Annotated in this window: 60 protein-coding genes and 2 pseudogenes (1 of these 62 running past the window's edge); 47 read left to right on the top strand and 15 right to left on the bottom strand. The window is 47.4% G+C overall.

All coding sequences use genetic code 11. The features are described from left to right. From PGL01S_RS13015 to msrA, 7 genes are all read left to right on the top strand, one after another. Positions 1–1,811, top strand: a 1,811-nt coding sequence (locus tag PGL01S_RS13015; RefSeq protein ID WP_218032364.1) for a DEAD/DEAH box helicase, incomplete at its 5' end; no start/stop codon positions are given. An 88-nt stretch (positions 1,812–1,899) separates the two neighbouring features. Continuing rightward, a complete protein-coding gene (locus tag PGL01S_RS13020; RefSeq protein WP_127495049.1) occupies positions 1,900–2,352 on the top strand; it encodes a VOC family protein in 453 nt (150 codons plus the stop codon). A 107-nt stretch (positions 2,353–2,459) separates the two neighbouring features. After that, positions 2,460–2,762, top strand: a complete 303-nt coding sequence (locus PGL01S_RS13025) for a Dabb family protein (protein WP_127495050.1) — start codon at positions 2,460–2,462, stop codon at positions 2,760–2,762. Between the two features lie 101 nt (positions 2,763–2,863). Beyond that, positions 2,864–3,367, top strand: coding sequence for a DinB family protein (locus PGL01S_RS13030; protein WP_127495051.1), 504 nt, complete (start codon positions 2,864–2,866; stop codon positions 3,365–3,367). 516 nt (positions 3,368–3,883) lie between these two features. Further along, entirely contained in the window at positions 3,884–4,882 is a 999-nt protein-coding gene (locus PGL01S_RS13035; RefSeq protein WP_127495052.1) for a Gfo/Idh/MocA family protein, read from the top strand. A gap of 3 nt (positions 4,883–4,885) precedes the next feature. Continuing rightward, the gene (locus PGL01S_RS13040; RefSeq protein ID WP_127495053.1) at positions 4,886–5,959 is read left to right on the top strand and encodes a Gfo/Idh/MocA family protein; all 1,074 of its coding nucleotides are present in this window, start codon (positions 4,886–4,888) and stop codon (positions 5,957–5,959) included. 198 nt (positions 5,960–6,157) lie between these two features. After that, a complete protein-coding gene (msrA, locus tag PGL01S_RS13045; protein WP_127495054.1) occupies positions 6,158–7,114 on the top strand; it encodes a peptide-methionine (S)-S-oxide reductase MsrA in 957 nt (318 codons plus the stop codon). A 64-nt stretch (positions 7,115–7,178) separates the two neighbouring features. Here msrA and PGL01S_RS13050 read toward each other — a convergent pair whose 3' ends face one another. Both PGL01S_RS13050 and PGL01S_RS13055 read right to left on the bottom strand, forming a co-directional pair. After that, entirely contained in the window at positions 7,179–8,204 is a 1,026-nt protein-coding gene (locus PGL01S_RS13050) for a tRNA dihydrouridine synthase (protein WP_127495055.1), read from the bottom strand. Between the two features lie 125 nt (positions 8,205–8,329). After that, positions 8,330–9,262, bottom strand: a complete 933-nt coding sequence (locus tag PGL01S_RS13055; RefSeq protein WP_127495056.1) for a LysR family transcriptional regulator — start codon at positions 9,260–9,262, stop codon at positions 8,330–8,332. A 150-nt stretch (positions 9,263–9,412) separates the two neighbouring features. Between PGL01S_RS13055 and PGL01S_RS13060 the strand changes: the two genes are divergently transcribed. Continuing rightward, entirely contained in the window at positions 9,413–10,675 is a 1,263-nt protein-coding gene (locus PGL01S_RS13060) for an amidohydrolase (RefSeq protein ID WP_127495057.1), read from the top strand. A 4-nt stretch (positions 10,676–10,679) separates the two neighbouring features. Next, the gene (locus PGL01S_RS13065; protein ID WP_127495058.1) at positions 10,680–11,918 is read left to right on the top strand and encodes an amidohydrolase family protein; all 1,239 of its coding nucleotides are present in this window, start codon (positions 10,680–10,682) and stop codon (positions 11,916–11,918) included. Between the two features lie 110 nt (positions 11,919–12,028). On the opposite strand, the gene PGL01S_RS13070 is transcribed toward PGL01S_RS13065, so the two are convergent. Then, a complete protein-coding gene (locus tag PGL01S_RS13070) occupies positions 12,029–13,228 on the bottom strand; it encodes an MFS transporter (RefSeq protein WP_244935587.1) in 1,200 nt (399 codons plus the stop codon). Positions 13,229–13,451: 223 nt separating this feature from the next. Between PGL01S_RS13070 and PGL01S_RS13075 the strand changes: the two genes are divergently transcribed. Beyond that, the gene (locus tag PGL01S_RS13075; protein ID WP_127495060.1) at positions 13,452–14,030 is read left to right on the top strand and encodes a TetR/AcrR family transcriptional regulator; all 579 of its coding nucleotides are present in this window, start codon (positions 13,452–13,454) and stop codon (positions 14,028–14,030) included. A gap of 61 nt (positions 14,031–14,091) precedes the next feature. On the opposite strand, the gene PGL01S_RS13080 is transcribed toward PGL01S_RS13075, so the two are convergent. From PGL01S_RS13080 to PGL01S_RS13100, 5 genes are read right to left on the bottom strand one after another with little or no spacing between them, the layout of a single operon-like run. Continuing rightward, positions 14,092–14,388 carry a spore coat protein gene (locus PGL01S_RS13080; RefSeq protein ID WP_127495061.1) on the bottom strand — a complete coding sequence of 99 codons (297 nt, stop codon included), beginning with the start codon at positions 14,386–14,388 and terminating at the stop codon, positions 14,092–14,094. Positions 14,389–14,401: 13 nt separating this feature from the next. Next, the gene (locus PGL01S_RS13085) at positions 14,402–14,605 is read right to left on the bottom strand and encodes a hypothetical protein (RefSeq protein WP_127495062.1); all 204 of its coding nucleotides are present in this window, start codon (positions 14,603–14,605) and stop codon (positions 14,402–14,404) included. A gap of 31 nt (positions 14,606–14,636) precedes the next feature. Continuing rightward, positions 14,637–15,773: a zinc-dependent alcohol dehydrogenase gene (locus PGL01S_RS13090; RefSeq protein ID WP_127495063.1), complete on the bottom strand. Its 1,137-nt coding sequence runs from the start codon at positions 15,771–15,773 to the stop codon at positions 14,637–14,639. Continuing rightward, a complete protein-coding gene (locus PGL01S_RS13095; protein ID WP_127495064.1) occupies positions 15,770–16,156 on the bottom strand; it encodes a spore coat protein in 387 nt (128 codons plus the stop codon). The genes PGL01S_RS13090 and PGL01S_RS13095 overlap by 4 nt, the downstream gene beginning before the upstream one ends. Positions 16,157–16,168: 12 nt before the next feature. Then, positions 16,169–16,411 carry a spore gernimation protein GerQ gene (locus PGL01S_RS13100; RefSeq protein ID WP_127495065.1) on the bottom strand — a complete coding sequence of 81 codons (243 nt, stop codon included), beginning with the start codon at positions 16,409–16,411 and terminating at the stop codon, positions 16,169–16,171. Between the two features lie 157 nt (positions 16,412–16,568). On the opposite strand from PGL01S_RS13100, the gene PGL01S_RS13105 reads away from it, so the two are divergent. Next, on the top strand, positions 16,569–16,850 hold the full coding sequence (locus PGL01S_RS13105) for a hypothetical protein (RefSeq protein ID WP_127495066.1): 282 nt from the start codon (positions 16,569–16,571) through the stop codon (positions 16,848–16,850). 55 nt (positions 16,851–16,905) lie between these two features. Here PGL01S_RS13105 and PGL01S_RS13110 read toward each other — a convergent pair whose 3' ends face one another. Then, a complete protein-coding gene (locus PGL01S_RS13110; RefSeq protein ID WP_127495067.1) occupies positions 16,906–17,391 on the bottom strand; it encodes a CBO0543 family protein in 486 nt (161 codons plus the stop codon). After that, complete coding sequence (locus PGL01S_RS13115; RefSeq protein WP_244935578.1) at positions 17,388–17,879, bottom strand: CBO0543 family protein; 492 nt, start codon at positions 17,877–17,879, stop codon at positions 17,388–17,390. The genes PGL01S_RS13110 and PGL01S_RS13115 overlap by 4 nt, the downstream gene beginning before the upstream one ends. A 142-nt stretch (positions 17,880–18,021) precedes the next feature. Here PGL01S_RS13115 and PGL01S_RS13120 point away from each other — a divergent pair, with 142 nt between their 5' ends. The 3 genes and pseudogenes from PGL01S_RS13120 to PGL01S_RS13130 form a co-directional block, all read left to right on the top strand. Next, entirely contained in the window at positions 18,022–19,107 is a 1,086-nt protein-coding gene (locus tag PGL01S_RS13120; protein WP_174806563.1) for an L-dopachrome tautomerase-related protein, read from the top strand. Between the two features lie 238 nt (positions 19,108–19,345). Continuing rightward, positions 19,346–20,068: a cysteate racemase gene (gene cuyB / locus PGL01S_RS13125; RefSeq protein ID WP_127495068.1), complete on the top strand. Its 723-nt coding sequence runs from the start codon at positions 19,346–19,348 to the stop codon at positions 20,066–20,068. A gap of 126 nt (positions 20,069–20,194) precedes the next feature. Further along, positions 20,195–20,413, top strand: a pseudogene (locus PGL01S_RS13130) (winged helix-turn-helix domain-containing protein); the annotation flags it as partial. A 1-nt stretch (position 20,414) separates the two neighbouring features. Here the strand turns inward: PGL01S_RS13130 and cuyB (PGL01S_RS13135) are convergent. Beyond that, a complete protein-coding gene (cuyB, locus tag PGL01S_RS13135) occupies positions 20,415–21,161 on the bottom strand; it encodes a cysteate racemase (protein ID WP_244935579.1) in 747 nt (248 codons plus the stop codon). A 175-nt stretch (positions 21,162–21,336) separates the two neighbouring features. On the opposite strand from cuyB (PGL01S_RS13135), the gene PGL01S_RS13140 reads away from it, so the two are divergent. The 18 genes from PGL01S_RS13140 (at position 21,337) to PGL01S_RS13230 (ending at position 39,512) form a co-directional block, all read left to right on the top strand. After that, the gene (locus PGL01S_RS13140; RefSeq protein WP_127495069.1) at positions 21,337–22,260 is read left to right on the top strand and encodes a transglutaminase domain-containing protein; all 924 of its coding nucleotides are present in this window, start codon (positions 21,337–21,339) and stop codon (positions 22,258–22,260) included. A gap of 18 nt (positions 22,261–22,278) precedes the next feature. Then, the gene (locus PGL01S_RS13145; protein ID WP_127495070.1) at positions 22,279–23,796 is read left to right on the top strand and encodes an amino acid adenylation domain-containing protein; all 1,518 of its coding nucleotides are present in this window, start codon (positions 22,279–22,281) and stop codon (positions 23,794–23,796) included. 4 nt (positions 23,797–23,800) lie between these two features. Then, entirely contained in the window at positions 23,801–24,031 is a 231-nt protein-coding gene (locus PGL01S_RS13150; RefSeq protein WP_127495071.1) for a phosphopantetheine-binding protein, read from the top strand. 9 nt (positions 24,032–24,040) lie between these two features. Further along, positions 24,041–25,633, top strand: coding sequence for an MBOAT family O-acyltransferase (locus PGL01S_RS13155; RefSeq protein WP_127495072.1), 1,593 nt, complete (start codon positions 24,041–24,043; stop codon positions 25,631–25,633). A 24-nt stretch (positions 25,634–25,657) separates the two neighbouring features. Then, entirely contained in the window at positions 25,658–26,728 is a 1,071-nt protein-coding gene (locus PGL01S_RS13160) for an SGNH/GDSL hydrolase family protein (RefSeq protein ID WP_127495073.1), read from the top strand. Positions 26,729–26,754: 26 nt separating this feature from the next. After that, on the top strand, positions 26,755–27,321 hold the full coding sequence (locus PGL01S_RS13165) for a hypothetical protein (RefSeq protein WP_127495074.1): 567 nt from the start codon (positions 26,755–26,757) through the stop codon (positions 27,319–27,321). Between the two features lie 251 nt (positions 27,322–27,572). Further along, on the top strand, positions 27,573–28,277 hold the full coding sequence (locus PGL01S_RS13175; protein WP_244935580.1) for a VIT1/CCC1 transporter family protein: 705 nt from the start codon (positions 27,573–27,575) through the stop codon (positions 28,275–28,277). Positions 28,278–28,308: 31 nt separating this feature from the next. Then, positions 28,309–28,692 carry a DUF302 domain-containing protein gene (locus tag PGL01S_RS13180; protein WP_127495077.1) on the top strand — a complete coding sequence of 128 codons (384 nt, stop codon included), beginning with the start codon at positions 28,309–28,311 and terminating at the stop codon, positions 28,690–28,692. Positions 28,693–28,872: 180 nt separating this feature from the next. Continuing rightward, positions 28,873–29,103, top strand: a complete 231-nt coding sequence (locus PGL01S_RS13185) for a hypothetical protein (protein ID WP_127495078.1) — start codon at positions 28,873–28,875, stop codon at positions 29,101–29,103. A 5-nt stretch (positions 29,104–29,108) separates the two neighbouring features. After that, positions 29,109–29,570: an NUDIX domain-containing protein gene (locus tag PGL01S_RS13190; RefSeq protein ID WP_280525709.1), complete on the top strand. Its 462-nt coding sequence runs from the start codon at positions 29,109–29,111 to the stop codon at positions 29,568–29,570. A 557-nt stretch (positions 29,571–30,127) separates the two neighbouring features. After that, entirely contained in the window at positions 30,128–33,040 is a 2,913-nt protein-coding gene (locus PGL01S_RS13195) for an Ig-like domain-containing protein (RefSeq protein ID WP_127495079.1), read from the top strand. A gap of 395 nt (positions 33,041–33,435) precedes the next feature. Then, positions 33,436–34,392 carry an NAD-dependent epimerase/dehydratase family protein gene (locus tag PGL01S_RS13200; protein WP_127495080.1) on the top strand — a complete coding sequence of 319 codons (957 nt, stop codon included), beginning with the start codon at positions 33,436–33,438 and terminating at the stop codon, positions 34,390–34,392. Positions 34,393–34,409: 17 nt separating this feature from the next. Continuing rightward, positions 34,410–34,679 (top strand): hypothetical protein, encoded by a 270-nt coding sequence (locus PGL01S_RS13205; protein ID WP_127495081.1) that lies wholly within the window; start codon positions 34,410–34,412, stop codon positions 34,677–34,679. A 160-nt stretch (positions 34,680–34,839) separates the two neighbouring features. Then, positions 34,840–35,628, top strand: a complete 789-nt coding sequence (locus tag PGL01S_RS13210; protein WP_127495082.1) for an SDR family NAD(P)-dependent oxidoreductase — start codon at positions 34,840–34,842, stop codon at positions 35,626–35,628. Between the two features lie 268 nt (positions 35,629–35,896). Next, positions 35,897–36,565 (top strand): Type 1 glutamine amidotransferase-like domain-containing protein, encoded by a 669-nt coding sequence (locus PGL01S_RS13215; protein ID WP_127495083.1) that lies wholly within the window; start codon positions 35,897–35,899, stop codon positions 36,563–36,565. 251 nt (positions 36,566–36,816) lie between these two features. Further along, the gene (locus PGL01S_RS13220; RefSeq protein WP_127495084.1) at positions 36,817–37,086 is read left to right on the top strand and encodes a hypothetical protein; all 270 of its coding nucleotides are present in this window, start codon (positions 36,817–36,819) and stop codon (positions 37,084–37,086) included. A gap of 214 nt (positions 37,087–37,300) precedes the next feature. Beyond that, positions 37,301–38,524: a copper amine oxidase N-terminal domain-containing protein gene (locus PGL01S_RS13225; RefSeq protein ID WP_127495085.1), complete on the top strand. Its 1,224-nt coding sequence runs from the start codon at positions 37,301–37,303 to the stop codon at positions 38,522–38,524. Positions 38,525–38,738: 214 nt separating this feature from the next. Next, positions 38,739–39,512: a nucleotidyltransferase gene (locus tag PGL01S_RS13230; RefSeq protein ID WP_127495086.1), complete on the top strand. Its 774-nt coding sequence runs from the start codon at positions 38,739–38,741 to the stop codon at positions 39,510–39,512. Here PGL01S_RS13230 and PGL01S_RS13235 read toward each other — a convergent pair. Beyond that, positions 39,468–40,388 carry a LysR family transcriptional regulator gene (locus PGL01S_RS13235; RefSeq protein ID WP_127495087.1) on the bottom strand — a complete coding sequence of 307 codons (921 nt, stop codon included), beginning with the start codon at positions 40,386–40,388 and terminating at the stop codon, positions 39,468–39,470. The two genes, PGL01S_RS13230 and PGL01S_RS13235, sit on opposite strands and share 45 nt — an antisense overlap. 126 nt (positions 40,389–40,514) lie before the next feature. Here PGL01S_RS13235 and PGL01S_RS13240 point away from each other — a divergent pair, with 126 nt between their 5' ends. Further along, entirely contained in the window at positions 40,515–41,600 is a 1,086-nt protein-coding gene (locus tag PGL01S_RS13240; RefSeq protein ID WP_127495088.1) for a polysaccharide deacetylase family protein, read from the top strand. 6 nt (positions 41,601–41,606) lie between these two features. Continuing rightward, positions 41,607–42,875: a YbfB/YjiJ family MFS transporter gene (locus PGL01S_RS13245; protein WP_244935581.1), complete on the top strand. Its 1,269-nt coding sequence runs from the start codon at positions 41,607–41,609 to the stop codon at positions 42,873–42,875. Positions 42,876–43,174: 299 nt separating this feature from the next. Here the strand turns inward: PGL01S_RS13245 and PGL01S_RS13250 are convergent, their stop codons facing one another. After that, positions 43,175–43,804, bottom strand: a complete 630-nt coding sequence (locus PGL01S_RS13250; protein WP_127495089.1) for a cysteine hydrolase family protein — start codon at positions 43,802–43,804, stop codon at positions 43,175–43,177. Between the two features lie 391 nt (positions 43,805–44,195). Here PGL01S_RS13250 and PGL01S_RS13255 point away from each other — a divergent pair, with 391 nt between their 5' ends. The 7 genes from PGL01S_RS13255 to PGL01S_RS13285 all read left to right on the top strand — a co-directional run bounded on the left by PGL01S_RS13255 (position 44,196) and on the right by PGL01S_RS13285 (position 51,632). After that, complete coding sequence (locus PGL01S_RS13255) at positions 44,196–44,633, top strand: DUF4362 domain-containing protein (RefSeq protein WP_127495090.1); 438 nt, start codon at positions 44,196–44,198, stop codon at positions 44,631–44,633. A 611-nt stretch (positions 44,634–45,244) separates the two neighbouring features. After that, entirely contained in the window at positions 45,245–45,697 is a 453-nt protein-coding gene (locus tag PGL01S_RS13260; RefSeq protein WP_127495091.1) for an ASCH domain-containing protein, read from the top strand. A gap of 275 nt (positions 45,698–45,972) precedes the next feature. Beyond that, the gene (locus PGL01S_RS13265) at positions 45,973–47,376 is read left to right on the top strand and encodes an 8-oxoguanine deaminase (RefSeq protein WP_127495092.1); all 1,404 of its coding nucleotides are present in this window, start codon (positions 45,973–45,975) and stop codon (positions 47,374–47,376) included. 407 nt (positions 47,377–47,783) lie between these two features. Beyond that, positions 47,784–48,782: a helix-turn-helix transcriptional regulator gene (locus PGL01S_RS13270; RefSeq protein WP_127495093.1), complete on the top strand. Its 999-nt coding sequence runs from the start codon at positions 47,784–47,786 to the stop codon at positions 48,780–48,782. After that, positions 48,779–49,081 (top strand): putative quinol monooxygenase, encoded by a 303-nt coding sequence (locus PGL01S_RS13275; protein ID WP_127495094.1) that lies wholly within the window; start codon positions 48,779–48,781, stop codon positions 49,079–49,081. The genes PGL01S_RS13270 and PGL01S_RS13275 overlap by 4 nt, the downstream gene beginning before the upstream one ends. 44 nt (positions 49,082–49,125) lie before the next feature. Beyond that, entirely contained in the window at positions 49,126–49,551 is a 426-nt protein-coding gene (locus tag PGL01S_RS13280; RefSeq protein ID WP_127495095.1) for a DUF6157 family protein, read from the top strand. 749 nt (positions 49,552–50,300) lie between these two features. Next, positions 50,301–51,632, top strand: coding sequence for a hypothetical protein (locus PGL01S_RS13285; RefSeq protein WP_127495096.1), 1,332 nt, complete (start codon positions 50,301–50,303; stop codon positions 51,630–51,632). Positions 51,633–51,639: 7 nt separating this feature from the next. Here the strand turns inward: PGL01S_RS13285 and PGL01S_RS13290 are convergent, their stop codons facing one another. After that, positions 51,640–51,999, bottom strand: coding sequence for a winged helix-turn-helix transcriptional regulator (locus PGL01S_RS13290; protein ID WP_127495097.1), 360 nt, complete (start codon positions 51,997–51,999; stop codon positions 51,640–51,642). 93 nt (positions 52,000–52,092) lie between these two features. On the opposite strand from PGL01S_RS13290, the pseudogene PGL01S_RS13295 reads away from it, so the two are divergent. The 4 genes and pseudogenes from PGL01S_RS13295 to PGL01S_RS13310 all read left to right on the top strand — a co-directional run bounded on the left by PGL01S_RS13295 (position 52,093) and on the right by PGL01S_RS13310 (position 55,012). Further along, a pseudogene (locus PGL01S_RS13295) lies at positions 52,093–52,767 on the top strand (amino acid ABC transporter permease). A 25-nt stretch (positions 52,768–52,792) separates the two neighbouring features. Further along, complete coding sequence (locus PGL01S_RS13300; protein WP_127495190.1) at positions 52,793–53,551, top strand: amino acid ABC transporter ATP-binding protein; 759 nt, start codon at positions 52,793–52,795, stop codon at positions 53,549–53,551. 40 nt (positions 53,552–53,591) lie between these two features. Continuing rightward, a complete protein-coding gene (locus PGL01S_RS13305; protein WP_127495098.1) occupies positions 53,592–54,392 on the top strand; it encodes a transporter substrate-binding domain-containing protein in 801 nt (266 codons plus the stop codon). A gap of 125 nt (positions 54,393–54,517) precedes the next feature. Then, positions 54,518–55,012, top strand: coding sequence for a hypothetical protein (locus PGL01S_RS13310; RefSeq protein ID WP_127495099.1), 495 nt, complete (start codon positions 54,518–54,520; stop codon positions 55,010–55,012). Positions 55,013–55,276: 264 nt separating this feature from the next. On the opposite strand, the gene PGL01S_RS13315 is transcribed toward PGL01S_RS13310, so the two are convergent. Beyond that, complete coding sequence (locus PGL01S_RS13315) at positions 55,277–56,122, bottom strand: SDR family oxidoreductase (protein WP_127495100.1); 846 nt, start codon at positions 56,120–56,122, stop codon at positions 55,277–55,279. 93 nt (positions 56,123–56,215) lie between these two features. Here PGL01S_RS13315 and PGL01S_RS13320 point away from each other — a divergent pair, with 93 nt between their 5' ends. Beyond that, complete coding sequence (locus PGL01S_RS13320; protein WP_127495101.1) at positions 56,216–56,629, top strand: MerR family transcriptional regulator; 414 nt, start codon at positions 56,216–56,218, stop codon at positions 56,627–56,629. A gap of 174 nt (positions 56,630–56,803) precedes the next feature. Next, positions 56,804–57,407, top strand: the 5' portion of a protein-coding gene (locus tag PGL01S_RS13325) for a helix-turn-helix transcriptional regulator (protein WP_244935582.1). Its footprint extends 251 nt past the window's final position; the window shows 604 of its 855 coding nt (coding positions 1–604); it begins with the start codon at positions 56,804–56,806; its stop codon lies off the right edge, out of view.

The raw sequence follows: 57,407 nt of genomic DNA on the forward strand, positions 1-57,407 counted from the left end.
TCGTGCAGTTTCGCGGCCAATGGGTTCCGCTTGATCCGGCCCTGCTGGCGCAGATCCGTAAAGCGATGGCGGGCGTCGATCCAAGGCGGGGACTGTCCTTCCAAGACGTTCTGCAGCTGCATCTACGCCGCAATCGCGGCTTATTCATGCAGGCGGCAACGGGCAAAGACGGCGAGAGTGTCGGCGAGGAAGACGACAAGAACGAAGGCGAACTGGAGATGGACCTTGAGCTTAACGAGCACCTGACGAATGTTATCGGTCAGCTGACGCAACAGGCCGACTGGCCGTCGGTCCCGGTGCCGACGACGCTGCATGCGGAGCTGCGCAGCTACCAGCAGGGCGGCTTCTCTTGGCTCGCTTTCCTGCGGAAGTATGGGATCGGCGCCGTTCTTGCCGATGACATGGGCCTCGGAAAGACCATACAGTTCATCACGTACCTGCTGCACGTCGCCGAGGAGGAATCCGCGAACGGAAGACGCCGTCCCGCCCTGCTGATCTGTCCAACCTCGGTACTTGGCAACTGGCAGAAGGAAGTGCGTCGATTCGCGCCATCGCTGCGAATCCTGCTTCATTATGGCAGCAAACGGCTGGGCGGCGAAGCATTTTACGAGGAAGCGGCTGAGGCGGACCTTGTGCTGACCTCATACGCGACATCAACATTGGATCAGGAGCTGCTCGGCGGCTATACCTGGTCGGCGATCTGCCTCGATGAAGCGCAGAACATCAAGAACGCCAACACGAAGCAGGCCATGGCGGTGAAGAGCTTCCCCGCGAGGCATCGCATTGCGCTGACGGGCACGCCGATCGAGAACCGGCTCGCGGAGCTGTGGTCGATCTACGATTTTACTAATCCGGGCTATCTTGGCACTGCCCGAGTCTTCGCAGAGCGGTTCGGGCAAGCGATCGAGCGCGAGCGCGACGAGAAGCGGACGCAGGAGCTGCAGCGGCTTGTGAAGCCGTTTATGCTCAGGCGCAAGAAGAAGGATCCGAACATTATGCTGGACTTGCCGGAGAAGAACGAAATGAAGACCTATATCCATCTCACCGGAGAGCAAAGCGCGCTCTACGAGCAGACCGTCAAGGAGCTGATGGACGAGGTCAAAAAGCTGGAAGGTATTCAGCGCAAGGGAGCGATCCTCTCCGCGCTGACCCGGCTGAAGCAGCTGTGCAACCACCCCGTACTCTTTACGAAGGAAGTCGTGCCTGTGCCGGAAGACGAGCGGGAGGAAGCCGCCGAATCGGCTATGCTCATCAGCCGCTCCGCCAAGCTCGAACGGCTGCTCGACCTCGTGAAGGAGCTGCGAGAAGAAGGCGAGCGATGCCTGATTTTTACGCAGTACATCGGCATGGGCGAAATGCTACAGCGAGTGCTCGCGCGGGAGCTTGGCGAGCCCGTCCTATACTTGCACGGCGGCTCGTCCAAAACGACCCGCGACAGGATGATCGAACAGTTCCAGTCCCGTGAGCTGCCAGCCGCGGAGCAGCCGAATGTGTTCATCTTGTCGATCAAAGCCGGCGGCGTAGGGCTCAATCTGACCGCGGCGAACCATGTATTCCATTTCGACCGCTGGTGGAACCCCGCCGTGGAGAACCAGGCGACGGATCGCGCCTACCGGATGGGCCAGACGCGCGACGTGCAGGTGCACAAGTTTATATCGCTCGGCACGCTGGAGGAGCGGATCGACGAGATGCTCGAGAGCAAGCAGCAGCTGAGCGACGATGTCATCACAAGCTCGGAAAGCTGGATCACGGAGCTTTCGACGGACGCGTTGCGCGACCTGTTCACACTGCGGCGCGACTGGTCGGAATAGCGCGACCGGCTCTGGTATTCGCGTCTATGGATAGAATAAATATGAAGATGATCATCTCATAAATTTGCGCGCATAAGGAGATAAAACGATGGCAAAAAGCAAATTGCTAAGAATGGACAATGTTGGCATTGTTGTAGAATCCCTCGATGACGCCATCTCCTTCTTCGAGGAGATTGGCTTGAAGCTCGAAGGGAGAGCCACTGTCGAAGGCGAATGGGCTGGCCGCGTAACCGGGCTCGGTTCTCAGTGCGTAGAGATTGCAATGATGGTTACCCCGGATGGACACAGCCGGCTTGAGCTTTCGCGATTTCTCGCCCCGGCCACAATATCGGATCACCGGACTGCTCCTGTAAATGCCCTCGGTTATCTTCGCGTCATGTTCACCGTTGAAGACATTGACGAATTGTTGTCTAGACTCGTTAAGCATGGTGCTCAGCTCGTTGGCGAGGTTGTTCAGTACGAAAACTCGTATCGGCTCTGCTACATTCGCGGAAAAGAAGGACATCTAATCGGTTTGGCGGAACAACTCGGTAATAAATAAGCGACGTATAATAGACAACATAACAGAATGGCGGACGGTCTGAAGGTGCTGATTAAATATACCCCTTAGATAAACCGCCAATTCATAATATACGGAGGTAATAAGTTATGTATGAACATCTCGTTATTTTCAAGTTCAATACGAATATCACACCTGCCAAGCACCAGGAACTGCTGGGTCAATTGCTCGGGTTTAAGGAACGTATCCCGGGAATTCTCGATATAAGTGCTGGCCTCAACGTAACCGAAGAAACGGAAAATGTACACGGCTACACGCTTGGATTACGGGTTACATTTGATAGCCTTGAATCCCTTCGTTCCTATGGACCTCATCCCGTCCATCAGGAATTTGTAAAATCACTAGATGGTGTCCTAGAAAATGTTGTAGTTGTTGATTATCCAAAGGTCTAGTTCATGCCTAAAAGTGTTCCGAAAAGATGGCCGGCAATTATTCGACGAACAGATTGCCATTGATAAAATAACGAGATTTTTATGATTGAGAGGGTACTGATTTGGACAGTTCTAATATTGTTATTGATTTGCTATTACATAAATACAAAGCGGATCAGAAATGGACTCGAATTGTGATTGAGCAATTATCCGAAGAAGATCTCTCCTGGTCGCCGACGCCTGAGAGCAATAGCATAGCTAATTTGATAGCGCATATATCAGGAGCAGCACGTTATTGGTTTGATGTCGCCTACTACGGAGCTCCAATGAATGAGTACAGGAGTATCGAATTCGAAAGAGGGTTGCAGATGTCGAAAGACCAGGCACTGGAAATTTCGAAGAAGTCCTATGATTCTATTATCGGAGTTCTCGAAATGATGAAAGCAAACCCTGAACGATTGCTGGAACAGCCGTATTTACATTACCCGCCATTCGACTCTGGTGCATTAAACAATGAATGTACCGTTCTAGAAATGCTTTTGCATCAATTCAGACATTTACCTAGTCATACAGGACAAATCATATATATAGCAAAAATGAGGAAGGGGAATTTAGTGTGGGACTGAAGCTTCGTTCCGCGAACGAATCTGTCATACCCCTCACCGATAGCTATTTCTAAGCCGCGTTTCACGCGGTTTTTTTTATTTGTATAAACTAGGATCCCATTATTCGTCGCAATCTCATTGTTTTTCTGTCCTTATGTAATATTGTTTCATATTTAATATATATGATATATTTTAGATACGCTTGACAGGTTGGAGGTGATTCCGCCGCACAAAGAGAGGTGCTTCATTTCGAGTACTTAGTGCCGATTACGAGCGAGCCTTACCGAGCTTGATTTTCATAGTTGAAAGCACCGCACCTAACCGCATAATGGCGATTGCGACCGTTATACCATGCATTATATATAGTCCGCCTTTAGGTACATTTCTTCAACCTCGGACGGCCGTCCGCCACTACTCCCATTCATTTACCACTCCACTGTAACTGCTCGCATAACTCACCTTTGCAAGACGCATGCACCTAAAATCGAATAAGCAACGAGCCGCCTTTTTATTACATGAACTTGGAGGGATTCTCGAATGCTAAATGTTGCCATGCTCAGCAAGTGGCATGTTCATGCCGACGGGTACGCCAAACACCTGCAATCGCTTGAGAACGCTACCATTACGGCCGTATGGGATGAGAACAAGGAACGGGGTAGCGCCTGGGCAAAAGAGCTCGGAGCCGGGTTCGAATCCGACCTTGATGCACTCCTCCGCAGGGAGGACGTGGACGCCGTAGTCGTCGATGCTCCGACAAGCATGCATGCCGATGTGATGATCGCCGCAGCGAACGCGGGCAAGCATATTTTCACCGAGAAAGCGATGGCGCTTACCTTCGCGGAATGCGACCTTATCTCGGCTGCTGTCCGGCAGGCGGGCGTCAAGTTCTGCATTTCGTTCCCCGCCCGGACCAGACCGCATCATCTGTTCGCCAAGCAGCTGCTGGACGAAGGCCAACTCGGCGAAATCACACTATTGCGCATTCGAAACGGCCATGACGGCGCGCTCCGCAATTGGCTGCCCGACTATTGGTACGACGAGAAACTAGCAGGCGGAGGCGCCATGATGGATCTCGGCTGCCACCCGATGTACCTGGCCAGCTGGCTGCTCGGCCAGCCGAAGCGCATCACGTCGATGTTCAGCCATTTCACGGGCCGAGCAGTTGAAGACAACGCGCAATGCTCGATCGAGTTCGCGAACAATGCGGTCGCGCTGCTGGAAACCAGCCTGGTCACTTACCGGACGCCGCCGGCGTTCGAGCTTTACGGTACGGAAGGAACGCTTATCATCTCCGGGGACAGCGTGCAAGTTGCATCCAAGCATGCCGATTCACCGCTTCAGGGCTGGATTTCTCCTTACCGGCTGCCTGAAGCGCAGCCGCTGCCATTGACGCAATGGGTGAACGGCGTCCTGAACGACGTGCCGATGCCCTTCGGGCTGGAGGATGGCACAAAGCTGACGGAGCTGCTAGAAACGGCCTATATTGCGCATCGAGAGCGAAGAACGGTCGAATTCAATTCAGCCGGGAGGATGTAAGCAATGCGTACAGTCAAGATAGGGATTATCGGATGCGGCATGATCGCGAACGGCAAGCATATGCCAAGCCTGGCCAAGGTTGAACAAGCAGAGATGGTTGCATTCTGCGATCTGATCGAGGAACGCGCGCGCGAAGCCGCCGAGAAGTACGGTGCTCCAGGCGCCTTGGTGTTCACGGATTACAAAGAACTTCTAGCCATGGAAGAAATCGAAGTCATTCATGTTCTGACGCCGAATATCTCGCATGCTGAGATCTCGATCGCGGCACTGGAGGCCGGGAAGCATGTCATGTGCGAGAAGCCGATGGCAAAGACCGGAGCCGAAGCGAAAGCCATGTATGACGCTCATGTCCGGACCGGGAAGAAGCTGACGGTCGGCTACCAAAACCGGAGCAAAGCGCAGTCCCAACTGCTGAAGAAAATGATCGAGAACGGCGAGCTTGGCGAAATCTATTATGCCAAAGCGGTTGCGACCAGACGGAGGGGAGTCCCCACATGGGGCGTGTTTCTGGATAAAGAGAAGCAGGGCGGAGGTCCGATGATCGATATCGGCACTCATTCTCTGGATCTCATCCTCTGGCTGATGAACAATTACGAGCCGGAAAGCGTCGTGGGCAGCGTCTTCCACAAATTAAAGCATACGGAGAACGCGGCGAACGAGTGGGGTTCCTGGAACCCGAAGGAGTTCGAAGTGGAGGATTCGGCCTTTGGCTATGTGAAATTTAAGAACGGCGCCGTCGTTTCGATTGAAACCAGCTGGGCACTTAATGTCGCCAAGACGGAAGGGTCGTATTTGTGCGGCACGAAAGGCGGGGCGGACTTCAACGGAGGCCTGCGAATCAACGGCGAGAGGGACGGCAGCCTGTTCCTGAACGTCATCGACGTAGATCCGAAGGCGAGAGAACGCTTCAGGGGCGAGAATCTAACCGATTTCGAGTACGAAGCCAAGCAGTGGATCGAATGCATTGTAAACGATGAGGAGCCGCTTGTGAAGCCCGAAGAAGCGATGGTTGTTTCGGCGATTCTCGAGGCGGTCTATATTTCCGCCGAAACCGGGAAGCCGGTCTTCTTCGACTGACTAGACGGACATGACAGGACAATTGGATCAATAGTTCTAAGATATCGGAGCAGCCGGCGTATAACGTTCGGTTGCTTTTTTATTAGGAGTCACGGTAGGTCTGGTTTTAAATTGATAATAACTTGATCCCATACCCGACAAGACATACAATGTGACTAATAAGAATGGCAGAAACGGAAGTCTGGTGGTGCATAGGTAATGCTTAATTCAAATCAGAGGACAGAGATCGCTACATTTGCAGGAGGCTGTTTCTGGTGCATGGTACAGCCGTTCGACAAACTTCCCGGGATTGATTCGGTCGTTTCCGGTTATACGGGCGGCCATACCATAAATCCGACCTACGAAGAAGTCGGTACGGAAACGACAGGTCATGTCGAAGCTGTTCAAATTACATTTCGGCCGGAGTTGTTTCCTTATGAGCGACTCCTTGATATCTACTGGCAGCTCATTGATCCCACCGATCATGGCGGACAATTCGGGGATCGTGGCTCATCATACCGAACCGCGATATTTGTACATAATGAGGAACAGCGCAAGAAGGCAGAATCCTCTAAGCAAGCATTGAAGAAGAGCAAACGATTCAAGAAGCCTATCTTGACCGAAATCTTACCCGCGATGGCATTCTATCCTGCTGAGGATGAGCATCAGGATTATTACAATACGCACCGAAGATCTTACAATTTGTATCATGAAGGCAGCGGACGAAAAGAATTCTTCGAACGAAGCTGGAATACGAAGAAAGACAAAGATCAGCTTCGTCAGCAATTAACGGAGCTGCAATATAACGTTACACAGAATAGGGATACAGAACCTGCGTTTCAGAACGCATATTGGAATAACGAACGCGAGGGGCTTTATGTCGATGTCATAAACGGCGATCCGTTGTTCAGCTCCAGGGACAAGTACGATGCTGGAACCGGCTGGCCAACCTTTTCAAAGCCAATTGAAGAGGGCTGGATTCGGAAAGAATCCGATCTAAGCAACGGTCAGGTGCGAACGGCGCTTCGCAGCCGAATATCCAAGTCGCATTTGGGTCACTTAGTCCAAGATCTTAACCAGCCTCAGTACCGTATCAATTCCGCTTCTTTACGCTTTATTCCGGCAGAGCAATTAGAGACGGAAGGGTACGGCCGCTATATCCCGTTTTTCACATAAATAAGAGACCTTTCAAGAGTTCATTGAACTTTTGAAAGGTCTCTTATTTTTTGATGTACTCGTATTAATTTCGCAAACCATCCGGCGTTAACTCTAAATTTTTGGATTCCGGAAGGGATGCGTCAATCTGATCTAAAACAGCATTCACTAAACGACGAACTTCATCGGTTGATTTCGTTTCCATTAATTGAATTCTTAATTCGTTTGCGCCTCTAAATCCACGAACATAGATTTTGAAAAAGCGAAGAAGCGGTTTAAATGAACGCGGCAGGACTTCTGTTGAATATTTATCGTGAAGATCCAACTGTAATAGAAGCAATTGGAGAAAGTCCTTCGCACTATGTTCTTTAGGTTCTTTTTCAAAAGCGAATGGGTTGGTGAAGATACCGCGGCCAATCATGACGCCATCAACGCCGTATTGTTCCACTAATTTCAATCCGGTTGCGCGGTCGGGAATATCTCCATTAATGGTTAACAGCGTGTTTGGAGCAATTTCATCGCGTAATTTTTTTATTTCGGGGATGAGTTCCCAGTGCGCATCTACTTTGCTCATTTCTTTTTTCGTACGAAGATGAATCGACAGATTGGCAATATCTTGTTTCAATATATGCGTTAACCAACCTCGCCACTCGTCAACCTCAGAGTAACCCAATCTTGTTTTTACACTAACTGGCAGTCCGCCTGCTTTGGCTGCTTGAATAATGGCTGCCGCAACTTCAGGATGCCGTATTAATCCCGCACCTTTTCCATTGGAAGCGACGTTTTGTACAGGGCATCCCATGTTTATATCGATACCGCGAAAACCAAGCTTTTTCATATCCATACTCATCTGCTCAAAAAATGCCGGCTTATTGCCCCAAAGATGAGCAACGATCGGTTGCTCATCTTCCGTAAACGTTAACCGACCGCGGGTGCTTTCTATTCCTGCAGGGTTGCAATAACTATCGGTACTAGTGAATTCTGTGAAAAATACGTCTGGTTTTGCAGCTGTACTAACAACGTGACGAAATACAACATCTGTGACATCTTCCATTGGTGCTAATATAAAAAATGGCTTGGGTAAATCAAGCCAGAAATTTTCGTTACTCATATAATCTCCTTCTTTTGCAGCAATTAAAATGATTAGGCTATTGTAAACTCGTTAACCCATCATACATAGTATCATTTTTTTTCGTTTCATGCACAAAAACAACTGTGATTGTTTATCAGTTATGATTATAGGTCAGCCGAATACTCGTACTTCGTATCGTTAGGTATGGTCATAGCATCGTTCCGTTCCTTTTGCATAAACTCGATAAAATTTTGTGCCGTCTTGGATAGAAGGTGATTCTTCAGCCATATTAATCCGACCGGGGCCGCCATTAGAGGCTCGCCGGTAATCTTGTGCGCATGTATGGCATATCCTTTGTATCTTTTAAGCAGCGTTTCCGGAACGATCGACGCGCTGAAGCCGGATGAAACCAAATCCATTAAGAGCGCAATGTCGGAACACTCGCCAACAAGGTTGGGACGCAAATGAAGGCGGGAAAATGCCTCCAAAATCAAATAATGCACGCCTAATCCCTGCGTGCTTGGCAGCAGGAGCGGTTGGTTTTGAACGTCTGCAAGCGATACTTCATCTTCGAACCGTTTCTGTTTCTTAGACGTGATCAAATAGAACGGTTCAGCGTAGAGATGCAGCACCGAAAACTCATCCAACCCGAGAGGTAATCGAATGAAAGCTAATTCGACTTCGCGTTCTCTGACTAATTGACAGAGATACGCGGATTCGTTTTGCTGTATTTTATAAGTGACCTTCGGGTATTGCCTCTGAAAATGGAGAAGGATTTCGGGCAATTCGGCAACCGAAAACGTATTGACGCCTATCGCCAGGTTGCCGTTAACCCCGTTTCCGACTTGCTTTACTTCCGTTTTCGCTTCTTCCATTAACTGATCCATTTGCAACGCATATTTATACAAGGCTTTTCCGGCTTCGGTAACTTCTAAATACTTCCCGCTTCTTTCCACTAGCGTTGTCGCGAGTTCACTTTCCATTGCTTTCAAAAGTTGGCTTATTGGCGGTTGAGAGAGAAAAAGTCTTCGCGCGGCAGCTGAAATGCTTCTTTCCTCCACAATCGCTATAAAATACCGAAGTTGTCTGATGTCCAAGGACGAAACAGCTCCTCTCCCTATATGAAAAAGTTAAGTGAAACTAATTATATATATATTTTTCGTTTGGTTTTACTCATGGTAGCATATTTACATCAGAAAGCGGAACAGACTCAGGTAGTATGAATACGCACGGAGAGGTGAGGAACCATGCACGAAACGTATTTGATGAAGAATGTCCGTCTGGAAAACGGTCATTCGAAAGAAAATGGCGCCGTTACGGGGACGACCACGGGTTTATATGATCTGCTGATCGAGAACGGCATAATTGCCGAAATCAATACTGCAAGCAGCGAGATGCCGCACGGAACAATACAAGGCGGAACGGAATCGACCAAAGCGTTGCCCGTCCTTGACGCGCGGGGGCTGCTTGCATTGCCGTCCTTCATCGAAAAGCATTGCCATCTGGACAAGACGTTGCTCGGCGACCGTTGGCGGCCGGTTCGTCCGGCGCCGACAATATTCGAACGTTTCGAAATCGAGAAGAACACGCTGCCCAAGCTGGCGACATCGATGAAGCATCGAGCCGAGACGCTGCTTGGCACGTTGCTTCAGGCGGGTTCGACGCATGTGCGCACGCATGTCGACATCTACCCCGAGGCCGGGCTTCGTCATTTGGAGGCCATTCAGGAAGCGATTGCAGCCTTCGAGGGCAAGCTGGCCGTCGAAATCGTCGCCTTTCCGCAGCATGGGCTCATCCGAACGCAATCCGCCGGGCTTGTGAGGGAGGCGCTGGCCCGAGGCTGCGGCTTGATTGGCGGCGTGGATCCGGCGACCGTTGACGGCGACATGGAAAGATCGCTGCAGCAGATGATGGAGCTGGCCGTGGAAGCGGACGCGGATGTCGATTTGCATCTGCACGACGGGGGGAGCATCGGTCTTCAGACGATCAAACGGTTGGCGCAATTGACGGAGGAAGCCGGCTGGCAAGGCCGCGTATCGATCAGCCATGCATTTGCGCTGGGTGATATGGAAGGCCGGGAAGCGGACGAGACCGCGCAGCGGTTGGCTGAGCTCGGCGTCACGATCATCACGAGCGTGCCGATAGGGCGATCGATCCCGCCGGTTCCTTTCCTTCGCGCAAAGGGAGTGCCGGTAGCGGTCGGGTGCGACAATATTTTCGATTCGTGGTCGCCGTTCGGCAACGGAGATATTCTCGAACGGGCAGGCCGCTTGGCGGAACGGTTTGGCTATAACACGGAGCAAGCGCTGGCCGATTCGATCCGTTTGATAACGGGAGGTCGCACGCAGCTTGATTCGGATGGAAGACAAGCATGGCCGAAGCCGGGGGACGAAGCAAGCATCGTTTTCGCGGAAGCGAGCTGCTCGGCGGAAGCGGTCGCCAGAAGAGCGAAACGTCCGGCAGTCATGTATAAAGGAACGGTCGTTTCGGGATCGTTGGAGAGGGGGTGACGACATGAAACATTCGGCTTACTGGCTGGTCGACGTTCGCTTGGAAAGCGGCTACCGTTATGAAGACGATGCCATCGTCGGAACCGATACGGACATCTGTCATATCCGTGTGGAGGATGGCCAAGTCGCGGCGATCATAGACTCCGACAATCGGCCAAGCGACGGGCTTCCGCAGCTTGATGCGGACGGGCTCCTCATGCTGCCTGCTTTCAAGGAAATGCACATCCATATCGATAAAACCTATTACAGCGGACCGTGGAAAGCGGTGCGGCCCGTATCCAGCATTTTCGGAAGGTTCGAAGAAGAACGCGAGCTGCTGCCGAAACTGCTGCCGACGGCTAGGCAGCGAGCGGAAAGCATGCTCGGCATGCTGCTTGGATTCGGATCTACCCATGTCCGGACACACTGCAACATCGACCCGGTCGTCGGCATGAAAAACTTGGAAGCAACGATGCGGGCGTTTGAGACGTTCTCGGGCAAAATGACGCATGAGATCGTTGCGTTTCCTCAGCATGGACTACTTCGCTCCCATGCTATCGAGCTGGTGAAGGAAGCGATGAAGCAAGGTGCGACCCATGTCGGAGGGGTAGACCCGGCAACCGTCGACGAGAATATCGAGAAATCGCTGCAGACGATCATGGACATCGCCGTTCAAACGAATGCGGGCGTCGACATCCATATTCACGACCGCGGCGAGCCCGGCTTGACGACGATGCACAGGCTTGCCGATCTTACGGAGCAGGCGGGGTGGCAAGGCAAAGTAACGGTAAGCCATGCGTTTGGCTTTGCGGGCGAGAGCGAAGCCGCCGCTGAATTGGCCAAGAGGTTTGCGGGATTAGGCATTTCCGTCACCTCGACGGTACCGTTCGGCAACTTGATCATGCCGATTCCAATGCTGAAAGCTAAGGGAGTCAAAGTAGAATTAGGCAATGACAGCATCACCGATCATTGGTCGCCGTTCGGTACCGGGGATTGCCTGGAGAAGGCAGGCCTGCTCGCCGAGTTGTACCGGTTCGTCGACGAACGTTCGCTCGCGGAATCACTCGGCTTTATCACCGGGGGCACGATTCCGCTTGACGCCAATGGCAAGCGAGTATGGCCTGCGGTTGGCGATAAAGCCGACGCGGTTTTCGTGCAAGCCAGCTGCTCCTCGGAAGCGGTAGCGCGGCGGGCACAGCGCAAGGCGGTATTATTCGGAGGCGCCGTCGTTTCCGGCTCGTTGAAGAGTCTGCTTGAACAGTAAACACCAGTATCACTTGAGGAAGGCAGCCGGTCAGAACGACGGTTGCCTTCCTTAATTACGTGTTGCCAAACGACAAGCAGTTCTATTCAAAGCCGTTTTTTGTCCATTTATTACTTTGGGCGACTCGTAACGACCCACAGCAACAAGGCGATTGCACTTACCCCCGCTCCAAGCCAACATACCCCGGTCCAACCGGCATGAGCGTATAGACTTGTAGAAGCAATCGAACCAATGGCACTGCCAATGGAATAGAAAATCATGTACGCTGCGGTAAGCCTGCTGCGAGCCTCAGGACGGACTTTCAAAATCATGCTTTGGTTCGTAACGTGCACGGCTTGAACCGCAAGATCAAGAAGGATTATGCCAACGACAAGAGCGGCAAGCGATTGCTTCGTATAGCTGATTGGCAGCCACGATACCATTAATATCACGAGTGCTATACCTGTTGTATGTTGTCCCTGCCCACGGTCGGCCAAACGTCCAGCTCTAGCTGCCCCCAATGCCCCGGCAACGCCAACAAGACCGAAAGCTCCGATTACCGTATGCGAGAGCGATAGCGGAGGCATGCTGAGCGGCAATACTAGCGCGGTCCAAAAGATACTGAAAGCTGTAAAGATCAGCAATCCGAATAAGGAGCGAATACGCAAGACGCGTTCCTCTCTATACAACGCAAATACCGATTGAAGCAGCTGGATATATGTCAGCGATGCTTTATGTTGTTCTTGCGGTAAAAACTTAAGAAGCGTCAATGCAATAATAAACAGGCAGCCTGCGGAGAAAAGATAAACGGAACGCCAGCCGGCAAGATCGGTTAATATTCCTGCAGTAGATCTCGCAAATAAGATGCCGATTACGATGCCGCTAGTTACTAGGCCGATGATACGTCCCCGAGCAGAAGGAAGAGCTAAGGCTGCCGCATAAGCGACAAGCGTTTGCGTGACAACGGCCAGCAATCCTACGACCGCCAAACCCGAGAACAATACTCCCGCTCCCGGGGCGAGAGCGATGGTGACCAAGGCGATCACGGACAAGAACATTTGCCCCGGAATCAACCAGCGTCTGTTAATCAAATCACCAAGCGGTACAAGCAACAGAAGGCCTAACGCATAAAATCCTTGCGTGACCGTAATAACGATACCAACGGACGAACGCCCCATATCAAATTCACTTGAGATAGCGTCAAGCAGGGGTTGTGCGTAATAAACATTCGCGACAGCCAGCCCGCATGCTACGGCAAACAATAACGCTAACCCCCTCGACATTACAGCAGGCTGGCGATTGGAATAAGCTTGCTCTGTTATTGCCTCCATTTCTTCCTTCCCGGAACTAACCTTTACCATCTTCTCATCACCCTCCTCACAATGTATTGTACTGGGTAGTATATTATACCGAACGGTAAAATAAGGGCATGAAATAAAAATACCTCCAGAGATTCCTGAAGTCAAGAGATATTTTAAGGACATTTGACAAACTGGATGGCTTAACAATATGATTTATATCATACCGATCAGTATAATATAGGGAGGAAAAGCTATGGTTCGACTTCGGGAGTTCGATAAGGAGGAAGCGCTTCATGCCGCGATGCGAGTGTTTTGGGAAAAAGGCTTTGAGGCTGCATCATTAAACGATTTGACGTCGGCAATGGCCATTCAACGACCTAGCCTTTATTTAGCTTTTGGCGATAAAGAACAACTGTTTGAGCAAGCCTTACGCAAGTACACGCTATGGCATGCTTCAAATGTTAGGGAGAAACTTAACAGTAAATCCTCTATCAAGGATGCTATTCATTCGTATTTTACAGGTTTGGCCGATGAAGCGTACCAAGGGGAAGACAGCCTGGGATGCTTTTGCATCAATACGATGGTAGAACTTGCGTCCAAGGATGAGAAATTCGCGATTATTACAAGAGAACATCAAATGTATTTAGCTGTCTTATTTCAAGAAGCGATTGAAAAGGGGACTCAAACCGGAGAACTTTATGCAGATATAAATACCAAAGCTTTAGCTCAAAGTTTAGTCGTTTCATTAATCGGAATCACGGTTATGTTAAAGGCGCGACCGGATCGATTGTTTATCGATAATGCGATTAATGCAGCTATATCGCTTCTCTAAGAGAAAAAAAACGCGCCTGAACCATAGCGGTTTTGCGCGTTTTGTCGGAACGAATATGGTGTCAGGACGGAATGTTCATAGCGGTCTGTATATTATTGAGATCGAGCTCAATTTGCTCCGGAATATGGTAGGGATGGTACAAGCCCCGCTGTATCATGTAGTTTGTTATCTTTTCATGGGAGTCTATAGCATCGTCCAGCTGTTTCATCAAAATTTGCTTGATTTCGGGGGTGACGCATTCGGTTACGGCCATGGCGTAGTTTCTGACTCCGCTCTTGGCGTTCATCAACAGATCCATTGCGATCACGTCATCGGTCAGCGTATGAAGCCCTGTCAAGTGTTCGATTAGGGTGTTCATGTTCTTATCTCCTTTAGGTTAGAGTCGCTTTAGACAGCACTCCACTGAGCTCCTGAAGGTGCTGCTGTGATAATTGTACGTCTTGTTGCAAAATTTGATTGAGCTCCGGGTCGGTTACCAGAGCTTGCATGGTTTTGGATTTGGTCATGCAAACGGTCTTGAACGCAGTGATTTCATGAACCTCCAGCATCTCATGCAAAGCGTAATTGGAATTCATTCGGATTGTCCTCCCTGTAGTACACCTTAAATCACGGTTTTAAGATGACTTTGATGCAATTGTCCGTTTTCGTATCGAACACTTCATAACCATGCTTGGCTTCGCTAAGCGGAATGACGTGCGTAACAATATCTCCCGGGTCTACTTTGCCCGACGTAACAAGCTCGTACATATACGGCATATAGTGAATGACCGGGGCTTGTCCGGACCGGATATTCACGTTGCGTTGCATGATGTCTCCGAGCGGGAATCCGTTATAACGTCCGCCGTATACGCCAGTGACTTGGATGGTACCGCCTTTGCGTACAGCCTGGGACGCAATGATAAATGCGCTCATGGTGCCGCCTTGCAGTTTCAAACCGCTGGCTAGAAATTCGAGATCGCTCATCTTGCCGTCCATTCCAACCGCATCAATCACGACATCGGCTCCGCCTTTGGTCATTTCCTTTAGCGTGTTGCCAATATTCTTATCCTGTTCGAAGTTTACGATTTCCACATGGTTCGTTCGCTTCGCATGCTGTAAGCGGTAATCGACATAATCAACAGCGATGACCCGCTTTGCTCCCTTAAGCCAGCAGAATTTTTGGGCCAGAAGTCCGACCGGACCGCAGCCGAGCACGATGACCGTATCTCCATTCTTGACGCCGGCGTTATCCACGCTCCAGAATGCCGTCGTCATGGCATCGGCGATCAAACTCAGCTTTTCGTCCGGCTGCTCGCAGCTTTCGGGAATCTTGAAGTGGGTGAAGTTAGCATACGGAACCCGCAGATACTCGGCTTGCCCGCCAGGGTAACCGCCGGTCGTTCCGGAGTAGCCGAAATAGGCGCCCATATCCCCGTGTTCGTTTGAATTGTCGCATTGGCTTTCCAGCTGATTCTTACAAAAAAAGCATTCTCCGCATGCGATGTTGAAAGGGATGATTACCCGGTCGCCTTTCTTTACCTTGGTCACACCAGGGCCTACTTCTTCGACAATCCCCATCGGTTCATGCCCGATGACATAGTTTTCCTGAAGGTTAGGGATCATCCCGTGAATCAGGTGAAGGTCCGATCCGCATATGGCGGAACTGGTGATTCTTACAATCATATCGTCCGGTTTTACAATCTTCGGATCCGGCACCTCTTTGACCACGACATTTTTAATCCCTTGATACGTTACCGCCTTCATGCATTATGTCCTCCAATATGTTCATCTGGGGTCCGATCAAACATTCCTTTACGCGACGTATCACCCGGGAACAAATTCATCTGCCCGATCATCACCGTATTTTTGGCTGAAAGCTGGTCGAGCTGGTATTGTTCGTTCAGTTCGTAAGGATGGAACCATTTTTTGCGAATCATAAGCTCCGTGATTTCTTGGTGCAGTGCAATTCCCTGCATAAGATGATTGCGCAACAGCGCTCTTACATCGGGAGAAGCCGTTTCCGTCAGGGCGATGGACAAATTTCTTACGCCTTCTTTGGCACGGATAAGGAAATCCGTTGCAAATGTCATATCTGCCATCTCCGGCATATTTAACGAGTTAATCGGGTCTAAATAATCGGTATTCATTGGCGTTCCCCTTTAATGAGTGATAGGTGTCGGGCTATTCGGAACAGGCGCTTGGAAAGGGGCTCTTGCGTAGATGGCCTGAAGCTCGGCGATCTGCTGCGTGGATAGAATGACGTCCTTCTGCATTAACGCTTTTAACTCTTGGTCAAAGACCAAGCCTTGCATAAGTTTTGACTTAGCCAGGCAGAGTGTTTTGAAGTTTAGCGCTTCATGCAGTTCCATTGATTCGTGTGGTGCTAGCGTTGGCATATCCATTGAGAAAGTATCCTCTCCTTCCTTTAATCCGAATTAGCTTATCCTGCGCATTGAATCCTATACTAAAAATGGATGGCCCGAATATAAACAAAATCACAACCGCATACTTACTTCTGTTTAAGTCATTTGATCTTCGCTCAAGGAAGGAGGACTCATCTTGCCCAATGAAAACAAAATTGATCTAGCTACCGAAAATGCAAGAAAACCAGCACAAGATTCGCTTCATTCGAGCAGCAATACGCTGGAGCAGCATGCATCTAACGCGGTCTCTGAAGTGCAAACGGCTTTAAATCAGGCGCTAAGCTCGATCAGTGAATCTAATGCGGCAACAAATTCACAAGCCTTGGAGACAGCCCGGCAGCAATTGACCCAAGCAGAGGAATTTTTAGATCAAGCGCAAACTTCAGCAAACGCATTACGACTGCCGGACCAACAGTAAAACGATAGCAAAGAGCCTTCAATTCCACTTCTAATAGTGGTTTTGAAGGCTTCTTTTATATATATCTGGCACCTCTCATTGTCCCAAAGTAGATCACGCAGAAAGCCCGAGTCATCAGGAACGTGAGGAAAATCGTAGCCCACGACCAAAACCAGTTCCAATGAACATACCGAATCAGATCGGTATATTGTTGGAGCAGCACCTCACCAATTATCAGTACAGTAGTGAATAGCACGTAATAGCCGAATTGAACCCAGCCGCTCCGTGAGCTCGGATAATACGCGTTAAACACCGCGCATGTCATCGGAAAGGCCATATATTCGTAGGTGAAACTCGTCCGGTTAACTTCGGCAAACTCCCTTACGGGATAGGCGAGAAGTTGGAGTTCGACTACGACATGACCGAAAATACACGTTAAATACTGTTTGAATAAAAAAGCAACCATCGCCAATCGACGTTTCTCCCTTGGGATGACGAGAATCATTAATAATGAAAGGATCCACGCTGAAACGATAATGCCGTACTGCGCCAGCAAACTCATCCCTCGCTCAATTCCTTTCTGAAAACTTTCCGGTCTTTAAAAAACCAGCTCACTAGAACGTGAACGGAGAGAAATATAATCGATAACACGATTGCCATCAGACTCCAGTGAAAATGAACATATTCCACCAATTCGGTTTTTGCGGCCAGCATCCCGTCGATTAAGGTGAGCAGTGAAATCCAGACACCAAAGTAAAAACACGTTATCCATTTATTCGCCCGAGGTCTATGAATGTAATACAGACCGCTGGCAACAGGCGTCCACACCACTTTGAACGTGATATTTAAATCCGATGCTTTGGGAAATTCACGTAATGGGTAGGCCACCAAATCAAATTGAACGAGCAGAATTTCTACTATCCATCCAACAGCCTGACACACAAGAAAGCACAACACAAATTCATGAGCTTTTGCTTTTGGAACAAAAAAATAGATGGTGGTTACACACACAAACCAGACTAGCAGCAATAAATTTCGTTCCATGTCCATGGCCATAGCTTGTACAGGAGAGGAGACTCCTATGTATGATGTACTTCTTATACTCATCATCTTGTGTTATAGACACTCACATGCAGTCATATAAATAGGTGATGGCAGTTCGAGCGTGTTGGGGGAGGCTTTCATACAAGTGATGTTACCGAGTGAAACGTATTTTGGTAAGCTTGAGGCGGTTTTTTTATTTTACGGAGCCATGCCTACAGGCGTAACGGTTTCAGAAACCGGGCGTATCTTCATTTGCTTTCCGAAATGGGGAGACGACGTTAAATTTACGGTGGCTGAAATCGTTAACGATACCATTCAGCCTTATCCTAGTATAGAAGCGAATGTGGTAAACCCATCGAATATCGCAACATCCTTCATTAGTGTTCAAAGTGTCGTTACGGATGGCAGGGGAACGCTTTGGGTACTGGATACGGGGGCTCCAAATTTCTCTGAACCCATCAAAGGCGGGGCAAAGCTAGTCGCTGTCGATTTAAATTCAAATACCATAAAAAGCGTTTATACCTTTACGGATGATGTTGTCCTGCCAACCACTTATCTGAATGATGTCCGATTTGATTTTCGTGTCGGGAGAGCAGGTTACGCCTATATAACGGATTCGTCTTCCCGAGGGCCAGGAGCCATTATTGTCGTTGATTTAGAAACGGGCTATGCCTGGAGACGGTTAAACGGAGCAAATTCAACTTCGCCCGATCTCTTTTTCTTACCCAAAGTGGAAGGTAGAATCCTGATGAATCGCAACAAAGACGGATCTACTTCACCCTTTAGATTGGCATCCGATGGTATAGCGATTTCCCCGGACGGCAAGACGTTGTATTTTTGTCCTCTCACCAGCCGTCAGCTCTACTCGATTTCAACGGAAGTCCTTAGAGACCGAACGATACCGGATAGGAATTTACAACATTACGTGAAGTATTGGGGAGAAAAAGGGGCATCCGATGGAATGATCACCGATGCAAAAGGAAACGTTTACGCCGGAGACTATGAAAATAATAGTATTCGAAAGATATTGCCGAATGGAATTATGGAAACCATTGCGCATGATCCGAGAATGCTATGGCCGGATACTTTTTCTATTGGTCCAGATCAATACTTATATTTCATCGTGAACCAATTACATCGGCAGTCAAGATTTCATTATGGCAATGACCTGCGGGAGAAGCCTTATAGTTTACTCCGTATGAAAATAGAAGAACCGCCGGCTCCTACCTTTTAATGAATTTCGGATTACTGAACCGTTTCGCGGCAATTACCGCGAAACGGTTTTTTTGTATCCGCAGAATTTTTGTCATTTGTGTATTTTGAGAGCATGGATTCTATTCATTTAAATGTTACAACTACGTTACATCTTGTATATATTTTTGAGATATGTTTTTTGCATGATTAGTTTAGCGCTATGAACGGAACAAAGTGAATGGCGTGAAGATTGAATGCGGCTAAGTGGGTGAACGAAGATGGAACATGGGAGTTTAGGCATTATTGGCGGAATGGGTCCCAAAGCTACCTCGGTTTTTTTTGAAAGAATCATAAACAGAACAAATGCGGATATGGATCAGAATCACATTAATATCATTATTCTTAATCATACGAGTCTTCCTGACAGGACCGATGTTCTTCGAAAGAAGGAAGGGGATCTATTCTTAGATCAAATTTCTAAAGATATGGCTCTCCTTCATCATGCCGGCGTGTCCAATATTGCAATACCCTGTAACACGGCACACTGCTTTTATAATGAGATGCAGGAAATGACCACCATTCCGATTATTAATATGGTTAACGAGACGCTTAAGCTTGTGGCGGATAAGTTTGGATCGGGCAGTAAAGTAGGGATTTTGGCGACGGATGGAACCTTGCATAACGGGCTATATAGCGAAGAATGCGAAAAATTGAAACTTAAACTATACAAGCCGAATGAAGAAATACAGAAACGTATCATGAGTATCATTTATAAGAAACTAAAGAAAAATCAACAGGTTAATCCGGCAGAAATCGAGGACATCATAGAGAAGCTGCTGAGCGACTTCGATTGCGACTGTGTCGTAATTGCTTGCACGGAATTATCAAGTATACCATTGCGGCAAAATATCAAAAGATATTGCATTGATGCTATGGATGTGCTCGTAGAGCAATCCATTCTTCGTTCGGGTAAAAGCGTTAAAGTTGCTGATCTCGCATAATACCCGCATCACGGAAAGATATAACTCCTTCAATCATTTCATAGAGTCAAGAGTTTGTTCAAAAGGGGGTTATTATGTTGAAAGTACTTGTTGTAGAAGACGACTTCAGCATTTCCAGTGCCATATCTTACGCGCTTGGAGTTTGATCTTCTTGTTGAGCTTGCGTGTAATCCTGATCGGGTGTATTCCAGAAAGGTGCTGCTGAATCATTATGCCGGGGGAACCAGAACGGTAGATATACATATCCAAAGGCTCCGCAAGAAGCTTGAAAGATGGCAAGGGCTCATTCAAACGATTAACGGAATTGGTTATAAGTTTATTACAAAGCCACTGGATAATGAATGAATTATTTTCTCGATAGATGCGTCTTTATCTTTAGGGCGGGCTTGATCGTACCGCCGGATAACGTAATGGACCGATTCACGAGAACATCCAAGGCGTCGATATAGTAAGGCCGCACGGATTCGCCTAATTCTATGCAAGATAATTCCGTGCACGCGAGAACGACGCCGTCGCATTTCTCCCGCTGTAGCATTTCCGTCATAATACCTTCGAGCACACGAGAATCCGAATGACCGGTTTTTTTGATATCTTCATAGATGATGCTCATAATGCTTTGTTGCATGCTTGGGCTCGGGATGAACGGCTCAAGGCCGTATTGCCGCAGGACATCCGAATAGATATCGGTTTGAAGGGTGGCGTCGGTCGCGAGAATGCCGATTTTACTATTGGCTTTATGTTTCGCGAGCAGTTCTTCGACCGTTTCTCTTACCATGTTGACGATCGGAATAGCCGTCATGGCTTGAATGTCGTCGAAGAAACGATGCGCCGTATTGCAAGGGATCACGATGTTCGACACTTCCGCATGCTCGAGCAACGCGATGTCCGCTTGGATCAACCGAAGGAACTGCTGATCTTTCCGCTCAAGGATCGAGCTCGTTCGGTCCGGCAATGACGCATGATTCAAAATAATCATGTCAATATGGTCCTGATCCGCTTCCGCTTCGGTGAATTCAATAACTCTCTCGAAAAAAACCGATGTCGCCTTTGGTCCCATCCCGCCGATCACGCCTAATAGGGATCGTCTCATCATCTCTACCTTATTTTGCATCATCATCTTTTTCATGTATTAATACTATGAGAATTCGGTCATAAATTTTCATTTAAATGAAAATTTTTGAATCCCGAAATCCGGTTTTGGCTATAGTAAAGTGAACTGAATTGAATTGGAATTATTCGCAAAGTTTCAACTGAAATGGGGTTGCCGCATGCGCACTAAACGAACTAAACGTGCTAGACGTAACAAGGCCATCTTAGTATTTTCCTTCATTTTTATTGCCGCATTGGTTATATGGACCTCGATTGACAGCATATCGGCGGATACCAATCCCGCAGCCACGCCGACTGCCGCACCGACTGCCGCGTCTGCCGCGACGCCGGACACCAAGGCTGATACGGAGCCGCCCAAAATCACGGGAGTCAAAAATTTAACCGTCTTTATCGGAGACCGCGTTTCGTACAAAACCGGCGTAACCGTTAAGGATAATCTCGATATGAACGTCCCTTTGGTCGTAGACACGGGCGGCGTCAACCTAAAGAAAGCCGGCGTTTACAACCTTACGTATATGGCCAAGGATGCCGCAGGCAACATAGCCCAAGCGGAGGCTACCGTAACGGTTAAGGTAAAACCTGCAAGCCCCCTCAACGAGGACGAACTGAATAAACTGGCGGATACCGTACTCGCCAAGATCGTGACGGAAGACATGACGGATGTCGATAAGTTATGGGCAATCTTCAAATGGACGAAGTACAACATCGGCTATGTCGACAGCTCCAGCCACACCGATTGGAGAAAAGGCGCTCTTCAAGGGTTTAAACAAGGTACGGGCGACTGCTTCGTCTACTATGCCACCGCAAGGATGCTGATGGAGAGAAGCGGCTTCGAAACGCAAACCGTGATCCGGGACAAAGGCAGAAAAACGAAACATTTCTGGAGCTTAGTCAAAGTGGATGGCGCCTGGTATCACTTCGATACCACTCCCACGATCAAAAAGAATACGACTTTCCTGCTTACAGACGCAGAGCTGGCCGAATTTAATAAGCAATTTAAGAACTACTACCTATTCGATAAGTCCAAACATCCGGCAACGCCGACCAAACCGCTCAAGGAAAGAAGCAAGTATCTTAAATAAGGAGGGGAGGTTTGCCTTATGCAGTTCAACGTCATGGAGTATTTAGAGTATACGGTACGAAGAGTACCGGACAAAATAGCTTACGCGAACGACGAATTCAGCCTTACGTTCCAAGAAGTGTACGGGCAGTCCAGAGCGATCGGAACGTTTCTAAACAGGCACCATTTGCAAAAGCAGCCAATCGTCGTATTCATGAACAGGAGTCCAAAAGCGATCGCGGCTTATTACGGCGTCATCTACAGCGGCAATTTCTACGTACCGCTCGACGAAGAGATGCCCCGCACCCGCATCGAGACGATCGTTCGGAAGATAAATCCCGGCGTAATCATCTGCGACGAGTCGACGATGGCAACCGCCGATGCCATCGACTTTCAAGGGAACGTTCATCTGTTCGACGACTTGATTCAAGGTCCTGTCGACGACGAGGCATTAACCCGAATACGCCTTTCCGCCTTGGACACGGATCCTTTGTACGTCGTCTTCACGTCCGGCTCAACGGGCGTACCGAAGGGCGTCATCGCCAACCACAGATCGGTGATCGATTATATCGAGAACTTATCCGACGTGCTCTCGCTGTGCGAAGACACGATATTCGGGAACCAGACGCCGCTGTATCTCGATGCTTGCTTTAAAGAACTATTTCCGACCCTGAAGTTCGGAGCGACGACGTATATCATCCCGAAGAGCCTGTTTATGTTCCCGCTCAAATTGGTGGAGTTCCTGAACGAGTATCGCATTAACACCGTATGCTGGGTCGTATCGGCGTTAACGATGATCTCTTCCTTCAAAGTGCTGGACAAGCTGGTTCCGCAATATCTGCATACCGTCGCGTTCGGCAGCGAAGTATTCCCTGTGAAGCAATTCAATCTGTGGAGAAGAGCGTTGCCTAACGCGAAATTCGTTAACTTATACGGCCCAACCGAAGCGACCGGCATGTCGTGTTACTACAAGGTGGAACGGGCGTTCGAGGAACACGAGATTTTACCGATCGGCAGGCCGTTTCGGAATACCGAAATCCTCTTGCTCGGTGCAGGCGATCGTGAAGCCGCTCCCGGGGAAGCCGGAGAAATATGCATTCGGGGCACTTGCCTGACAATGGGCTATTACGGAGATTTCGCCAAAATGAACGAAGTCTTCGTACAAAATCCGTTGAACGACCAGTATCCCGAACTGATCTACCGGACGGGGGATTTAGGCAAATACAACGAGCATGGCGAGCTGATGTTCGTCTCGCGCAAAGATTACCAGATCAAGCATATGGGGTATCGCATAGAGCTCGGAGAAATTGAGGCAAACGTCAATCGGCTGGAAGGGATCAAAAGCGCTTGCTGCGTTTACGACAAAACCATGGAGAAGATCGTCTTATTCTTCGTAGGCGAAACGGACGCCAGATCGATCGTCAAGGAACTGAAGCAACTGCTGCCGAAATATATGATTCCTAATCGGATTGAGCGGTTAGACGCGATGCCGCTCACGACGAACGGAAAAATCGATCGCGTTTACCTCAAAGAAACTTGCGTCAAGAAGGAGAGTTAAGCAAATGGATGAGTTATTGAAAATATTGGAAGATATGCACCCTGACATCGATTTTCGTCAATGCGATACGTTAATCAAGGATAAAGTGTTGGATTCGTTCGACATCGTCACGCTGCTTGCGGAAATCGACGGCGAATTCGGCGTGACGATTCCCGTAGAGGAAATTACGCCGGATAACTTCAATTCCGCCCAGGCGTTGTATGCGTTAATCAAAAGACTATCTGACGATTTATAGGGGGAGACCATGCTTTTCACCTCATACGGTTTCATTCTCTTTCTTGCTTCCTTGTTCGTCTTTTATTATCTCATTCCGAGAAGATACCAGTGGGTATTGCTTCTCATCGCCAGCTATTTGTTCTATGCGTTCTCCGGGCTTCAATTTCTTGCTTATATCGCGGCAACGACGGTTTGCGTTTATTATGCCGGACGCCGAATCGGCGACTTGGCGCAGACCGAATCCGCGTATCTACGGGAACATAAGCACGAATTGGCCAAATCCGTGATCAACGAATACAAATCCAAGATGAAAGCTAGAAAACGGATTCCGATGCTGCTCGCCTTGTTCGTGGCCTTGGGCATACTTGCTTTTGTCAAATACACCGATTTCGCGATCGCGAACATCAATCACATCGCCCGGGCTTTCGGAAGCGAAGGCGGCATTTCCTTCTGGACGATCGCCGTTCCGCTCGGCATTTCCTTCTATACGTTTAAGAGCGCGGCTTACCTGATCGACGTCTACAGGGGCAAATTTCCGCCGGAGCGCAATCTGTTCAAGTTCGCGTTATTCGTTTCCTTTTTCCCCGAAGTCATACAAGGACCGATTAGCCGATTCGATCAATTGGGCAAGACGTTGTACGGCCCGCACGACTTCGACGGCCGCAACGTAAAGTTCGGCTTGCAGCGAATCGCATGGGGATTTTTCAAAAAGCTGGTCATCGCCGATCAACTGATGGTTGCCGTTCGAACGATTTTCGACGATCCCGGTCACTATCATGGAGCGTTCGTGTTGGTTGGCATGTTGCTATACGCGTTTCAACTGTTGGCCGACTTTTCCGGCGGTATCGATATTACGATCGGGATTGCCCAAGTGCTAGGCGTCAAGGTTCAGGAAAATTTCCTAAGACCGTATTTCGCCAAATCGATCACGGATTACTGGCGCAGATGGCATATTTCGATGGGCGCTTGGTTCCGGGATTACGTCTTTTTCCCGATGTCCGTCTCGAAGCCGATGCTAGCCCTGTCGAAGTTCTCCCGCCGGCGGTTCGGCAATGCGATCGGCAAGCGCGCGCCCGTGTATCTAGCGACTTTAACGACCTGGTTCGCCACCGGCATCTGGCACGGCTCCAGCTGGAACTTCATCGCATGGGGACTGGCGAACGGTATCATCATTCTTATCTCGCAAGAACTGGAACCGTTCTACGATTGGTTCCATGGAAAGTTCAACGTCAAGCATACGTTCGGATTCCGCTCTTTCCAAGTCGTGCGGACGCTGCTGCTGATGAGCTCGATCCGGCTGTTCGACTGTTACATGGACGTGCCGCTGACGTTCAGGATGTTCGGGTCCATGTTCACGACCTTCAATTATCGAGTCTTATTCGACGGTTCGTTGCTTCATCTGGGCATCTCCTTTAGTCACTATGTCTTAATCCTGTTGAGCCTAGCGGTCGTCGGAATCGTCAGCTTGCTTCAAAGAAGCGGGAGCGTGAGGGAGAAGATAGAGGCGCAGCCGATTGGCGTAAGGTATTCGCTTTACGGCATGCTGATCCTCTCGATCCTGGTCTTCGGGGCTTACGGCGTCGGTTATGACGCGAAGCAATTTATCTATAATCAGTTCTGATTTCAAAGGAGGGATGAGGGGACATTGGTACGGAAGAAGCTTATAATCGGAACCGTCGCGATCGTTCTGCTGCTCGGCTCGCTCTATGTGCTGCAACGCCTGCTTATGCCCAAATACGTATCCGGCATCGTCGAGGGTTCGCTTATCGGCGAATATTACAAAGAGAAACGCAAGGATTTCGACGTTATATTTCTCGGTGACTGCGAAGTGTACGAGAATTTCTCGCCGGTAACGCTGTGGGAGAAATACGGGATTACGAGCTATATCCGCGGCAGCGCGCAACAATTGATCTGGCAGTCGTACTATTTGCTGGAAGAGACGCTGAAATACGAGAAGCCGAAAGTCGTCGTCTTTAACGTTCTCGCCATGCAGTACAACGAACCGCAAAAAGAAGAATATAACCGCATGACGCTCGATGGGATGCAACTCTCGGCAACCAAGCTGAAGAGCATTCAAGCGTCCATGATGAACAGCGAGCATCTCGTCGATTACCTTGCGCCCTTATTGCGTTTTCATTCCAGATGGGATCAATTAAGCAAAGACGACTTCACGAACTTGTTCGGCAAGGAGAAGTTATTCCACAATGGGTATTATATGAGAGTAGACGTGAAGCCGGCGGGGAGAGTTCCGAGAGCTCCGAGGCTGCCCGATTACCGATTCGGTTCCAACGCCTATAGCTACTTGGATCGATTGACGGAGTTGTGCAAAGAAAATGGTATCCAACTCGTATTGGTCAAAGCGCCGACGATCTACCCGCATTGGTACGACGAGTGGGATACCCAGATGGAGCAGTACGCTGCGGCCCACGATTTAACCTACATCAATTTTCTGAAGCACATGGACGATGCCGGAATCGACCTGCAGACGGATACCTATGACGCGGGCCTGCATCTGAACGTATACGGAGCGGAAAAGCTGGCTGCGTACTTCGGAGCATTCCTGGCGGATACGTACCATCTGCAAGATCATCGTTCTGACGAGACGTGGAGCGGGATCTGGCAAAAGAAAATCGATTTTTACGATCGGATGAAGCAGGATCAATTGGACGAGCTCGCCAAATACGGATACCTGAAACGCTATAAAGTCGAAACGTGATAAGAATGGATGAAGGAGTGTTTACGTTGAAAAAAGCAAGTATAGGGCTGATTGCCCTCCTATTGGTACTATCCGGTTGCGGGAACAAAATGACGGAGGAGGGATCTGCGTCACCTAGCGCGTTGACGCAGACGGAAGGAGCCGCTGCTTCGCCAGCTTCGACCCAGGCTTCCGGGACGCCTGAACAAGCAAGCAGCGACGGCTACGTGTTTGAGGCGAACGGAATCCCGATTCCGATGCATGCCGAAGCAGCTCCGATCTTGAAGCAACTCGGAAAACCGCAAAGTTATTTCGAATCGCAAGCCTGCGCTTTCCCGGGACTCAATAAAATCTACCAATACAGCAGCTTCGACGTGTATGCCTACGAGAAGGACGGCGTCGATTATATCGCGTCCGTCATTCTGTTCGACGATACGGTGGCCACCAAGGAAGGCGTCACCTTGTTCAACAAGAAAAGCGACGTGATTAAAGCCTACGGCGACAAGTTCACCAACAACTTGAATTTGTACGTCTATGACCAAGGCAAATCCCAATTACGGTTCGTCATCGAAAACGATCAAGTAACCTCGATCGAGTATTTGGCCAAAATTTGATCGTAATCGCATCGTATCATGAGTAAAGACGCCATCGGGGCAGGAGTGGACTCCCTCGATGGCGTCTTTTTGTTCGCGACTACCTGTAAGTCCACATTACAACTTCATTCTAAGGATGAATACCGCGCAAGGGTCACCAGTGTCTACTCGCTCGTGCTTGCCAAGGCAAATAAATGGCGTAATGGAAATCCCTCCGAAAGGAAATAATGATTAGTATCTCATAACTGCAAATGCACAAGGAGGCTTTCAATTTGAACCATCCGGAAAAAAACAAGCATATCGAGAAACACTTTACAGCGACCGCTCTAATCAGAGACATCGTGATAGGTATGTCGGATGGACTGACGGTTCCTTTTGCTCTTGCAGCTGGTCTTTCGGGTTCCGTATCGGGGACGCAAATTGTTGTTGTTGCTGGCTTGGCAGAGATCGCAGCCGGTTCGATAGCGATGGGTTTAGGGGGGTATCTAGCGGCTCGAACCGAACAAGAGCATTATGAGAATGAACTAGAGAGAGAGCGGCGGGAGATCATCGAACTTCCTGATTATGAAAGAGAAGAAGTAGCCGAGGTGTTCCGGGAATGGGGGCTTCAAGAAGATCTCGTTGAATCGGCCGTCAACCAAATAAGCAGCGATCCGAAGCGTTGGATTTCCTTCATGATGAAGCATGAACTTGGACTTGAAGAGCCTGACCCAAAGAGGGCTCGCAATAGTTCGATAACAATCGGATTATCCTATATCGTGGGCGGGTTCATTCCGTTATTTCCATATATGATTATTCATCACGACGTTACGGCTCTAATGGTTTCTGTTGTAGCGACACTAATAGCGTTATTTGTCTTCGGATACGTGAAGGGTAAATTTACAGGCTCCAAACCGTTAAAGAGTGCTGCTCAAACAACACTAGTCGGTGGATTGGCCGCTGCCACAGCCTTTTTGGTAGCTAGGCTCATTGCCTGAAAAACAAAAATGTTATGGGGGCGATTACTTAATGTTCCATTATACGGTTGAAACAACCAAGACACCTGATCAAGCGGTCGAGACACTGACGGAAAATCTAAAGGCTGAGAAATTCGGTGTGCTATGGCAGCTCGATATGCAGGAAAAGCTGCGAGAGAAGGGTGTCGAATTTGATATGTCTTATCAAATTTTAGAGGTTTGTAATCCGGTTGAAGCCAAGCGTGTGCTTTCTGAGAATGCACTGATCGGTTACTTTCTCCCTTGCAAATTGGCCGTATATGTAGAGAATGGAACAACTAAGATCGGCATGCCGAAACCGACGGCCTTGATTGGGCTGGTCGAGAATGAAGCCTTGATGAGTATTGCTTCCGATATAGAGAAGCGGTTGACCGCTTGTGTCGATAAGAGTGTTTGATTAATGATTTCATTGGGGGAGACCGAAAGTCATTGATCGATAGTGATCTCCAATATGTAGGATGACAATACCATCTATACAATAAAAGTCGCATAAACTGCGGCTTTTTTATGCTGTGTACAGAAGTTTTGGGTATTATTAAAATGGGGGATATACAATGATGTGAGAGGTGACTTGGAAATGAGCAAGAACAACATCCATGAAACCAATCCCGAAAAGGAATATTTGTACACTGACGATAACTATGTCGATGAGAACCTTCGCTCTATTCAAAATATTGAGGGTGGGGGACCGCTGAAAAAAGTCGATTTACACTCAATGCCACGTCCTTTAAGAATTCTAGGCTACTTTTTATTTTCTATAATAGTGTTAATGGGTGCTTCAGTAGTCTTGATTAGTTTTATTCGTTAAATTTGTTGACCTATCGGGAGACGATAGCCAATTCAACAGAGACGAAAATAGGGGGCACCGGGCAATTTGACTTGCCTGGGGGGCGACTAGAAGTATCGGAGTCCTTAGAGCAAGGTTTAAAAAGGGAGTTTAACGAAGAAACAGGATTCAAAGTCAAAGAACTCAACAATATTGGTGTTTGTGATTTTTCTGTGTTATGGACGCTACAGGATAACTCTACTGAGTGTGTGCATCATATTGCGATTTTATATGAAGTTATTATTGTCGCTGGAAAAATTGGAGATTCCGTGGTTCAATTCGAAGGACAAGACTCCAATGGTTATGACTGGATTTCGATCGATGATATTACACCGATAAATTCATCACCGTTGGTCCAGCAAGCGGCCGATTGGTTTCGTACGAAGACGATCCCAGTTAGTAGAAGTTCGTATGATTACAGATCTTTAAGCTCTAACGGGAGACGATAGTTCATTTCAAAGATGTGGTGAATTTCTATTTTGTATAGTTAGTACTCCTATTCTTTGTGTGATTTTATAGGGGACCTATTTACCACTTTACCTTTACTATAAGCAACTTGAGGTTAGGGCAGAGGACGTGATTCCAGGGAGAAGTTTGCCGCCGCGGCAGCTGCTATTTCTGTGCTTGATTAATCAGGTAGCATGTCCCAAAATGTGGTATTGTTGAGCCGATCATATTTAATTTCAAAGTAATCCTGTCCCGTTTAAAGGGACAGGTTTTTTTATTGGATCGGAGCTTACTTTGGATATAGCATGTACTGTACAATTCATCAGTTGCGGGATTACATAATCTCATGGTAGCGAAGCTGAAGCGGGGAGGTCATTTGGCTATTACTATGCTACTTTTGGTTTAATTTCACACCAACTATTTCATTTCTTAATAAAAATTAATCCTATAGTCACTATACATATTAAAAATGCGAGACTTTGTGCCGATAATAACCGTATAACTCTCGTTATTATCACTTTAAGTGTTAATATAAATAGATAATTCGGGAGGGTTAACAATGATTCTTAGTTCAACTAAGAAGTTTCGCCGTATCGCGACATCCGTGACATTAGCAACTACAATTGTCGCATCAATGTTTGCGGGAACGGCGTTTGCAGGACCACAACCAACTACAATTCAGTTGAGTGTGCTCCAACCAGACGAGGCTCCTATTTACAAGGGAACCACAACTGAGTTTATGGTCGATGCAGCTAATATTGCCGCAGTTGACGAAAACGGTCTATCACAAATGATTTTCCAAGTCGAGTATGATCCAGCTGTATTTGACGAGGAAGGTTACACCACTGATGATCAGTTTTATCAACCGTCTGGTGTAAAATTGAACCCTGCTGTTCCTGAAGGTATGCAGTTAATGGATACTCTTATCAGTCATGACAACGGTAAAACGCAATTGACTTTCACACTGGTTAATACTGCTGATGAGACTATTACACCTGTAATGCGGGCATTTTTATCCTTTAAGCTTCATGTAAAGGATGATGCGCCAGTTGGGGACACTGGAATTATTGTTCGTCCTTACGATGAAACATCAATTGTTGACAGCACAGGGGAAGCGGTTCCAAGTGGACTTATTACATCGCCAGTTTCAAATTTCACTATTCAAGCTTTACCTACGTTGACTAGTGTGACAGCAAGAGCGGATTCGCAATCCTTGATTTATGGCGGTACAACTAATGTTCATCTTCAAGGAACTTATTCCGACAGTGCAATAGCTGATCTTACGGGTTCAGCTACATGGACTTCCAGTAACCCTGCGGTTGCTACAGTAAGTTCTACGGGTACAGTTTTGGCTGGTTCAGTGATGGGTTCAACTACGATAACTGGCACATATAATGGTTTGATTTCTTTCGTGCAAATAAGTGTAGTTCCTATCATAACACCACCTCCAAGCACATTCTTAGGTTTTGTGTCTAACCAAGACTCCCTCCAAATCGACAATGTCGGTGGTTTGGGCGTTCTTCTCATGCAAGAGATGTGGACTACAGGGGTAGTTGATGTCACAACAACTGGAACTTGGACTTCCTCCAACGCGAGTGTGGCATTGGTATTCAATGGTGCGGTAAATGCGATGGGCTTAGGTGATGCGGTTATAACTTACACTAACGCCCACGGGTCTAAATATGTGCCCGTACATGTCGGGCCAGTAGTGCAGCCTGAACCTGTACTTGAATCGGTATACTTCACTGAGGATGCTAACGATCCACTTCGAGTAGACAAACAAGTGTCACCACAAATCAAGGGGCATTTCTCGGATAATCATGAAGAGCTTATAGATCCATCAGCATTCACATTCACGATTGACGATGAAAGTGTTGCAACGATTGGTGCAGACGGTCTTCTAACAGGGGTAAAAGATGGCATCACTAAGATTACTGCTCAATATAAGGCTGACGAGTCAATCGAGCCGATTTGGAATTATGTATGGGTGGTAAATGATGATGTACATCCTCCTGCCTTTGATCATATCGGCATTGAGCCATATGACGTTCCAACTATTGAGGTTGGAAATACACTCAAGCTGAAAGCAAAAGCATACTTTGATGAAGGTTCGATTAGTTATGATCTGTCGCGATATGCGACTTGGACATCTACCAATGATACGGTATTGTCCGTTGATAAACATGGTGAACTTACAGCAATTGCTGTAGGCGCAGCAATAATTTCAGCTACTGTTCCTAACTATGGAAGAGGAAGCCAGCATTTCACCGTAGAAGCAGCAGCCACACCTGAACCTCAAGTTGTTTCTGTACATGCTAACACTGACGATTTAGGCACTACCATAGATGATAGTGAAGGCTATCAATTTACGTTAACTGCTACTTACGATGACGAGAGTACAAACGACGTAACTTCTCAAGCTACATGGACTTCTGATGATGAGGATGTCGTAACCATCAGCGAAGGTGGTAAAATGACTCCTGTGGGTCTTGGCACCACTCATGTTCACGGCACTTTCAAAGGCTTTACTGCTGATATCTTGGTTACAGTAAATCCTCTTCCACCTGTATCCATTAGTGTATCGCCGTCGTCAGGTAATATTTTGGTTGGTGAAACTCTGCAATTACAGGTTATTGGTACATTCGCAGATTCTACAACAGCTGACGTGACAGATAGAGTCTCTATAGATTCGTCCGACCTTTCAATCGTTGGCGTTTCCTCAACTGGTTTACTTACAGGATTATCAGCAGGTACTGCTGAAATCACAATAGCAAAAGGCGGCCAACTGGAGAAAAAGTTGTCCATTACTGTCCGTAATTCAAGTTCTGGTGGAGGCACCGTTATTTCCACACCTCCGGTTCAAGTGGAAAAGCCAATTGATCTGAAAGTAGACTTCGACAAAACGAAGCTTGAAGAGATGATCAAGAAAGCTTCGGATACTCCATCTAAAACGTTTACTGATGTAACACCAGCTACATGGAGTTCTGAAGCCATTCAAAAAGCTACTAGCATGGGTATTATCGATGGTTACGAGGATAACTCTTTCCGCCCTGACGCGAGCATCACTCGTGCAGAGTTTGCTACGATTGTAGCTAAAGCATTTAATCTGGTGTCCTCAAGCAGCACTACTTTCCCAGATGCTATGAACCATTGGGGTTCAAAAGCTATTGAGGCTTTGGTAGGGCAGGGGGTATTAACTGGTTATGGAGACGGCACTTTCAAACCAGATAAAGAAATCACTCGTGCTGAAATCGTTACGGTTCTCTCACGACTGACAGACTTCAAGCCTGTTGAGAAAAGCACTTTTACGGATATTGATAACAACTGGGCATCCACACAAATTAAAGTGTTTGCTGAGCAAGGTATCGTGAAGGGGATATCAACTACTGAGTTCGCTCCAAATGATTCAGCAAGTCGTGCAGAAGCTGTATCAATGCTGATTCGTTTAATCGATCTGATAGTTAAAGCTTAATACTACTACTAATGGGACATGGTTGGGTTGTTACAACTATGTCCCTTCTTGTTCTTTGGAATATCTACCAAAAGCAATGAACATCTGAGGCTATATGCCTCTCTGAAATGTTAGAGAGTGATGATGGGCATGATGACATTAGATCGAGTTATTAAATCGGCAGGATAGTTCCAACAAGCGGTATAATATATTTAATAATGTCAGCTCGTAAGGAGCGTCAAAAGTGAACGCGAGACCTGCATCTTTAAGTAATGCAGAAGAACTTTCTAGGTTAAATCAAGAGTTTAATGGAAATGAAAAGAGACTTCCAGCGGCACAGCTTTTAGAAATATGCTATCCAAAGAGATAAAAAATGGTATTTTATAAACTATATTTAACAGGAGAGGGAGAAGTTTATGAATATCTTTATCACAGGTGGGACGGGGTACATAGGAAGCAGCACGGTAAACGTAGCGCTTCGCCAAGGTCATCAAGTTACGGTCTTGACACGAAGCAAAGAAAAGGCAAAAGAGCTTGAAGATACAGGGGTGCGGGCTATTATTGGCGATCTGCTCACAGATGGCGATTGGCAAGGCGCCCTATCGGAAGCGGATTATGTTATTCATTTGGCTGCCCCTCCAACCTGGGGTAAGAAAGTAACTTTAAAAGTCGCGAACGCCTATCAAAAAGGACACTATCAAATGACCGTCCGTCTGCTCGACAACATCAATCCGCAGAAGCTAAAGAAGCTCGTATATGTGGCAGGCACCAGCTATTTCGGCGATAGCGGCGACAATGAGCCGGTCACGGAATCATACCGCTCGCAGCCGAAAGGATGGGGACCTTACATCGCTCCTTCCGTCGACGTGCTTTCTGCTTATGTGGATAAAGGCATGCCCGTCGTCATAACTTTCCCGGGACAAGTGTACGGCGCAAAGTCGTGGTTTCCGCAGTTGTTCCTGAAGCCACTCTCTCAGAACAAGCCGGTTACCGGCCTCAAGGGGCATAATCCAATATTTTCTCCTATTCACGTAGAAGACTGCGCCCGTGCTTTCTTGTTCTTGCTGGAGCAAGGCCAGACAGGGGATCGATATTTACTGGTCGACGATCAGCCGATCAGAAGTGCAGACATTACGACGCTTAGCGCCCAGGCACTCCATAGACAGGATAAAAAACGTTACGTGTCAACTTGGTTATGCCGGATGCTGCTTGGTCCCGTGTTAACCGAATACGCCACGGCGCATACAAATTTCTCGAACAGCAAGCTTAAGGCGTCCGGCTTTACTTATTTGTACCCAACGATACAATTAGGTATAGAGGATGTCGTAAAAGAATGGAAGGAACTCTCAACATCTAAGGGGCGGATCGAATAAAATTGGAGGAATAGCTCATGAATTGGAATGATTACTTTCATGCTGGTTTTAATAATATAACTGACGTGGGTTATATAGTTTTTCTTATAGTTCTTGCGTTGATAGTAGTATTTCTCATGTACATATTTAATCTTGGTAAGAGAATGGCTAAGGGCTTAATGTTCGTAGCCCTGGTTATATGGGTAGCTACTACTTATGCAGGTGTAGATTTTCATGGCATACAGGATTGGATAGATGGTGTATTCTGGTCGGGGACATTTTCATTCTCTGCTTTATACAAGTTATAATGGCTGCTCGACATTACCGCCGATTCCGGAATTGTTCGGTACACGGTTAAGGGATAACCCGAGTGGGAATAATATCGTCTTTCGAGCAAGTTATTTTTAAACTTTAGGTAAAATAGGGAGCGCGTAAATATAAGACGCATTAACGGAAGGGTGACGTAACATGACGAACAAAAGGTTGGAAGGCATTCAGGCGTTCGTGACGGGAGCGTCCGGCGGTTTGGGATATGCGATGGCGGAAGCGCTCCTGGCGGAAGGGGCAAAGGTAGCGGTATCCTCTAGAGCGGGAGATAAGTTAGATCAAGCGGTTGCCGGCTTTATAAAAAGAGGATACGATGCGCACGCCTTGCCGCTTGACGTGCGATCCGAACAGTCAGCAGAGGAAGCTGCCCGCTGGGTCCGCCGCGAATGGGGCGGACTCGATGTGCTGGTAAACAACGCCGGGATCGGAATGAAGACAGTAAATCCGCGCTTTCTCACCGAGCCTCAGCCTTTTTACCAGGTAACGCCGGAAGGTTTTCGGAATTTGATCGACACCAACGTGACGGGCTACTTCCTCGTCGCTCGCGCTTTTGCGCCTCTTATGATCGAGCAGGGCAAGGGGCGCATAATCAACATTTCAATGAATTATGAAACCATGAAAAGAAAAGGCTTCGTGCCTTACGGTCCGTCACGCGCGGCAACCGAATCGCTCTCTTATATCATGGCAGAAGACCTAAGGGAACACGGCGTGGCGGTCAATATGCTGCTTCCCGGCGGGGCGACGGTGACCGGTATGATACCGGACGGACTGCGAAAGGAACTTGGCCCGCAGACGCGTCTCCTCACGCCGGAAATTATGGCAGCACCCATTATCTACCTCGCTTCACCGGACGCGGAGGGAGTGACGGGAGAACGGATCGTGGCGGTCGAATTTGAGCAATGGTTGTCCAACCGGGACAATAAAGGATAACCAACTATGGGGAAGCACGATAATTCATCATTGTTATCCACCCTCTACTAGGCTTTAATTAGCCAGGTAGAGGGTTTTTCTATTTTGTAGTCACTGATTTCTCACATTGGATCGTTGGAAAAGAGAATATATCGTTAGTTCCACAACAAACATCCATGATGAGGCTGCCGGTAAGACCAGTGGCCTCATTGAGATTAGACGTCCGCACCCTCGTGTGAGAAGCTAAAGGAATTAACGTCAGACGCACACAAAGAAAAGGAGTTAATTTATGAAACTTCTGCTTACATCTGGAGGCATCACTAACAAAAGCATACACGACGCTCTGGTTGGCATGCTGGACAAGCCGATCGCCGACTCCAACGCCCTGTGCATCCCCACCGCGATGTACGGACACCCCTGGGTCGGCCCCGGCGTCAAAGCCTGGGAATTCATCAGCGGAAAAGAAGAGAATCCTATGGTCAACCTGGGCTGGAAGTCCGTCGGCGTACTGGAGCTCACAGCGCTGCCAAGCATCAGCGAAGACCGCTGGGTGCCGCTGGTCCGGGAGACGGACGTCCTGCTGGTGGCGGGCGGAGACACCCTCTACCTCTGCCACTGGATGCGGCAATCTGGGCTGGCTGACCTTTTGCCTTCGCTGCGGGCAGTATATGTGGGAATGAGCGCCGTCAGTATGGTGATGGCACCTAACATCGGGGAATTCTTCGTTGGTTGGACTCCACCCAGCGGTGGCGATGAAGCACTGGGACTGGTTGATTTTGCAATGTTTCCGCATCTGGATCACGAGATGCTGCCGCATAACACAATGGCCTCTGCAGAGAGCTGGTCCGCCGGGATGAAGGGGCCGGGGTATGCGATTGATGATCAGACCGCCATCAAAGTGATCGACGGAGCAGTTGAAGTTGTTTCCGAAGGGCATTGGAAACTTTTTTCGCCATAGTATTAAAGAAATGGGGCATTAAGCAGAAGATATCATTCATGCTAAAGATTACTTAAAAGAGCTTGGTATTGAGAGTAACACTTACTTTGGTGAATCTCCGGATGATTCCAACAGTTTAAAACAAAGACCTGCAGCAGATCAGTGATCCGCCGCAGGTCTTTGTTGAAGTAAAGGGCAGGATAACGCAACAAATTCAATCAATTAACGTCTGTTTACTGGGGAAATATTCTAAAATTTCAGGAGAGATATTTATGAAATATAAAAAAATATTAGTAATAGCGGTTCTATTGTTCGCTTATATCTTGGCGTGTATGTTAGTTGATCTTAACGGTAGTAAAATTGTTATGGATGCTTCAGGACGTTCTTATACTCTTGAAAATCATTTCTTTTACAATGAATATATTTTCAGTGGAAGTCATACCGAGTTTAATCTCAAACATGATAGAGTTTTCTTGCTCTGTACAAGTGTTGTTTACTTGGTTTTTAACCTAATGAAAAAATACAAGGGTACACGTCGTTGATAAACTTAAATAAGAAATCATTCCAAAATTAAGGCTATCGGGGAACTTTTAATATCCAGGATGGGGTTTAATGATTAAATATTAAAGAGGAGGCTTTGTTTGGTTTATTCTTGTTTTACTCTGTAGTCAAAGGAATGACGGTTACTATTTTTATTGAGTTTTCAACCGATAAACTAAGTAAGCGAAATTTTCACTCTGAATAGGATGTGTCACAATGTTCAAGAAACTTATTGGTGTAATGATAGTCCTCAGCTTAGTCGTATCAACTCCAAGAGTAGAGGGAGCTCCTTCTGTAAGTAAGCAGATTCAATTGGTAGTGAATAATAAACAGATTGCTGGTGTCAATCCGATTGTAAAATCGGGTGTTATGTACGTACCTTTTCGCAAATTTTCTGACCAAATGGGTTATAAGGTCGTCTATGATCCTGATACCGGGATAATCTCTGCAAACATAAACGGTGTAGTCATTCGTTTCGGTACCGGCGAAGATATTATTGAATATAACGACACTGGTAGTTACTATTTAACCAATGAAATTCTTGAAATTAAAGGACAAGCTTATATCCCTCTGCGCGAATTTGGAGATATCGCGAAGTATTCGATTTATTATGATGAACAAAGGCTCACCGTAAGCTTACAGACATATGGTTATGGCCAAGAAGCAGCTATTAAAGAGCTCATAACGAAGTATTTCGAAGCATTTACTCCCAAATTACTGACATCTGATAATTTGACATTGGGATACCAAAATCCTGAATATGACTATGAAGCGAATCAAGTCATTAGTGAAATCCCCGTCCGAGAATCCAAGCTGAGCATAGATCGAATTGAATATACAGCTAAAGACGAAGCAACGCTCCAAGTAACTTATATTAAGAATACGGAAGAGTTGAAACATGAAAATGTGAATGTCTTCATCATTCGGTATGAACAAGGACAATGGAAGATCGCACACGATGGCTGGTTTTATAACAAACTGGAACTTCCGGAGGATATCGACCAAAAGGCCGCAGCTATCATAGAGGACCATTTTAGTGAGCAAAATAACGTATTATCTGATTTAAGAAAATACTACATAGCGTATAATGCAGAAGATCTTGATCAAACGATTCATTACACAGCCCCCTCATTTATTAAAGAATGGGAAGGTATAGTCATTGGGTCAGAAACATGGAAAGACAACCTTAAAGGATCGTTCTCACATAGCGACGCTAGATACAAATTATCTAATGAGCGAGTCGTCTTTCTTGGAAAAAAGGAAGCTGTTGTCCAAGGGACTCTTAGTTGGAGCGATATGACAGAAGGTGTTGCAGAAGGTGATGATGTATTTGATGCCCTTATTTATATGGAAAACGCTAATGGACGATGGACTTATAATTACGAGCTTGATCTTGATCAGGATTTCGATACTCGAGAAGAAATTGCGGTATTCGACTGAGAGGTTATAGAGTTTGTTTCTCCAAGCAGATATTACGCTCGATGAACGATAGTTAAATAAACGACCAGGAAGAGGCTGCCGGCATGATCGGCAGCCTCTTTGCACTAACAGGTAGGATAGTTCCAATATGTGGTAGGGATATCGTGTTTTATCACGAATAAGAAATATCTCGGAAGAGTCGCTTGATTCAATAATTAATTTAGGAGGAGTCTATATGATATTAGAAAAAGTTATAAATAGAATTGTAATACAAAGTGAATATAAGGAGTTTGTTGATAAGTACATACATAATATCCTTACTGAATTTAAAGGTAAGTTTCATAGCATTTATATGTGTGGCTCGATTCCAAAGGGAACTGCTATACCTTTTAAGTCAGATGCAGACTTTACTATTGTATGTGAAAATCCCAACGATATTGATTACGAAAGATTGACAAATATTAAAGACAGGCTGTTGGAAGAATATCCATTACTAACTAAGATTGATACGATAATTTGCTCGATTGACGATGTATTAAGCAAACCAAATGAGTGGGGTTTTTGGATTAAGATAATTTGTGTTTGCATATATGGTCATGACGTTGGTGAACAAGTACCACCGATAATTATTTCTCCAGAGTTCATTTTAGACTTAAATACAGAGACCAAGGAGGAAGTAGACCGTGTACGTGTTTCACTTTCTAATGCTAGTGATAACACAATGAAAACTAGATATATTAAAGGGTACTCTAAGAGATTAATTCGTGCATTATACTCTTTGGTTTTAGAAGATACAGGTGTGTGGCAAGATGACATGGTTAAAATGAAAAACGCCATATTAAACTATTGTGAGATTGACTCCGCTTTAGTTGATTATCTGTATGCTTGTTACTTAGATAGTGATGTACTTGTTGAAGAGTTTCTGGGAATTGCGGATGAAGTATTTAGCTATTTCGAGAACGCCTTAAATGCAATGGCTGCTTCCAGAACCTTCACCGGGGATCTGTAGCAGGACTGGGGCCACGGATGTCCTAATTGCTTCCATTAACAATAATGCCGCTTTGCCCAGGAAGTTTTTTTCCTTATATGCGATACCTATTGTGATGACTGGATTCAGATCGGCTATAGGTCTTATAACCAAGGAACCTTCCTGTTCCAGACCGCTGTATATCGGAACGATTCCGATGCCGAATTCTGCCTTAACCATTTGCTGAATGACATAGAAACTTCCAACCTCCCTGCAAGAGTGCCCAGTGGGATTAAACGCCTTTTCCCAAAGCTCCCGATAGACACAGGTTGGTTCTTTCACCAGAATGGTTTGCCCGGCGAGATCTCTCACCGTAATGCTGTCTTGCTGGGCCAACGGGTGATTCCGGTTTAACATGACCCCTAATCTTTCCTCGAACAGCGGCTCAAACTCCAGCATAAGCTTCACAGGCGGAACCGAGCAGACGCCGAATTCCAGTTCGCCTGACCGTACTCTTTCCCCAATCGACCTGCTACCGCTCACTTCCATGGATAACTCCACATTGGGTCGAGCTTTGCAAAAGTCTGCTATAACGGCAGCCAGCTGCTGGCTCGCAACGGGCTCGATCGCGGCAAAACGCACCGATCCGCTATCTCCTGAAGCAATATCCGAGACGGTCTGTCTCATTGCTCCGATCGACTTCAATAAAGCGGATGCCTCGTGATGAAGCCATCGGCCGGCTTCCGTCACGATCATGCGTTTGCCGTCGCGTACGAATAAAGAGACGCCCAGATCATCTTCGAGACGCTGGATCTGCAGGGTTACCGTAGACGGGGCATATTGGAGCTCCTCAGCCGCTTTCAGGAAATGCCCAAGACGCACGCAAGCCTCGAAGGTCTTTAAAGCTCGAAAATCCATTGTCATCACCTTTGTTTGTTATTTTCGAATGATTCATTCATATTATTCAATTTTACAAAACATTACCGGGATTTTACAATAGATTCAACGGTGTTCTTGGAAGGATACCATGAAGGAGGAGCTATGATGACGAACTTGGTAATTACTAGCGGTAATCCACAGGTTTCTCTCTGTGCCTTTACGTTTGATGATGGTCCGATGCGTATTTCTATAGACGCATGGCTGGACGCCTTGGAGCAGGGAGGTGCAAGAGGGACGTTTTTTTTAACGGGTGAGTGGTTGGATCGATATCCAGCGAAAGCAAGGGAAATGATAGCTAGAGGTCATGAACTCACGACGCATACCTACCATCACCGCAGAATGGCAGATGTGTCCAGAGCCGTATTCTTCGAAGAGCTGAAGCTCGCTGAACTCGCTTATCAAGAAGCAACGGGAAGGCCGGTTCCGAGCTTCATGCGTTTTCCGTATGCCTCTTATCGGGAGGACAATTTGGCTTGGCTTCGGGAGTGGAACTATCTGCTTGTCGAGGGAGAGGATACGGTCGACTGGTCGGGACCGCCAAGCGCACAGCTTGTGGAACGGGTAATCCCTGAGCTGATCAATGGGTCCATCTTAATGTTTCATGCCAACGAAATCGCCAAAGAAACGCCGCAGGCCGTTAAATCGCTTTTACACCATACTCAAGCCAAAGGCCTTGATGTGGTTCCAGTATCAGAGCTGCTTCAAGCAGCTGGCATTCATGCAGGCGAACGCAGCTGGCATGTCCGCTTTAAGCCGGTTCTGCAAGGTTCATTCCCTAGTGAGCAGTGGAAGCGCGTAGTTGAGGAAGAGGAATTGCAGAAGCTGGCTGCCGATTCGTTGGAATGGGGGAACCCGAAAGCTCCGTCAGGATTCGGCGCCTATACAAAATGGCTGCAAGAGCTCTCCCTGCATGCTAAGTCGGATAACGATACCCGTTTAGTCGCCCGCAGCTTTGCTGACCAGCATTGGGCATACGTTCGTACATCCGTCTGCGGGAACACGCTGGTGCTGGAGGATTTTGCGACGAAGGAGGCCCATGCCGATGCCCTGGTATATATACTGCAATGGGCAGCCAACGAGGCATTAACCTTAGGCTGCGAATGGATATCCAGTACACAGGACATGCGCCGTATTCACAAGCTGTGTGAACAGCTGGGCTTTGAAGCGGAAATTGTTTTGCAAGAAGGATAACCGCTTGTGAAGGAAGATAGGGATATGGGGACAAAGTCTGCATTTAATTGGATTACTTTATGGGCATCTTGTTTGTTTGTCGTCATACTCGGTTTTTCCCGACTCTCCTACGGCATGTTCTTGCCCGGGATCCAGAGGGAGCTCGGGGGGAGCTACGGACAATTAGGAGTATTAGGCACGGTCAACTTTGTCGGTTATTTGGCTGGCACCTTATGTCTTTCTCCTTTGCTCTCGCGGTTCCCAGACCGTAAATATCTAATTAACCGGATAACGTGCTTATTGCTGGGATTGACTTTGATCGGCTCGGCATTTAGTTATCATTTCATAGAGCTTGGGCTTTGGCGGTTCGCCATTGGATGGTTGTCGGCCCTCGCTACCGTATTAGTCCTTTCCATTGCAATGGATGCCGTTCGACCGGCACAGCGAGGAGTGGCATCTGGACTTATATGGCTGGGCGGATCTGCCGGCATTCTAGTGACGGGTTTATTCGCCCCCTTTACGATAGATCCTTTACATCTTCAGGGATGGCGGTATGCTTGGGTGATTATGGGCGTATTCGGGTTAATTGCAGCGCTCGGTTTCGAGTTCGTTACCAGAAACAGGGGAGCCGGCAAACTACCCTCACAGCCCGAATGGAAGTCAGGGGACAAAGATATCGAAAAAGCGTATCGTCTCCTGCTAAACCCGAAGAGGCTCTTGTTCCTAATTGCTTCTTATTTCTTCTTCGGCGCAGGCTACATCATCTATTTCACTTATCTGATTCCCTATCTGGTGACCAAAGGCATTCCGTCCTTCAATGCCGGGTTAATATGGTCCTTAATCGGCTTTGCCGGTTTGTTTAACGGATGGATTGGAGGCAAAGCCATTGACCGGTGGCCAAGCGGGTATACCCTTGCTTCGGGATTAATGCTCGGGACGATTGGTGTGAGTGGGGTAGTCACTAATAATCTGTTATTTACTGTGCTTGGAGCTTCTATAATTGGACTGGTTTCCTTTATTACTCCGCCGTTAATGACAACAGCGCTTCTTCGCCGTCATGTTCCTCACCAGGCCTATGCGGCATGTCTTAGTATAGCGACTGCTTTTTTTGCAGCCGGGCAGATTACCGGTCCCGTCCTTGGAGGCATGGTGGTCGAACGATACGGCTTGCAATTTGGCGTGGCATCCAGTTCCATCTTTATGGCAATTGCCGCTGCGCTGGCAGGTTTATATGGACAACAGCAACGAAAGACTTTGAATGATGCTGTTCCAAAGGCAGAATCGTTAGTTGAATAAATAACTTAGAGAAGCTGCTGGCGCTGGTCGGCAGCTTCTCTACGTTATCCATGCCAACGATGACGTCCTGGAACCCTTGTTCCGTCGCAAGGTTCTGTACCAGCTAACGAACATTTCGAAGCACGGAGTTTGGGCTACTTTATGTTTGTGAAAAGCAAGAATAACCCCTCCGAACAGATTGGAGGGGGTTGTGCTATGCTGTCTAAATTCATCCGTTATTCCAAGCCCTTATTCTGACCAAGCAACCACTTGGAGACAGTTCGGATAAATTGTATAAGAAATTACCATGGGATAATGATTTATAAGTTTGAAATAGCCTCCTGAGTCGTCCAAGTAGCACTGGCAAATGCTTTATAATTGGTAAAGGCAGCTTGAAAATCCTCTTCACTAATTGTTGCGGTGGCATCGTATACAACAGCTGTTTCAAAACCAGTTTCAATTAGATGCCTCATATGTGACTCTACACAAACGTTGGAAAGCACTCCTGCAATAATGATCTTCTCTTTTCTATGTTGTCGTAACTGATATTCCAAGTCATTTGTTTGTGGGCTGGCAACCTTGTGAGGAGTTGCAATGACGGTTCTTCTATCAAAAATATATGGTTTGAAAGATTGAACAAAATCAGCTCCAAATGACGGTGGTGTGTACGTATTTGTCACTTGATACATTCTAAGACCTAATAGCATCTTTTGTTCATTTCCTGTAAATTGCCACTCATAATCATGAGGGTATAAATAATGTGGTGATATGAAAAGTTGGTACCCCTTATTCATGGCAGTTCTCATTAATAGTTCAAGGTTTTGTATAGTATTGTTTCGTTCAATAGTTCCTTTAGTCAGATGATAGCCTCTTCCCCCAGGACTCATAAAATCATTTTGTGGGTCTGTGATTACAATAGCAGTATTATTGGGATGTGGTTTAAAGGGCAAATTTCTTACCTCCCTCGCAGCATAAGCTAGCGGAAATGTTTGTATCCTGTTCAGGGAAGATAGAGAAGTTGTTTTGTAAAAAAGTTCAGCATTGACACGACAGCTGCATCGAACAAGTACAAAGTCATTAAAAACTCTATAGGCATCTATATGTATTTGTAGTTTGTTTGGTTCCCTTTGTTATAGAAATTAGTGTGCAACTGTGACGAATTGTTTTAAGAAATTATGCTGACGGGTAACCTGTGCGCAGGAGCTTCTCTAACGCTGCTCTTTATTGATCATTGAAGTAACGGGCAGGATAGCGTAATCACTTCGCGAATACTTTAGGTATGACGGATTTACGAAGTTTGCAAAAAAGACGTTAATTTACGTGCTTCTAAGGAGAGACAATATGAAGAAGATAATCTGGTTACTTTCATTTGTCATTGTTATCCTTGGCATTGGTCTCTTTTATTCACTTCGATTGAATGTAACGAACAAAAATGATTACCTTCAAAGAAGTATTCTTTATAAATTTGATCAAACTGATTTGAATAGAATTAATACATTCTATGAGAGATTCCTGGAACATGAAGGCGATTACCTAGTGATAATAGGGCATACTATAGACAGTGGACCAGCTATTACTAACATTAATTCAAATGGCAAGGAAATAGTATGGATAAATGATATGTCTAGAGATGCATACAGTAATGGAGCGATAGAAGTATATAAATGTAAGAAATTAAATAAAGAAGAGGAGTATGCAAGTACAGTTTTTTCAGTTTCAAATTGCGAGGGTTATTTAGAAGACGATATAAAGGGATATATAGCATTTCCAAAGAAATAAAAAGTGACATGAAGGTATTCCCAGTGGGCGTTAACATCAGCTAACACCACATTTACGCTGCGGGAACCAACCTGGTAGTTCATTACGGGAAACTTTAGTTCAACAAAAAGATAGCTGGAAGACCGTTTTTATTATAAAACGAGGAAACCGCAATTATCATTAGTGTTGAGGAGATAAGCTATATATAGAGATGTTAGTTCCAGATAATAAATCCATTATTATTAACCATCAGGATCAATTATTCAGTCTATTCGGGCGCTTAGCACAGAACCCAGCCGATTCGCAGTTAAAACAACAACTGGAAGAATTCATTGAAGGTTTAAAGATAAGTTAATTATTTGAGCGAAGTGTGTGCGTTAAGAAATCAATGCTTGCTTACGTTCAACTAGCGGGCTGACCGTTGTAGCAACGGGAGACGATAGCTTAATAAAAAAACAGCAGCGATCGTTTTAGATCAGCTGCTGTTTTCATTCATATAATCGGCTGAGTAACGCGGATAACCAATTTACAATCGAGCGTCATGGTATTGCGTCTTTTTTATACGGGTATGAAAAGTCTCGGGAATGTTTGGGAATAGTAATTCATTATGAACAGTAATGGAGCGTAGAGGAATGAAAGTATTATCCATGATTCAACCATGGGCGACTCTGCTTGTCCAAGGCGAGACTCTCTATGAAACAAGATCCTGGAAGACCCGGTATCGCGGACCGTTGGCCATTCATGCAAGCAAGAAAGTCGATAAGCAGGCTTGCAAATATGAACCCATACGTTCTTTACTCGCCAAGTATGGCTATACGGAACAAAACCTCCCTACGGGGGTTATCCTTGCAACTTGCGAGCTTACAAATTGTTATCAAGTCATCGACGCTAATGATACGTCAGCGATTCTGGATTGCGGGGAGGTTGTGACGGGTGAGGACTTCCTGTTAGGCGATTACAGTCCAGGTTATTTTGCGTGGGAAATAGCGGGTTTCCGTCTGCTGAAGCCCTATATTCCAGCGAAGGGAAAACTGGGACTATGGGAATATCCGATAGACGAAGAGTTGCTGATACGACCTATGTAAACAATTAATTAGATTTGTTTAGAGAGCTGTCCCGTGTGGGATGGCTCTTTTTTATTGGAATGGCTGCGTCATAAGCATGGTCCACAAACGATTGGGGGTTTTTTAGGTATAAGACACAATCCTTCCTCTCATCCACAGCTTTACTTGTCCAGTTCGTTTACAATAGGGCTATTCAGACAAGGGGGAATGGAAATGAACCATACAAGTATGAGGCGCACAAGCATTTCTAATATTGTTCAAATAGAGAATCCTATCGTTGAACGGGCGGTGTTCCGATGAGTACTCTTCTGATCCGAAATGCCCGGAGCATTGTAACGATGGATGGCGAGAATCGAGTGATTCGCAATGGAGATATGTATATTGAGGGTCAAGAAATTATAGCCATCGGGGAAAACCTGCCTTACGAAACGGCTGACCGCGTAATCGATGCTACGCACAAAATTGTTTATCCGGGTCTGATCAATACCCATCATCACCTGTACCAAACGCTTACGCGCAACATCCCGCTAGCACAGGATTGCTCGTTATTTGACTGGCTGCTCACCTTGTATGAAATTTGGCGGCATTTGGAGCCCGAAGACGTCTACCTAAGTGCCATGACCGGTCTTGGCGAGCTGCTCAAGAGCGGCTGTACAACTTCGTCGGATCATTTCTACGTATTTCCGAACGGTGTCTCCGAATATTTAATCGATGAAGAGATCCGTGCGGCTTCCGAGCTTGGCATCCGTTTCTTCCCGACTAGAGGCTCCATGAGTTTAGGGCGGTCCAATGGCGGACTCCCTCCGGATGAAGTGACTCAGACCGAATCGGTTATATTGCGTGATACCCAGCGTGTCATCGAAAAATATCATAACGCGGACCGGTTCTCGATGCTGCGTGTTGGCGTCGCGCCATGCTCGCCATTCTCCGTGTCCCGGGATTTGCTGAAGGAATCTTCTGCTCTTGCCCGCAGTTACGGCGTTCGGATGCATACCCACCTAGCGGAGACGATGGACGAAGAACAGTTCTGTCTGGAAAGACTAGGCGTTCGTCCGCTCGAATACATGGAACAGACAGGATGGGTCGGTGACGATGTTTGGTATGCCCATGGCATTTGGTTTAACGATAGCGAAATACATAAAATGGGGGCTTGCGGCTGCGGTGTAGCACATTGCCCATCGAGCAACATGAAGTTGTCCTCCGGCGCAATTCCGATCCGCAAGCTGCTGGACGCAGGCGTGAAAGTGGGACTTGGCGTCGACGGTTCCGCATCAAACGATGCCTCCAATATGCTGTGGGATTTACGGATGGCGTATCTTCTCCACAAGCATGAGCTTCAAGAGCGAGGATTAACGACAAACGAGACTTTGTCGATCGCTACACGAGGTTCAGCTCGCGTATTGGGCTGGGAGAGCAGTATCGGATCGCTTGAGGTCGGAAAAGCTGCGGATCTGTTCATGTTGGACTCGCGCAAATTAGGTTTTGCAGGAGCATTGTTTGATGACGCAGCGCTTCCGCTAACGGTCGGGGCTACTCAGGCCGATATGACGATCGTAGGCGGACGTGTCGTTGTGGAAAACGGCATGCTGGTTGGTGTAGATGAAGAGAAGCTCGCTTTCCGCACTCAACTTGCCGCGGACCGGCTCGTAAACTCGGCATCCTTGCGCCTCGGCATCGATTACAGGAAGTATAGAGGATAAGAAGAAAGTCAGCATTACAAAATTTTTCATTACATTGAAGATACCAGCCAAAGATTATATTGAAAACAAACAATTTAAAAAATACGTAGACCAGTATGTAGCTCGATTGAAAATGTAAAACAAAAAACAGCGTTCCGGATAAAAGCGGTAACGCTGTTTTTATTTCGCCCGCTAAGCCGATATGAAAAGCGAGGAGAAAGCATTCATGTATGTGAACGAACAGGCATGATAGTTCAAGATCATTCGATGTGAACCCTACCATAAGTGACGGCAAAAGTTGCTTCTGATAGCCTCTAATCGTCGCTTTGGATATTTTAAAATAACTGACTGCATTTGTCAGTGATTTAGGGTTATACTCAAATTGAGTTTAGAAAAGCTTGGTCATACTTGGAAAGAAGGATTAGTCGATGACGAAATCGGACAATATGTTATCGATTCTCTGGATGCTGCGCTCTGGAAAGCGGATGACCGCTAAGCAGTTGGCGAAAGAGCTCGAGATTCACGTGCGGACCGTCTATCGCTGTATCGATTCTCTGTGCGCCAGCGGGGTTCCAATCATTGCGGATTCGGGACCAAATGGCGGCTATAGCATCCTAAGCCGGTTTACCGATTCCCCGCTCTTCTTCGATATGGAGGAGCAGAAGGCCTTGATCCATGCCTCGATATTTGCTAAGGAGGCTGGGTACCCCTACTCAGATGATTTAACCCGAGCGATGGACAAGATGATGTGTTACGCGAACGAGAAGCAACTAGATCATCTAAAGAGTCATAGTACTGCCTTATCCGTCATTTATCCACGAACGGACGGAGTACTCCAACTCTATCTTCAAATGCTGGAGGCGGCGGCAGGACAGGGACGAACGGTGGAAATGCAATATGACCGGGGCAAGGGTGAGGCCCCTCTTCCACGACTGTTCGACCCTTATGGTATCGTCTATTGGAAAGGGAACTGGTATACGGTAGGGAATTGCGGTTATCGGAAGGAGTTACGGAATTTTCGAGTGGACCGTATTCGCTCATTGCAGAAGACGGAGGGACGTTTCGAGCGTCCGGCGGGTTTCTCGGCTAAGGATCATCTGCTCGATAATCTGCTTCCTAATCCAACCGGATCAGCTAAGTTCGAGACCGTTCGGATTAAGGGTCAAGAACAGGTTCTGAACGAGTTGTGTCATCACTGGTTATTCGGCCATGCACTCGTGGAGCGTATGCCCGAAGAAGCAGTGTTCCAGTTAGAACATTCGATGTTGCAGACGTATGTACCTTATTTTTTGATGCCGTACAGTACAGCCTTGCAGATTGAGTCGGAGCTGCTTATCAGGAAGATGGTACAAGCGAACTCCCGAATGCTTGCGCATTACGAAGCAATGTTAGCAAATTCCACAAGAAGAGAGGAAGATGTACGATGAGCAAGTTTGCCATGTTCGGAAAATTAACGGCCCACGAGGGGAAACGGGAAGAGCTCGCGGAGATGATGCTGGCATCCAGCGCGACATTGAACGACATGGAGGGCTGCATCTATTATATCCTGCATGCGGCTGAAGACGATCCTAACGATCTTTGGATCACGGAGCTATGGGAGAGCAAGGAGTTTCATGCCGCGTCTTTGCAAAACGAGAAGGTATTGGAGCTAATCGAGCGTTGCCGGCACTTAATCGCAGGAGGCAGTGCTGTAAAGGTACGGCCGCTCGGAGGCAAAGGATTTTAATTAAATCAGTGAGCAGTGCTATACCTGATTCAGGAGGAATGAGGATGGACTGGAATTCCTATGATACGTTCATTACCGTTGCTGCGGATTGCCCCTCAGAGATCGGAGTGAAGCCTCTGGACAAGAAAAACGGAAAAACAAAGCCGGGTAGCGAGTTTGAGTTACTCGCGAATAATCCGTATGACTATACTCAGGAGGAACTCTTGTACATCGTGCATATCCGACACAAAAACATTCCGGAGGACGAGTTAACTGAGAGAGGTGACCAGATTCGAGACGAGTTTTTCATGAAACCGAAACCATGCTTGAGAGCATCAATGCTCCCGAAAAAATACGGATGGGGTATTCATTTCAATGCGAAGGGGAAAATCGCGATCGTTCCGGTGGAATCCCGAGAATATAGACGTTTCGTGGAAGGAGCCAATGGGAATGTGAAGCTCCTCGCCGCCATGAGAAACAAGAAGAAGTGAGTACAATCACAGGTTCAGTAGACATTTACGCTATCGAAGAACGAGAGCTCTATAAACCACAAAAGATGGCAGCCGGTGTGTTAATCGGCAGTCGTTTTCTTCGGCATAGAGAAACGGATAGCTCAATATACCGCCTTATTCACATCTAACTTGGTCCAAAGAAAGAACGGTTAATCTATGTTTTGAAAAAACCAGCAACGATGTAAATGGATAATCGACAGATAATTTAGTTAAATTATCGGGAACATTAGTTCAAATAAAAACATTGCATCAGCCGGTCAATAATGACCGGTTGCTGACATTACTCAGCTATGAGCAGTAGAATGACTGACATTGAACTTAAATATTGTCGGGTGACAAGAACATGATCTCATTCAAGTCCGCGATAATCGCGGATTTTTTTGTTATGGGATAATTTTCTTATTAAATCATAATTCCAAACGTTTGAGGCGAGCTTTGTATTTAGCTGTACATTGTGGTCTTAGACGAAAAAGAATATTACGAAAAGAAAAGGAAAGTTACTTGGCATAAAATATAGAAATGATAGTCAGAATTATCTCGCTAAGCTGCTTTATCACTGCTTTATCACTGCTTTATCATGCCAGTCAAGTAGACTTAGAGACAACGCGATGACAGTTCCCTTTTAGTGCCTATCGCACCGAAAAGGAACAATAATACGGAAAAGTGCGTACTTCCCAAAAACCGGCGGCGTTGTTAATCTAGGAAAAACGAAAGAGAGGTGTACGAGAATGTCAACCTATCAATTAAAGGCGGGAGAATACAGCCTAAGTTGGGGAACTCCGCTTGAGCTGAACATCGCAAATCTGCAACAAGATGCTTTGACCCGTAATCCTGAGGGAGAATGGGACTGGGAGCTGCCCGCGGGAGTATACCGAGCGCGCGATATTGTATGGGAGCTGGGGGTGCTGATGGATTCGGTGATCGAGCACCTACGCGGAACCTCCGGCTACGAGCCTTTGCTTGAGAATGTCAGGAACAGTCTGGCGCTCTCCGGGAGGGAAGCGGTATTGCAGCTGGATGCGCTTGCGCTAGAAGATACGGCGAGACTCGAGTTGGCAGAGCAGGCCCGCAAGATCGGGGAAACGATTGCCCGTTGGGCAGGCGAACGCGTGGAGGAGAAGACACTGATAAGCAGTGAGGTGCTGGGGGCCATTCGGTTCCGAAGCCGCTGCGACCATCATTTGTGGACGCTTCTTGTCACGGATATACTGATCGAGAATTGGGAGGAGGTACCGATCGAGATCAAACATGGGGAAACGGGAAAAGGCCTTCGTTTCACCGAACAGGCCCGCACCGCTTTCCTATCGGAATTTCTCATCGGTAAGCCATCACACCAATCGGTGCTCCGTTATGCGCAAAGCGGCTTAGCTCCTATGTTATCGGCCGCAGGTTACGGCTTCCAGTACCATTATGGCACAATATTGCCGGCAAGTTTGAACGGGCATCCGGCTGCAGCGCGAAGGTATCTGCTTCGTTGGTATCCGGTCAGAACAGTTCCGGGCGTAGAAGGAGAGACAGCGGCGGCAGTTTTTGACTACGCCTACCCGGATTACTATTCTGCTTTAAGGAGTCATGTGGATGAACGTACTGTGAAAGGCAATAATGCAGCCGGCAGTGCTTCTGTTGAATGGGCGATAGAGCAAGCGATCGAAGCCCAACTGCTGGTCAGCCCTATAGAAGATGCGGAGAACCGGATACAAATCCGGTACCGGTTCCGTCTGGCTGCTGCAGATTATGAAGTGGACCTTGGACAAATATTCAGAGGGCATCGATATTTGTACCTCGCGGAATCTAAGCCTGATTATGACCCATCAAGCCGGTTGGATCTGGAGAACGTCACGCGCCACTCAGCTGCGAAAATTTTGGAGCTCCCCGGTCTGGTAATTGCCGACTCCGGTTATCATCTGATCGACACGGCAAGAAACCCGCTTGTGTTATGGGCGCTGCTTGGGAAATTGTATCCCGAGAATGTCATCGTTCTGGAAGAGGATGGGGAAGAGGCGCTTCAGCGGGCAGCGGGTTCGGGCAAAGGCTTCGGTGCAAAATTTCTGATTACATAGCCGAGACTCAAGCGCGCTGATCATCGTTCTTGGTAGCGGACGGGAAGCTCTCCATGTAATCCGCTCCGAAATCGCACAGCATCTTCAGCATCGGAACCAGGCGGCTTCCGAATTCCGATAAGTAATATTCGACCTTCGGAGGCGCGACAGCATAGACTTTGCGGACAATCAGGCCGTCTTGCTCCAAATCTCTCAATTGCGCGGTCAGCATCTTTTGGGTGGCGCCGGGCATTAGCTTCTGAAGTTCGTTGAAGCGAAAGGTATTCTCCGACAAATAGCTGAGGATGAGAATCTTCCATTTCCCGCTGATCAGGTCCAACGTAATTTCGGATGCGCACCGGTACCGGTTATCCCTAAAATTAATCATTGTTAACCCCCGTCTGCCCATAAATACAGGTAATAGTATTGGAATAATATGAATTATATCAAATGCCTATTACGGCATCAAGGATGGATTGTCATGACGGAAGACCGGCTTCAGCGGGTGATGGAGATTATTTCGGACTCGCTCGTCCCGTTGCTTAGAGGTACGCTCAATTATACGATCCCGCTGTCTTTAATTTCCTTTTCCCTTGGGCTGGTCCTGGCTCTATTAGTCGCGCTGGTCAGCCTATCGCCTAATCGTGTCTTAAGCAAGCTTGCAAGATCCTATGTATGAATCATCAGGTGTACGCCAATTCTTGTTCAGCTGTTCATTATTTTCTACGGGCTTCCCCATTATGGCATTCTGCTATCGCCATTCGTGAGCGTAGTGATCAGCTTAACGCTATCTGAAGGGGCCTATACGTCGGAGATCATCCGTGCCTCCATCCTGTCCCTCCCCGAGGGACAATGGAGAGCCGGTTATGCACTCGGAATGTCGAGGAGACAGGTGCTCGCGAAAGTGATCCTGCCGCAAGCGCTCCGTGTCTGCATCCCGCCGTTCGGCAACCAGTTTATTACGCTGGTGAAGACGACCTCGCTCGCCGCGCTCGTCACGCTTCCGGACTTGTTCGGCGCGGCGAAGCTGATCGCGGCGTCGACCTTCGAGCCGATGCTTCTCTATCTACTGGCCGGTGTCTATTATCTCGTCATCTGCTCGTTATTAACGGTCGGGCAGAGCCGGTTAGAGAGGAGGTGGAAGTATGCGAAGTGATCAGGCGGGGAGAGGCGAGCCGAATGTGCTAACGATTAGAGGACTGTATAAGCGCTTCGGTTCGGTGGAGGTGCTTCGGAATATCGGGCTCGACATTCGCAAAGGAACAACTACGATCATCATCGGTCCATCTGGCTCCGGGAAATCGACGCTATTGAATTGTATCAATCTGCTGGAACTGCCAAACGAAGGCACGATCACGCTAAACGGGATGTCTATGACCTTCAGCGCCGATAAGAAATCCGGCCCGCTCGCGGTGCAAAGCTTCCGTCGGCAAACCGGCATGGTTTTCCAGGGCAATCACTTGTTTCCGCATCTGACGGCACTAGAGAATGTGATGCTCGGACCGGTCGTGGTAAGAAGGTTGAATAAGACTGATGCGAAGCGGCACGCAGCGGCTCTCTTGGACAAGGTCGGGCTAGGCGAACTTACGGAACGTTATCCGCACCAACTGTCCGGCGGCCAGCAGCAGCGGGTCGGCATTGCCAGGGCGATGTCGATGGAACCGACTATGCTGTTGTTTGATGAACCGACCTCGGCGCTTGACCCTGAGCTTGTGCTGGAAGTGCTGGAGGTGATGAAGGCATTGACCCGGGACGGAATGACGCTCGTCATCGTTACGCATGAGCTGGATTTCGCGAGCCGCGTGGCCGATCAGGTGATCTTCATGGAAGAAGGCCGGATCGTGGAGAGCGGGAGTCCGGGCGAGGTGATGGTTCGGACGCGTCACGAGCGGATTCAAGCTTTCGTCAGACGGCTGTCTCCCCACGCTCGAATAGAATAATACAGAATCATCATTAAAATAATGGAGGTTTCATTTTGATATGAGAAGGCTTGGATTAGGTATCATAAGTTTAATCGCTTTGAGCTTGACCGCGTGCGGGAATGGCGGTGCTGCTAACGAAGGGGTGGATTCGCTCGCCAAGCTGAAGAGCAAAGGCGAGATCATCGTCGCGACGACGGGAACGTATCCGCCATATTCCTTCCACAACAGCAGCGGGCTGACCGGCTTCGATATCGACATATCCGATGAGATCGCCAAACGGCTGGGCATCAAGGCGAAATACGCCGAGGTCGAATTCGCTGGCATGTTCTCGGGTATCGATGGTGGGCGCTTCGACACGATTCCGCAGCTATCTATTACGGAGGAGCGCAAGCAAAAATATGACTTCAGCGATCCGTATCAATTCTCCAATCTGACTCTCATCGTCCTGGAAGAGAACAAGGACATCCGCAGCTTCGAAGATCTGGCCGGCAAAAAAACGAACGGAATCGCGGAGTCCGTGCAAGGGGCATTAGCGCTCAAATACGGGGCCACGCTGGTGCCGGAGAACGGCGATTCCGTCGAGCTCTTAACTTCCAAGCGGGTAGATGCGCTGATCTATAATAATTTGTATTTTCTGGATCTGCGCAAGAACAGGCCAGATCTTAAAATCAAAGTAGTCGATCAATCCGAAGAGATCGAAACGGCGGCGTTCCTGTTCACCAAAGGCCAGGAGACAACTGTGCAGGCGTATAACGAAGCGCTCAGGTCGATGCATGAAGACGGGACTTATGCACAGATCTCCACAAAATGGTTCGGCAAGGATATTTCTGAAGGAATTGAAATTTTCGCGCTCAAATAATTATGCTGCTGTAAAGTAGTGTAAGAATCGAAAAGTATTCAATACAAAACAAGCTGTTTTCGTAGACGGCTTGTTTTGCTTTGCTTCGTCAATATTAGCTGCGACCATTAATTGACACAATCAGGGTGGAGTACAACAACAAACAACAACAGTCAGAACCAATACATCGATCAGATTCAAACAGCAATACAAATCAATCTGATTTAGTCGGTTCCGTTAAGGTAGAAAACTTAGGTTCCGATACTAAAATAACTTATACTTTCAAAAATCAAAGCAATAAAATGATGACTCCGAGCACTCAAGTAAAGCCATTTGATGAAAAAGAAGCGGTTGCAATGGTTTTGAGAGACCATCCTGATTTCCCTAATGATGGAGAATCTGTAAATATAGAAACACAAACGGGTGGTCCTTATCCTGGGTTAAAAGTGGATGGCGTACATAGGACAAAGATTGAAAAATCAACGGATAGAGTTAAGTACATCGTTATCTTAACAAAAGCTTGGAATGTAAAAGTGAATGATATAGAAGCAAAGAGTGTTTGGACTTACGAGGTTACACCAAATGAAGTTAAATTAATATCGAGTAAAGAAAACGCTGATTTAGTTAATAGAATAAAATAAGCTTTGATGAAGAAAGTTACGACATCTATCAAAACCTATTAGATGCCTAAGATATATGTTGGCTAGGCATTTGAACTAACTGGGAACTTTAGTTCAGAGCGGCATCTGGACACAATGATCGACTGGCGTTTTCTCAATAAAAGCAGCGACAGTCTAGGTCCTTCGAGTTCCTAGTCCGCCACTACTTTCTTACGAGTCAGGCTAAATTCAGTTTGTCGGGTGTCCCAAGCAGCCATTTAAGGACGTTTGGTACACCCACTTTTTTTATGCAAAATAATGCCCTTCTTCGAGATCGGCGATCAGTCCAGGCTGCATCGGTTTCCAGCCCAGAAGTTCCCGTGTTGCCAGACTCGCTTGCGTAGTATTGTACAAGCTTGTGATGTCTAATGCCGCAATGGTGCCAAGAAAGCCGAAATGGGCGGCGGCTTCTTCAGGCGTGATGCCGACCGTCGGCACTTTCAATTGACGCCCGATGACCGCAGCGATCTCATAGAGCGGAATGCCTTCATCGCCGGCGCCTAGCAGCCGCGAGCCCGCCGGGGCGGATTCCAGCGCCAAACGGTACAGAACCGCCGCATCCAGGCGGTGAACCGCCGGCCAGCGATTCATTCCGTCGCCGATGTAGGCTGCGAAGCCCTTCGTCCGGGCGATGTTGATCATCATAGACACAAAGCCCTTATCGCCTTCGCCGTGTACGGACGGCGCAAGCGAGATGATCGATGCCCTAACGTCCTGCTCTGCCTTTGCTAGCACAGCTTGATCCACGGTATGTCCATTTGCATGAGCCGTCGTAATAAACGGCTTCCCAGAGCCTTCCAGTGCCGCTCCCATGACTTCAACAGCCCGCAAATCCAGAGCCAGCGCGCCTTCAAAGTCGGAAAAATCGTTGGTGAACGCCAGATGAATCACGCCATCTGCAGCCGCGGCGGCACTGCCCAGTGTATCGAGATCATCAAGCGTACCGTACACCGCTTCGGCTCCCGCAGCCTTTAGTCCCGCGGCTTTCTCTTCGGAACGGCAGAGACCCGATACGGTATGTCCCGCGCCGATCAGTTCCCGGACGACAGCGGAACCGACGTACCCTGTTGCTCCTGTAACAAAAACCTGCATAATGATATCCTCCTTCATGAGTTGACTGCTTGAACATGCTAAGCATAAACTATGAAGTGAACTCTAGAGCAAGCTGTTCAAGGAGAAATGAGTATGAAAATTCAGGAACTGGCGGACAAGATGGGATTAACGATCCATACGATCCGCTATTACGAAAAGGAAGGCTTGCTGGATGATCGGCATGTCCGGCGGGAAAGCAACAATTATCGCAACTATTCGGAAGAGGCTGTCGAACGGTTGAAGCTCATTAAGAAATTCCAGTCTATCGGCTGTTCGCTTGCTGAACTGAAGGAGGTTTTGAGGGATCACGACGCCAACACCCAAACGAACCGTCAGATTATCGATTGGATTCGCGGCAAGCAGAAGGAGATCGAGAGCAAAAAGGAAGAGTACGACCAAATGCTAGGCACCCTTAACAAGATGCTGGAGTATCGGACCCTGCTTTTGGACGATCCAAATAAAGCGCAAGAGATGCTAAATTCTTGGCATACCGGCTCATCCGATTGAGCTGCTTTTAAGCTTCCCCCGTTAGTCCATGCGTAACAACTGAAACCGCCTCTGGGATACAGAAGCCCGAACATGAATCGACAATTCATTATTGTGCTTTCGGGTAACGTTAGCTTAATCATACAGCGGCGATCTATGTGACTTAACCGCTCAACATAAGGAAAGGAGCAACACATGAAAACCACCTCGCATATGCAGTCTTCGCTAGGCCAATTTCTCAAATCCCGCCGCGAACGGCTTCAGCCGTCCATGGCGGGTATCTCGCCACTTCCCGGCCGCAGGCGAACCCCTGGACTACGCATACAGGAAGTCGCATATCTTGCCAATGTCAGCGTGACATATTATACCTGGCTGGAGCAGGGTCGAGAGACCAAACCCTCACAGGAAGTTCTTACAAGCATTGGCAAAGCCCTGCAATTGAGCGCCGACGAGTTTCAACATTTATTCGAACTTGCAAATGGAGATATCTTGCGTGCAGACAAGTCCCAAAGCGAAAAAGATATTGACTGTTTCGTTCTGCAAAAGCTTGTAGAGCAGTTCCAGTATCCTTCTTTTATTTCCAACGAAGAAACTGGTGTAATCACCGCGTGGAACCGTTCTGCAGAGTTGGTCATTGCGGACTTTGGCAGTATTCCCGAAGAGGAGCGCAATCTCATTCAGCTGATCTTTTTAAACCCGGATTATCGGCGCAGACTGGAAAATTGGGAGTCCCTTGCCCGTTACAGTACCGCATTCATGCGCGCTAACTTCGATCGTTATAAGGATAACCCCGTTTTTA

Origin of the sequence: Paenibacillus glycanilyticus NBRC 16618 (assembly GCF_004000805.1) — a bacterium.
GTDB lineage: Bacteria > Bacillota > Bacilli > Paenibacillales > Paenibacillaceae > Pristimantibacillus > Pristimantibacillus glycanilyticus.

Excerpts from the sequence above, each read along its gene's own strand:
- PGL01S_RS13120 (WP_174806563.1), top strand. The coding sequence starts at position 18,022 with ATGTTACCGAGTGAAACGTATTTTGGTAAGCTTGAGGCGGTTTTTTTA.
- PGL01S_RS13155 (WP_127495072.1), top strand. The coding sequence starts at position 24,041 with ATGCTTTTCACCTCATACGGTTTCATTCTCTTTCTTGCTTCCTTGTTC.
- PGL01S_RS13040 (WP_127495053.1), top strand. The coding sequence starts at position 4,886 with ATGCGTACAGTCAAGATAGGGATTATCGGATGCGGCATGATCGCGAAC.
- PGL01S_RS13205 (WP_127495081.1), top strand. The coding sequence starts at position 34,410 with ATGAATTGGAATGATTACTTTCATGCTGGTTTTAATAATATAACTGAC.
- PGL01S_RS13035 (WP_127495052.1), top strand. The coding sequence starts at position 3,884 with ATGCTAAATGTTGCCATGCTCAGCAAGTGGCATGTTCATGCCGACGGG.
- PGL01S_RS13115 (WP_244935578.1), bottom strand. The coding sequence starts at position 17,879 with ATGGACATGGAACGAAATTTATTGCTGCTAGTCTGGTTTGTGTGTGTA.
- PGL01S_RS13145 (WP_127495070.1), top strand. The coding sequence starts at position 22,279 with ATGCAGTTCAACGTCATGGAGTATTTAGAGTATACGGTACGAAGAGTA.
- PGL01S_RS13185 (WP_127495078.1), top strand. The coding sequence starts at position 28,873 with ATGAGCAAGAACAACATCCATGAAACCAATCCCGAAAAGGAATATTTG.
- PGL01S_RS13060 (WP_127495057.1), top strand. The coding sequence starts at position 9,413 with ATGCACGAAACGTATTTGATGAAGAATGTCCGTCTGGAAAACGGTCAT.
- PGL01S_RS13230 (WP_127495086.1), top strand. The coding sequence starts at position 38,739 with ATGATATTAGAAAAAGTTATAAATAGAATTGTAATACAAAGTGAATAT.
- PGL01S_RS13220 (WP_127495084.1), top strand. The coding sequence starts at position 36,817 with ATGAAATATAAAAAAATATTAGTAATAGCGGTTCTATTGTTCGCTTAT.
- PGL01S_RS13140 (WP_127495069.1), top strand. The coding sequence starts at position 21,337 with ATGCGCACTAAACGAACTAAACGTGCTAGACGTAACAAGGCCATCTTA.
- PGL01S_RS13110 (WP_127495067.1), bottom strand. The coding sequence starts at position 17,391 with ATGAGTTTGCTGGCGCAGTACGGCATTATCGTTTCAGCGTGGATCCTT.
- PGL01S_RS13025 (WP_127495050.1), top strand. The coding sequence starts at position 2,460 with ATGTATGAACATCTCGTTATTTTCAAGTTCAATACGAATATCACACCT.
- PGL01S_RS13320 (WP_127495101.1), top strand. The coding sequence starts at position 56,216 with ATGAAAATTCAGGAACTGGCGGACAAGATGGGATTAACGATCCATACG.
- PGL01S_RS13240 (WP_127495088.1), top strand. The coding sequence starts at position 40,515 with ATGACGAACTTGGTAATTACTAGCGGTAATCCACAGGTTTCTCTCTGT.
- PGL01S_RS13285 (WP_127495096.1), top strand. The coding sequence starts at position 50,301 with ATGTCAACCTATCAATTAAAGGCGGGAGAATACAGCCTAAGTTGGGGA.
- PGL01S_RS13275 (WP_127495094.1), top strand. The coding sequence starts at position 48,779 with ATGAGCAAGTTTGCCATGTTCGGAAAATTAACGGCCCACGAGGGGAAA.
- PGL01S_RS13225 (WP_127495085.1), top strand. The coding sequence starts at position 37,301 with ATGTTCAAGAAACTTATTGGTGTAATGATAGTCCTCAGCTTAGTCGTA.
- PGL01S_RS13280 (WP_127495095.1), top strand. The coding sequence starts at position 49,126 with ATGGACTGGAATTCCTATGATACGTTCATTACCGTTGCTGCGGATTGC.
- PGL01S_RS13050 (WP_127495055.1), bottom strand. The coding sequence starts at position 8,204 with ATGAGTAACGAAAATTTCTGGCTTGATTTACCCAAGCCATTTTTTATA.
- PGL01S_RS13180 (WP_127495077.1), top strand. The coding sequence starts at position 28,309 with ATGTTCCATTATACGGTTGAAACAACCAAGACACCTGATCAAGCGGTC.
- PGL01S_RS13305 (WP_127495098.1), top strand. The coding sequence starts at position 53,592 with ATGAGAAGGCTTGGATTAGGTATCATAAGTTTAATCGCTTTGAGCTTG.
- PGL01S_RS13195 (WP_127495079.1), top strand. The coding sequence starts at position 30,128 with ATGATTCTTAGTTCAACTAAGAAGTTTCGCCGTATCGCGACATCCGTG.
- PGL01S_RS13075 (WP_127495060.1), top strand. The coding sequence starts at position 13,452 with ATGGTTCGACTTCGGGAGTTCGATAAGGAGGAAGCGCTTCATGCCGCG.
- PGL01S_RS13265 (WP_127495092.1), top strand. The coding sequence starts at position 45,973 with ATGAGTACTCTTCTGATCCGAAATGCCCGGAGCATTGTAACGATGGAT.
- PGL01S_RS13290 (WP_127495097.1), bottom strand. The coding sequence starts at position 51,999 with ATGATTAATTTTAGGGATAACCGGTACCGGTGCGCATCCGAAATTACG.
- cuyB (WP_244935579.1), bottom strand. The coding sequence starts at position 21,161 with ATGATGAGACGATCCCTATTAGGCGTGATCGGCGGGATGGGACCAAAG.
- PGL01S_RS13090 (WP_127495063.1), bottom strand. The coding sequence starts at position 15,773 with ATGAAGGCGGTAACGTATCAAGGGATTAAAAATGTCGTGGTCAAAGAG.
- PGL01S_RS13270 (WP_127495093.1), top strand. The coding sequence starts at position 47,784 with ATGACGAAATCGGACAATATGTTATCGATTCTCTGGATGCTGCGCTCT.
- PGL01S_RS13255 (WP_127495090.1), top strand. The coding sequence starts at position 44,196 with ATGAAGAAGATAATCTGGTTACTTTCATTTGTCATTGTTATCCTTGGC.
- PGL01S_RS13020 (WP_127495049.1), top strand. The coding sequence starts at position 1,900 with ATGGCAAAAAGCAAATTGCTAAGAATGGACAATGTTGGCATTGTTGTA.
- PGL01S_RS13085 (WP_127495062.1), bottom strand. The coding sequence starts at position 14,605 with ATGAATTCCAATTACGCTTTGCATGAGATGCTGGAGGTTCATGAAATC.
- PGL01S_RS13315 (WP_127495100.1), bottom strand. The coding sequence starts at position 56,122 with ATGCAGGTTTTTGTTACAGGAGCAACAGGGTACGTCGGTTCCGCTGTC.
- PGL01S_RS13210 (WP_127495082.1), top strand. The coding sequence starts at position 34,840 with ATGACGAACAAAAGGTTGGAAGGCATTCAGGCGTTCGTGACGGGAGCG.
- cuyB (WP_127495068.1), top strand. The coding sequence starts at position 19,346 with ATGGAACATGGGAGTTTAGGCATTATTGGCGGAATGGGTCCCAAAGCT.
- PGL01S_RS13065 (WP_127495058.1), top strand. The coding sequence starts at position 10,680 with ATGAAACATTCGGCTTACTGGCTGGTCGACGTTCGCTTGGAAAGCGGC.
- msrA (WP_127495054.1), top strand. The coding sequence starts at position 6,158 with ATGCTTAATTCAAATCAGAGGACAGAGATCGCTACATTTGCAGGAGGC.
- PGL01S_RS13260 (WP_127495091.1), top strand. The coding sequence starts at position 45,245 with ATGAAAGTATTATCCATGATTCAACCATGGGCGACTCTGCTTGTCCAA.
- PGL01S_RS13215 (WP_127495083.1), top strand. The coding sequence starts at position 35,897 with ATGAAACTTCTGCTTACATCTGGAGGCATCACTAACAAAAGCATACAC.
- PGL01S_RS13150 (WP_127495071.1), top strand. The coding sequence starts at position 23,801 with ATGGATGAGTTATTGAAAATATTGGAAGATATGCACCCTGACATCGAT.
- PGL01S_RS13100 (WP_127495065.1), bottom strand. The coding sequence starts at position 16,411 with ATGGATATGCCAACGCTAGCACCACACGAATCAATGGAACTGCATGAA.
- PGL01S_RS13070 (WP_244935587.1), bottom strand. The coding sequence starts at position 13,228 with ATGGAGGCAATAACAGAGCAAGCTTATTCCAATCGCCAGCCTGCTGTA.
- PGL01S_RS13080 (WP_127495061.1), bottom strand. The coding sequence starts at position 14,388 with ATGAACACCCTAATCGAACACTTGACAGGGCTTCATACGCTGACCGAT.
- PGL01S_RS13200 (WP_127495080.1), top strand. The coding sequence starts at position 33,436 with ATGAATATCTTTATCACAGGTGGGACGGGGTACATAGGAAGCAGCACG.
- PGL01S_RS13095 (WP_127495064.1), bottom strand. The coding sequence starts at position 16,156 with ATGAATACCGATTATTTAGACCCGATTAACTCGTTAAATATGCCGGAG.
- PGL01S_RS13235 (WP_127495087.1), bottom strand. The coding sequence starts at position 40,388 with ATGGATTTTCGAGCTTTAAAGACCTTCGAGGCTTGCGTGCGTCTTGGG.